The organism is Caulobacter hibisci (assembly GCF_016135805.1).
In the GTDB taxonomy this organism is placed as follows: domain Bacteria; phylum Pseudomonadota; class Alphaproteobacteria; order Caulobacterales; family Caulobacteraceae; genus Caulobacter; species Caulobacter hibisci.
In genome coordinates this window covers 1-55,785 of the sequence record NZ_JADWOX010000016.1, presented here as the reverse complement: position 1 = coordinate 55,785, position 55,785 = coordinate 1, and the positions used below count along the sequence as shown (strand labels likewise).

The window sequence follows — 55,785 nt, the reverse complement described above, 5'->3', positions numbered from 1 at the left end:
GGAGCGCCCGTCCGCTGGTCAGCGTCAACGGCAAGCCCGCCGGGGTGCGCGGCGCCGACGGCTATGCTCGCCTCAAGCGCCGCTGGAAGGCCGGCGACCGCATCGACCTCTCCCTGCCGATGGAGCTGCGGGCCGAACCGACGCCGGATGATCCCAACCTGGTGGCCTTCGTCTCCGGCCCGCTGGTGCTGGCCGCCAGCGTCGGCGCGGCCGACCGGCCGTTCGAGCGCGCCGCCCCGGCCCTGGTCGGCGACGGTCCCGCCGCCGGCCTGCTGCGCAAGGTCGGCGCGCTGGACCACACCTATGCCGCGCGCACCGCCCAGGGCGAGGCGGTGGTCTTTGGCCCGTTCTTCAATCTCTACACGGAGCGTACGGCCGTCTACGTCCCGACCTTCACCAGGGCCCGCTGGACGGCGGAGGGGCCGGCCTATCTGGCCGCCGAGCGCACCCGGATCGACACCGTCGCCCGCACGGTCGACACCGTCTATCTCGGCGAGCAGCAGCCCGAGGTCGACCACGCGGTGACCGCCGGCGGCGGCGAGATCATCCAGCTCAACGGCCGCAGCGGCCGCAAGCTGTCGCCCGGCGGCTGGCTGGAAATGACCCTCAAGCGCCGCCCCGGGCCGCTGGTGCTGCAACTGGTCCATTGGGGCCAGGATGTGGGCCAGTCGGCGCGGGTGCTGGTCGATGGCGTGGCGGTCGGCAGCTTCGAGACCCCGACGACCCGCCGCGACGGCTTCTTCGCGGTGGACGTGCCGCTGCCGGCGGGAACGGGTCCGGCGCGGGTGCGGCTGGAGGCCGGCGACAAGCCGGTGCTGATCTATGAGGCCCGGGTGATGGCGGCAACTTCCAAGTCCGTCATCCCGGCCGAAGCGTAGCGAAGAGCCGGGACCCAGGGGACTGGGTGTTAGCGATAATGATCGCCGTTCCCCCCTCCTCCGAGCACCCCCGCGAAGGCGGGGGTCCAAGCCGAGTCGGACGATCGATCCCACCGCCAGCCCAACCTCAGCTTGGGTCCCCGCCTTCGCGGGGATTGTGCGGTTGAGAGGGCGGTCGAAGGAAGCTCAAGCTCAGCTCGCCCCCTCTAGATCGGCCGCCGCGCCTCCTCGGCCATCTTGTCGGCCTGGCGGTCCATCTCGTCGGCCTGGGCCGGCAGCTGGCGGGCGACGGCCAGCAGTTGGGCGTCGGTGACCGCGTTGGCGCGGCCGCGGTTCTCGGCGATCTGCTTGGCGCGATAGGCCGGGTCGCGCAGGCGGGCGGCTTCGGCGCGCATCTCGCGGGCCCCCTTGCGCATCTGCTCGACGCCGAAGGCCATGTCGACGCGGGCCTGACGCCGATGGCGGGCGGCCTCCTGCTCGGCGCGCTGGCCGGCCTGACGGGCCTGCTCGCCCTCCGCCCTTGCCCTGTCGGCCTCGACGCGAGCCTCGCGCACGGCCACGCGCACGGCGTCGGCCTGGCGGATGCCTTCAGCGACCTGGATGCGGACCTGCGTGGCGGCCATCTCGGCCAGGTGGGCGTCGGCCTCGGCGCGGGCGGCGGCCTGGATCTGGGCCTGGACGGACGCCTCGACATGGACGGCGGGCGGTTCCGGAGGCGGCGGGGGTTCGGGCGGGGCCGGGGGCTCGGGCCAGGCGGCTAGTTCGGGCGGCGGCGGCGCGGGGGGCGCGGGCGGCGCGGGCGGGGCCGGCGCGGCCAGCGGCGGGACGGGCGGAGCCGGCGGCGGCGGCGGGGGCTCGGCGACGACGACCTTTTGCTGGGTCAGGCCCAGGGCGGCCACGGGCGCGGCGACGGCGGCCAGGGCGAGCAGGGTCAGGGCGACCGTCAGCGGACGGCGCGCGGCGGCGGGGCTCATGATGCAGGCGATCCTCTTGCTCAGGGTGCGGGAGTCGGCGGCCATGGCGCTGGCCATTCCGGGATTGGGGTCAGGGATGCGGCCGGGAGCGGCGTGGGCGGCCAGGCGGACCAGGGCCTTGGCGTAGAGCGTGCGGTCGACGCTGGTCAGGGCGGCGGCGTCGGCGGCCTCTTCCGAGCGCTCGACCAGGGTCGCGTGTAGCCGCCAGACCAGCGGGTTGAACCAGAAGATCGCCACCACCAGCCGCGACAGCAGCAGGAAGATCCAGTCGTGGCGACGCAGGTGGGCCATCTCGTGGGCCAGGATCGCCGGGGCGGCCTGGCGCTGGTCCAGGGTGGCCGGGTCGACCAGGATGAAGCCGGGGGCGACGCCCCAGCTCAGCGGGCCGGCGACCCGGTCGCTGGCCGCCAGGCCGGGACGGTCGGCGGGCTCAAGGTCTTCCAGCGGCGCCAGCCAGTAGGGGCAGCGCACGGCCTGGGCCTTGCGGGTCCAGCGGTCGAGGGTCAGCACCCCCAGCAGCAGCCGGCCGGCGATGGCGGCGAAGCCCAGCAGCCACAGGCCGCCGACGATCGTCAGGGCGGAAAGGCCGCTCGGGGCGGGGAGGGGCTCGGTTGCGCCGGTCGTGACGGGGGCGGGCAGGGCCAGTGGCGGAGCGTCGGCCGGCAGCAGGGCCAGGTCCAGGGCCGGCAGCACGGTCATCAGCACCGGCAGGGCCAGCAGCAGGCCGGCCGCGCCGCGCAGGACGTCCACCTTGTCGGCCGGACGGGTGACGAGGAAACGGGCGCAGGCCAGGCCCGCCCCGGCGATCAGGCTGGACTTGACCAGCAGGCCGGCGAGCAGGTCCCAGGTCACGACTTGCTCCCCTCGACTTGCGTCGCCTGGTCGATGGCCCGTTCCAGCTCGGCCGCCTCTTCGGGGGTCAGCTTCTGGCCCAGGCCCAGCAGGGCGGTGGCGGCGCTGGCGGCCGAGCCGGCGAAGAAGGTGTCGATCACCCGCCGCAGGGCGCTGGCCGCCACGGCCTCGGTGCGCTGCACGGGGCGATAGAGCCGGCCCTCTGCGTCGCTGGTGCGCGCCACCAGGCCCTTGGCCTCCAGCCGCGACAGCATGGTGCGCACGGCGGAGTCGCTGAGCGGATCCGACAGGGCCCCGCGCACCCCGGCGGCGGTGCTGGCCTCCAGCCGGCAGAGGGTCTCGAAGACCTCGCGTTCGCGTCTGGGCAGGGATTCGATCACGACGGGCTCCACGGGCGATGTCGCTACAGGTGTAGCGCTACATGTGTGGCGGATTGCGGCGAAAATGAGGCGCTCTTTTCGTGTCTGATTTGTCTGACAAATGGGATTCCCGTGCTAAGCAGGTGGCCACGCCCGAAGAGGCGGACTGAGGGAGACGTTGCATGCGGAAGGTCCTGACGGCCGGAGTCGCGGTTCTGGCTTTGGCGGGCGCCTGGGCGGCCCAGGCTCAACCCAAGGTCGATCCCGTGCAGGTCGACGCCTCGCGCCCCGACTGGGAGAACCCCGCCGTCAACGCCCGCGGCAAGCTGCCGGCCGTGGCCAGCCACTTCCCGTTCGAGAGCCGCGCCGCCGCCCTGGCCGGCGACATGACCAAGTCCGAGCGCTACCTGAGCCTCGACGGCCAGTGGGCCTTCCAGTTCAGTCCGTCGTCGGACGATGTGCCGACCGGCTTCGAAAAGTCGGACTATGACGCCTCCAGCTGGAAGAGCATCAAGGTCCCGGCCATGTGGCAGACGCAGGGCTACGACCAGGCGCGCTACAACAACATCACCTATCCGTTCCCGGCCAACCGCCCGCTGATCCCGCACGCGACCAATACGGTCGGATCCTATCGCCGGACCTTCGAGGTCCCGGCCGGCTGGAGCGGCCAGGACGTCATCCTGCACATCGGCGCGGCCGGGGCGGCCTACCAGGTCTGGGTCAACGGGGTGGAGGCCGGCTACTACGAGGACTCCAAGCTGCCGGCCGAGTTCGACGTGACCAAGCTGGTCAAGCCGGGCACGAACCTCGTCGCCATCCAGATCCACCGCTGGGCGGACGGGTCGTACCTCGAGGACCAGGACTTCTGGCGCGTCTCGGGCATCGAGCGGTCGGTCTATCTCAAGGCGGTTCCGCAGGCCCGGGCGTCCGACCTGTTCGTCAAGGCGGGGCTGGACAAGGCCTACCGCGATGGGACCCTGGCCACCGAGCTGGCCCTGACCGCCCGCAAGGCCCCGCTGACCGTGCGGATGACCCTGCTGGACGGCGACAAGGAAGTCCTCAAGACCGAGACCAAGGTCGCCGCCGGCGCGGCCCGCACCGTCAGCCTGTCGGCCACCGTCCCGAACGTCCGCCAATGGACCGCCGAGACGCCCAACCTCTACACCCTGCTGGTCGAGCTGATCGACGCCCAGGGCGAGGTCGTCCAGGCCACGCCCCAGCGGATCGGCTTCCGCACCGTCGAGATCAAGGACGGCCGGGTGAGCGTCAACGGCCGCCCGATCGTCATCCGCGGCGTCAATCGCCACGAGCACGACCCGGAGACCTTCCACGTGATCTCCGAAGCCTCGATGCGCCGCGACATCGAGCTGATGAAGAAGGCCAACATCAACGCCGTCCGCACCTCGCACTACCCCAACGACGAGCGCTGGTACGCCCTGGCCGACGAGTACGGTCTCTATGTGATGGACGAGGCCAATATCGAGAGCCACGCCTACATGGACTACGGCAACAAGCACCCCGAGCTGCGCGAGCAGATGCAGCTGGGCTTCGACCCGGCCTGGGAAGCGGCCCACCGCGACCGGGTGCTGAACATGGTCGAGCGCGACAAGAACCACCCGTCGGTGATCTTCTGGTCGCTGGGCAACGAGGCCGGCATCGGGCCCAATTTCGAGAAGGCCGCGGCCGCCGCTCGCAAGCGCGATCCCAGCCGGCTGATCTCGTACCTGGGCTGGGGCACGCTGGACTGGGAGCACGAGCCCAACGCCTACGTCGATATCTACGCCCCGATGTACGACGACATCGAGAAGATGGTCGACTGGGCCACCGATCCGTCGCGCACCCAGCCGATGATCCAGTGCGAATACGCCCACATGCAGGGCAATGGCGGCGGCAACTTCAAGGACTACTGGGACACCATCTACAAGTACGACAAGCTGCAGGGCGGCTTCGTCTGGGACTGGGTGGACCAGTCGATGTACCGCTACGCCAAGGACGGCAGGCGCTACTGGGGCGACGGCGGCGAGTACGGCCCCAATCCCGGCGGCGACATCGAGTTCGGCGACGGCATGATCCAGCCCGATCGCACGCCCAATCCGCACTATTACGAGGTGCGCAAGGTGCTCTCGCCGATCCAGTTTAGCGGTTTCGACCCGGCGACCGGCAAGCTGACCGTGACCAACCGTCATGACTTCCGCGACCTGTCGGGCTTCGACTTCGACTGGGTGCTGGAGGCGAACGGCGTCGAGGTCGCCACGGGCGCTCTTCCCGCCCTGGCGACCAAGGCCCGGGGCGTCGAGACCCTGGCCCTGCCGCTGCCGGCCATCGCGACGGCGCCGGGCGTCGAATATTTCGTCACCGTCCGGGCCAAGGCCAAGGCCGGCGCCGTGCCGATGACCCCGGCCGGCTTCGTGGTCGGCTGGGAGCAGTTCCCGGTGCTGGCCGCGCCCAAGCCCGTCGTCGCCCGCCCAGGCGCGGTGGCGCTCACCGACGGAGACGGCACGGTCACCCTGTCGGCGGCCGGCGCGCGGCTGACCATCGACAAGGCCACGGGCCTGGTTTCGGCCTACGCCAAGGACGGCGTCGTCCTGGCCAAGGGCGGGGCGCCCAATTTCGTCCGGGCCGAGACCGACAACGACACCGCCACCGGCACGGTCGCCCAGCAGAAGCCGTGGCGGACCATGACCGACACCCGCCGGCTGCGCGGCCTCGTGGCCCAGAAGATCGGCGACGACGAGGCCCGGGTGGTGGTCCAATACGCCCTGGGGGCCGGGGCGGCGCGCTTCACCACCACCTACGTCATGACCGGCGACGGCTCGGTGGCGGTGGCCGGCGACCTGGAGCCGCTGAAGGACGACCTGCCGCCGCCGGTGCGGGTGGGGCTGTGGTTCACCCTGCCGGCCCAGCCGAAGACCGTGGAATGGTACGGCCGTGGGCCGCACGAAAGCTATGTCGACCGCCTGACCTCGGCCCCGATCGGCCTGTGGCGCGGCGCGCTGGCCGAGCAGAACCACGACTACATGCGGCCCCAGGACACCGGCAACAAGGTCGGGGTGCGCTGGCTGGAGCTGTCGGGCGGGACCGCGCCTGAAGGCAAGGTTGGGGGCCTTCGCGTCGAGGCGGCCGACAAGCCGCTGATGATCAACGCCCTGGCCTTCCCCTATACCGACCTCTATCGCCGCGCGCCGGGGACCTGGAAGTCGTCCGACATCGTGCCGCACGGCGACGGGACCCTGCTGGTCGACGCGGCCCAGTGGGGCGTCGGCGGCGACACCACCTGGAACTTCGTCGGCCAGCCGCACGGCCAGTACCGCACGAAGCTGGAGCGCACCCGCGTCAGCTTCCGCCTGACCCCGTTCGCGGGCGAGGGCACGACGCCGGACAAGGCCAAACCGGCGCGGGCGACCGAGGTCGAATAGGGCTCAGCCCTTCGGCTTCTTGGGCTTGGACGCCGTGGGAGCCTCGGGCGCGTCTGCCTGGACGATGGCTTCGGCCGGCGTCCCGGCGGCGACCGCCGGGGAGGCGGCCGGACCCAGGGCCGCGCCCTGGGCCAGCAGCGGGATGTGCACCGACAGCTCCAGCGGGATGGTCCAGGTCACCCGGCCGTCGGGATCGACCCGCGCCGCGCCGGTCGCGACCGGCGGGGGCGTGACGGGAGAGGGCGGGGCGTCGTCGGCGAAATACTCCGCCGCCCCCAGGTCCAGCGCCCCGCTCAGGCGGTCGCGGGCAAGGGGCTCCAGCGCCGCCAGCCGCTGCCGGATCGTGCGGACGATGGCGCTGATCCGCACCCCCTCGTTGATCTGGATATTGGCCAGCGGCGCGCCGGCCGCGTCGGTCTTCTGGATCCACGGCCCGCCCCAGTGGTGCAGGGCGATGACGTCCCATTCGCTGTTGAACACCGGCGCGCCGGACGAGCCCGGCTGGGTGTCGGCCACGTAGTGCAGGGCGTCGTCATAGCGCGAGACCAGCCGGTTCTCGCGCAGCACCACCTCCTTGTGGCGGCCTTCCGGGTGCTGGACGATGTTGGCGTACTCGCCCAGCATGTGCTTGTCCTTGGCGTCCGACAGACCGCAGAAGCCGTAGCCGTCCAGGGCCGCGGCATTGGCGTCGATCGCCGCGCCCACCCCGATCACCGTGAAGTCCAGGCCGCTGACCGGGTCGGTGATGAACACCGCCGTGTCGAAGGCGTAGCGGCTGACCGGCCGCGGCTGGCCGCGCAGGTCGACCTCGTAGTCCAGCTCCAGCACCAGCTGCTGGGCGATCTCGGGATTGTCGATGACGTGGTTGTTGGTGATGAACAGCCCGCCGCCGATCAGGAAGCCGCTGCCGCGCGGCCGGCCGTTGCGGAACGCCACCCGGCCCACGGCCCGCGCCGCCTTGGCCCCCTTGGCCAGGAACGAGACATTGACGAAATCCAGGCTGTCGCCCCAGACGGCCTCGGCCCCCAGCGGCGGAGGGGCGGGCGGTTCCGACGGCTTGCCGTCCAGCGCCAGCATCGCCTCGCCTGTTCGGGGGGAGGGCGCCCCCTGGGCCGCGCCCTGGATGTTGGCGGCGACGGCGACGGCTTCCTTCGGGGTCAGGGCCGCCTTGCGCTGCAGGCGGTCGCGCAGCCGCTCGGTCTCGGGCTCGGCGGCGTAGGGATTGCCCGCCTCGGCCAGTCGCAGGGCGCGCCGGATGCCGGACGCGGCCTTGGCGATCCGGGCCCGCGCGGCGGCTTCGACCTCGTCCGTCATGCTCGGCCCCGGCTGTTGTCGAAGTTTCGCATAACGCTGCTATGCTATTTATGCAAGCATCATTGACTCTTGCACTCATAACGAGAAATTTGAAAAAGGCCGGTCTCGGGGGGAGCGCCGGCCCGCACCAAACGCATCAAAAACGGCATCAAAAAACTGGGAGGCTGCGATGGCCGACAAGAAAACCCCCTCGGAGGCGCTGGGCGAGTCCGCCGTGCGCTCCGCCACGGACCGGGCCACCGATCCGCTGTTCGTTCCTCACCCCGACAGCCTGCCCGAGCGCCTGTCCGGCGCCGAGGCGCTTGGCGGAGACACCTATTCCGAACTGCTGGAATCGATTTGCGGCACGACCGACGACAGCCAGCCGGTCGAGCAATACAACGGGGCCCTGGGGGTCACGACCGCCTTCGTCGGCGCCCACCAGGCCCATGCCTGCCAGGTGCAGTGGAACGCCAACCTGGCCTCGATCTACACCAATCCCGGCACCGTGAACGGCGTGCGCTGGGGCTCGGGCACGATGATCGCCGACGACATCCTGCTGACCTGCGGCCACCTGTTCGACCAGACCGGCGGCGGCTGGGAGCGGCCGCGCGTCAACGGCACGACCAACATCATCTCGCCGCAAGACATCGCCCGCAACATGCACCTGAACTTCAACTTCCAGGTGGATCCGGCCGGCAATCCGCGCGCCGAGCAGAGCTTCCCGATCCTGGAGCTGCTGGAATACCGCCTGGGCGGCCTGGACATGGCCATCTGCCGGATCGGCGGCAATCCCGGCGCGATCTTCGGCCGGGCCCTGGTCTCGACCACCGACGCGGCCTCGCCCGACATGATCTGCGTGATCGGCCACCCGGCCGGCCAGCGCAAGCGCATCGAGGCGGGCCCGACCACGGCCATCGACGGCAACCTGATCCGCTACAACGACATCGACACCCTGGGCGGCAATTCCGGCTCGGGCATCTGGCGGGCCAGCGACGGGCGGATCGTCGGGGTGCACACCAACGGCGGCTGCAACGCCGCCAGCCCGGCCGGCGGCGGCAGCAATTTCGGCCAGCGGATCGCGGCGGTCATCGCCGTCTCGCCGACCCTGCAACGGATCACCCGGCCGATCGTCAAGCTGAAGGTGCTCGACGATCCGATCGCGACCTTGAAGGTGCGCGACGACCTCAAGCTGAAGGTGGTCGACGACCCGATCTCCACCCTGAAGTTCCGCGACGACGGCATCCCCAAGCGCAAGGTGCTGGACGACGTCAAGCAGCCGGGCCTCGACAAGATCCCGGGCGGCGAGAACAAGTCGGCCGGCTTCGACGATCCGGGCCGCTTCGATCCCGGCCGCGTGGTCATCAATCCGGCCGTGCTGAACCGCGCCCTGCCCGAGGGCGCCCAGGCCCGGCCGTTCATCCTGTCGACCCCGCACCACTCGGAAGCCTGGAACGGCACGGCCAGCGCCACGCCGACCGGCCAGGACGAGGCCGCCCAGGTCGAGGCGGCCCTCGGCCAGCTGGCTGAGCACATCGCCGCGGCGGAAGCCGAGCTGCAGCAGCTGGACAACCAGTACCGGCAGCTGTTGGCGCACTACCAGGCGCTGGTCGGGCAGGGCGGATGACGGCCGGCGCGATCCTGATCGTTTCGCATGCCGGCGACCAGCACACCCAGGCGGTCCTCGACCGCCTGGGCAAGGCCGGGGCCGAGCCGATCCTGTTCGACACGGCGCGGTTCCCGGGCGAGATCCGCCTGGGTATCGCCCACCACAACGGAAGCGGCTCGTCCCTGAGCGCGGTGATCGACGGGGTCGAGCGCGACCTGTCGGCGGTGCGTTCGGCCTGGTGGCGGCGGCCGCTGCCCTATGGCCTGGACGAGGCCATGACCGATCCCGACGACCGCAACTTCGCCTTTGGCGAATGCCAGGCGGCGATCAACGGCCTGTGGTCGTGCCTGGACGCCACCTGGATGAACGACCCGATCCGCGACGAGGCCGCCGCCCGCAAGACCTGGCAGCTGAAGCTGGCCGCCGCCATGGGCCTGCGCGCGCCCCGCACCCTGATCACCAACGATCCGGACCGGGCGCGGGAGTTCATCGCGGCCGAGGGCGACCGGGGGGTGATCTACAAGGCCTTCTCGGCCACCGACCGGGCCTGGCGCGAGACCCGGCTGCTGCGCCCTGAGGAGCAGGACCAGCTCGACGCCGTGCGCCATGCGCCGCTGATCTTCCAGGAGCACATCCGCGCCGACATCGACCTGCGGATCACCGTGGTGGGACCCAAGATCTTCGCCGCCGAGATCCATTCGGGCGCCACCAACTACCGGGTGGATTTCCGCATGACGATGTACGACGCCGACATGCGTCCCCACGTCCTGCCGGACGCGGTGATCGCCGACCTGCGGGCGCTGATGGCGCGGCTGGGCCTGGTCTACGGGGCCATCGACATGCGCCTGACCCCGGAGGGCGAGTACGTGTTCCTCGAGGTCAATCCGGCCGGCCAGTGGCTGTTCATCGAGGAACGCACGGGCCAGCCGATCACCGAGGCGGTGGCCGAGCAGCTGATGGCGGCGGCGGCTTGACGTCCTAGCCCGTCATCCCGGAAAGCGCGCAGCGCTTATCCGGGACCCAGGGGCCGCCGCACCGCGCCGGCCACCGCCGGGAGGGTGAAGCGCCCGCCGCGCCCAGTCCCCTGGGTCCCGGGTCTGCGGTCCGCTACGCGGCCCTCCGCCCGGGATGACGGGGTGAGTTTGATCGCCCTTTCCCTACCTCCGAGCATCCCCGCGCAGGCGGGGATCCAAGCCGAGTTGGCGGGTGATCCCCGGCTCCCAGCAGGCCGGGAGTCAGCTTGGGTCCCCGCCTTCGCGGGGATTTAGCGGATGAGAGAGACGCCGAGCTTGCAACTGGTCCTCATCCTGAGCTTGTCGAAGGACGAGGACCACGCACTGAGCCAGCAGGCCTTACCCCGCCAGCGCCTCGCGCTTTTCCTCCAGCGCCAGCCAGTCTTCCTCGGCCTGGGCGAGATCGGCCCGCGCCTTGTCGAGCGACTTCATGATCTTGTCGAAGCCGGCCGGGTCGCGGGCGTAGAGGTTCGGATCGTCGAGCTTCTTCTCCAGATCGGCCAGGATCTTGGGCGAGCCGGCGATCAGGGCCTCGCACTCCTCCAGGCGCCGCTGGTCCTTGTAGGACAGCTTGACGGTCTTCTTGGGCGCGGCCGGGGCGGCGGGGGTGACGATGGCCTTGTGCGAGCCGGTTCCGGTGGCGAAGTCGCCGGCCGCGCCGCGGGCGCCCTTGAAGAAGTCGGGGGCCTGGTCGATCAGGTCGCTCCAGCCGCCGGGGGTCTCCAGCACCTGGCCATGGCCGTTCATGGCGATGGTCGAGCTGGCCAGGCGGTCGATGAAGTCGCGATCGTGGCTGACGAGAATGAGGGTTCCCTCGAAATCAGCCAGCAGCTCTTCCAGCAGATCCAGCGTGTCCATGTCCAGATCGTTGGTCGGCTCGTCGAGCACCATCAGGTTCATCGGCGTGGCCAGAGCCCGGGCCAGCAGCAGGCGGTTGCGCTCGCCGCCCGACAGGCTGGTGACCGGCTGGCGCAGCTGGGCCTCGGTGAACAGGAACTCCTTGGCGTAGCCGGCCACGTGCTTGGGGATGCCGCGCACCAGGATGGAGTCGCCGCCCGAGGGCGTGAGGAAATCCCAGACGGTGATCTTTTCCGACAGGGCCATGCGGTTCTGGTCGACATAGGCGATGTCGAGATTGGTGCCCAGCTGCACGGTGCCGGCGTCGGCCTCCAGCTCGCCCAGCAGCAGGCGCACCAGGGTGGTCTTGCCCGCGCCGTTGGGGCCGACCAGGGCCACGCGGTCGCCGCGCAGGATGCGGGTCGAGAAGTTCTCGACGATGGTCCGCTCGCCGAATTTCTTGGTCAGGCCCTTGGCCTCGACCACGCGCTTGCCCGAGGTTCCCGAGCTTTCGACGGCCATGGTCATCGAGCCGCGCTTGTCGCCCTGGATGTCCTTCTTCTGGGCGCGCAGGTCCATCAGGGCGCGGCGGCGGCCCTCGTTGCGGGCCCGGCGGCCCTGGACGCCGCGGGCCAGCCAGGCGTTTTCCTTCTCCAGCTGCTTGTTCAGCCGGCGCTCCTCGTCGGCCTCGGCGGCCAGCACCTGCTCGCTCCAGGTCTCGAACTCGGCGAAGCCCTTGTCGAGGCGGCGAACCTTCCGGTGCTCCAGCCAGAAGGTGCGCTGGGTGACGCGGTTGAGGAAGGCGCGATCGTGGCTGACGATCAGGGCCGCGCACTTGGAATTGGCCAGCTCCTCTTCCAGGGTCTGGATGGCGAAGATGTCCAGGTGGTTGGTCGGCTCGTCGAGCAGCAGCACGTCGGGCTGTTCGGCGAAGGCGCGGGCCAGGGCGGCGCGGCGACGCTCGCCGCCCGAGAGCCCTTGGGTGCCCTTCTGGAAGTCGAGGCCGAAGTCGGCCAGGGTGGCGTGGGCCTCGTAGTCCTGGGCGCCGCCGGCCGTGCAGTAGTCGAGCAGGGTCTCGCCGGTGATCTCCGGCTCCTGGCTGACGAACACCACCTTGGCCCCCGGCTGCACCGAACGCTCGCCGCTGTCGGCCTCGGCGCCCTGGGCGGCCAGCACCTTCAGCAGGGTCGACTTGCCGGCGCCGTTGCGGCCCACGAGGCAGGCGCGGACGCGCGGCTCCAGGGCCAGATCGACGCCGTCGAACAGGGGCTTGGCGCCGTCGGCGAGGCGGACGTCCTTGAGGGCCAGGACGGGAGCGCGGGCGGGGGCGGCCATGGAGGGGTTCTTTACGTCTGGATACGGCGGTCGGTCGGGGAGATGGGGCCTATAGCAGGGCGAGGGGAGGGGGGAACGCGGAAAGTGAGAGATGTCCCTTCTCCCCTTGCGGGAGAAGGTGGCGGCCGAAGGCCGTCGGATGAGGGGTCTCTCAGAACTTTCGGCCGCACCCGGCCTAGCCGTTGGTCGAAACGGACCAGGCTTTCGACCCCTCACCCGACCCGCTTCGCGGGCCACCCTCTCCCGCAAGGGGAGAGGGATTTAAGCCGCCCGCTTCATCTCCTCCACCGGCGCCGGAACCGGCCTCCGCAGCGCCCGGTCGCGCAATCTCAGGAACGGCCGCTCGACCAGCCACCACAGCAGGATCGCCGCGGCGAAGTCGGCGGCGAGGTAGGCCGCGACGCCGGTCCAGCCGTGCAGCACGCCGTCGCCCAGCCCCTCGCGCAGCATGTGCTGCACCGGCTTGTGGACGAGGTAGAGGCTGTAGGCCAGGGTGGCCACGGCGGTGAACGGCTGCAGCGGCAGGCGTTGCAGGGCCGGCTCCAGGTCGAGCAGGGCGCAGAGCAGCAAGGCCGACGCCAGGCAGGCCAGCGGATAGAGGAAGACCGCGCCGGTCAGGTCCAGCGCCACGCCGTCGGCATGGCGCAGGCAGACGATCACCGTGCCGGCGGTAGCCAGCAGGCCCAGCGATCCGGTCAGCCAGGGCGGGGCGAAGCGGGCGACCAGGGCCGGGCGGAAGGTGCGGGCGGCGGCCAGCAGCACGCCCAGGGCCAGGCCGTCCAGCCGGGTCCAGGTCGGATAGTAGATCAGCCGCAGGAAGTCGGCGGGCCGCGTGGCCGGATCGGCGGCGGGGCCATGCCAGATCCCCCAGCGCAGGGCCATGCCGCCGAGGATCACGGCGGCGCCGACGGCCACGGCCGGTCCCCAGCCCTTGAAGCGAGCCAGCACGAGGACCAGCGGCGGCAGGATCCAGTAGAAGTGCTCCTCGACGCACAGCGACCAGGCCGAGGTGAAGGCGCCGGTGACGCGATAGTCGAGGCCGAGGTTCATGCTGAAGGTCAGGAACCGCCACAGCGGTTGGATCGCCTCGCCGTCCGAGAAGCCGGGCAGCAGGAAGTAGAGCGCCAGCACCACCCCGAAGGCCGGCAGGATGCGGAAGGCGCGGCTGGTCCAGAAGCGACCGAAGTCGACGCCGTTCCCGGCCGCGATCCCCTTCAGCAGCTGGGCGCCGATCAGGTAGCCGCTGAGCACGAAGAACACGTCCACCCCCAGCCAGCCGAACGGCTGGACGGTGAGCAGGGGCTCTGGCCGGGCGGGCTTGGGCATGTGCCAGGCCATGACCAGCAGGATGGCGGCGGCGCGCAGCAGGTCGGGGCCGTAGGACCGCCTGTGGGCGACCTGGCGCGAGGGACCGAAGAGGGCGGCGAGGGCCCCGAGGACGGCGTTCATGATGTTCCCGAAAGGCCGCCGGGAGGTTGGAGCGGCGGCCGGGGAGGATGGTGGATGATCAACCTTGAGTCGTCACGGGGGAGGGCGTGGAAATTGTTGGAAATGTAAGGCTTGGGTGATCGGGAACCTCCCCCTCTGGGGGAGGCGATCGCGTAGCGATCGGTGGGGGGAGTTTTGCGGAACCTAGCCGTCGCCCCGGCAGCTGAAAACGGCCCCGGCCTTCGGCCGCCTCCCAGAGGGGGAGGTTCCTTTTAGCTACGCCGCCGCCAGCCGCCACACGGCGAAGTCCCTGAACCGCAAACGGCTCCACGTCGTGCGCAGGCCCAGCCAGCCGCTGCGGTAGGGATCCTGGTCGATCAGCTCGAACAGTTTGCGGCCGTCGGCCCAGTACTGGATCAGGCCGTCATAGGCCACCAGCTGGACGGCGACCCAGCGGTTGGGCTGAAGCAAGGCCCGGGCGCCCTTGAGGTCGTGCTGGGGCAGCATCGGGCGGTCGCCCGCCCGGCCGACATAGCGGCGCAGGCGGGTGGTTGAATTGTAGTTGCCGCCCTGGCCCACATAGTAGGTCTTGAGCAGGTCGTAGTCGGCGAAGGCGCCGCTGCGGGGGCTGGCGAACAGGTCGTCCGGGGAGCGGACGTCGGTGGCCATCCAGAAGGCGTTGAGGTCGCTGATCCGGTCGTTGCGGCCGCCGTCGTAGACGGCCTGGGCCTGGTATTCGACCAGCAGCGGGCCTTGCAGGCGCGGCTTGAACCAGGCGGTCAGGCCGGCCGGGGCGTCGAGCTCGAGGACGCCGTTTTCGGCTTTTGCGAAGGAGGGTTTCTCGGCCTCGACGATCCAGTTGGCGAGGCCTTGAGTAAATTCGTCTGTATAGAGACGATCAGCCTTGCGCCAGGGCTCTGGGGCTTGCGCGTGGGCGGTGGTGGCCAGCGGCAGGGCGAAGGCGGAGAGGGCGAGGACGCGGCGGGTGAGCATGGGCAAGGGGTAGCAGGGCCGAAGACGCTCGCGAAGCCCCTCTCCCCTTGTGGGAGAGGGTGGCCTCCGAAGGAGGTCGGGTGAGGGGTCTCTCAGAACCCTCGGCCGCGGCGGCGGCCAGGCTGGGCGGGGCGTATGAGGTTTGCGCGACCCCTCATCCGACGGCTTCGCCGCCACCTTCTCCCGCAAGGGGAGAAGGAAATCAGGCCAACGCCCATCCGTCTTCGGGTTCGGGGGCCTTTGCCGGGCGGCGGCGGGGTCTGGTCGCCCGACGGGCGCGGGCGGCGGGGCGGAGGGCTTGGCGAACCGTGCGGACGGCGGCGGCGCGCAGGCCTTTCCAGGCGGGGGCCAGGCGGGTGGCGACGACGACCGCGACGCCCAGCTCGATCCAGGCGGCCAGGTCGAGGGCCAGCACCCAGGCCATCTCCGGCAGGATGACCTGGCCGGCGAAGGGCAGGATCAGCAGCAGCAGGATGAGGGCTATGGTCCTGTGCGGCGACAGGGCGGCCAGGCGTTCTGCCGGCAGCTCGACCAGCCAGCGGCGGACGGGGCCGTCGTGGCGGGCGGCCGCGAGCAGGCAGATCAGCAGGGTGCTCAGCAGCATGGCGATCCTCAAGGTGCAGCTTGAGGTGGTGTGGCGGGCGGAAAGGTCAAGCACAGGAGACCCTCTCCCTGTGGGAGAGGTGTCGCCACAGGCGACGGAGAGGGGAGTGGCTGCGGAACGGGCCAGCGCAGCGGCGGCTGAAAACGGCCCCCCTCCGGCGCTTCGCGCCACCTCCCCCACAGGGGGAGGATCTTGGTGCGCGGCCTCAGGCCGTGAAAATCAGTCCTCGTCCGGCTCGTAGGGCCAGTCGCCCTTGTCGACCATCAGGTCGGTGGCGACGAAGTCCATGGCGTCTTCGGGGTCGTCGAGGCTGGTTTCGCTGATGGTCTGGTCGCGGATCGAGATCCCGGCCTTGTGCGGGCTGTCGGGGTCGCCGGTGATCAGGGGATGCCACTGGGGCAGGGGCTTGTCTTCGTGCAGGCGGCGATAGGCGCAGGAGGGGGGCATCCACTCCAGGTCCTCAATGTTGTGCGGCGTCAGCTTGATGCAGTCGGGCACGGTCTTGCGGCGGTTGGCATAGTCGCTGCAGCGGCAAAGATGGGCGTCGAGCAGCTGGCAGTGCACCCGTGTGGGGATCACCTCGCCGGTATCTTCGTCTTCGAAGCGAACCAGGCAGCAAAGGCCGCAGCCGTCGCATAGGCTCTCCCACTCGGGGACGGTCATCTGGTGAAGGGATTTCGTCTCCCAGAAAGGTTTGCGCGCCATCATCGGGGCGTCCTAAACCCAATCGGCCCGAAGACCAACTGGACGCAACACCGCACGTGAACGACTGGACGCTGCCGCCCTACAAGTTCGACGACACGCCGGGGCGCACGCCGCCGCCGGCGCAGGGCGGATTCGCGCCCGTGCCGCCGACCCCGCCGCCGCCGCAACAGCCGCCTCAACGCCCGCCCGAGGAGCCGTTCCGGGCCGATCTGAAGCCGCCGCGCAAGAAGGGCGGCTGGGGCTGGGTGTGGATCACCCTGCTGGTCAGCGCCCTGATCGGCTTCATCGCCGTGGGCGGCGCCGGGGCCTATGTCTGGTTCAAGTATCTGAAGGATACGCCGGCCCTGCCGAGCCGCGAGAGCCTGTTCGCCATCAACCGCGCGCCGGGCGTGCGGTTCGAGGACCGCAGCGGCCAGGTGATCGCCACGCGCGGCCCGCGCTACGGCCAGCGGGTGACGGTCAGCACCGTGCCGGGCTATGTGCCCCTGGCCTTCCTGGCGGCCGAGGATCGGCGGTTCTACAAGCACGGGCCGATCGACCTCTACGGCATCGCCCGGGCGGCCTGGGTCAACTGGCGCTCGGGACGGACCGTGCAGGGCGCCTCGACCCTCTCCCAGCAGCTGGCCAAGGGGATGTTCCTGACGCCGGACCGCACGGTCGAGCGCAAGCTTCAGGAAATGCTGATGGCCTGGCGCCTGGAACAGGTGCTGAGCAAGGACGAGGTGCTGGAGCTCTATCTGAACCGGGTGTTCTTCGGAGCCAACACCTATGGCGTCGATGGCGCAGCAAGGACCTATTTCGGCAAGCCGGCCAGCCAGCTGACCCTGTCGGAAGCGGCCCTGCTGGCCTCGCTGCCTAAGGCGCCGTCGCGCCTGGCCCTGACCCGCGACATGGCCGGCGCCCTGGCCCGCTCGCGGCTCGTGCTGGCCAACATGCGCAAGGAAGGCTGGATCACCGCCGAGGAGGAGGCCAGGGCGCTGGACGACACCCCGCGCCTGTCGCCCGACGCCGTCAGCGACGAGGGCGACTATGGCTGGGTGCTGGACTACGCCACCACCGAGGCCATCCGCATCGCCGGCCAGAACGCGCCGGACCTGACCGTGCGCCTGACCATCGACAGCCGTTTGCAGAAGGCCGGGGCCGACATCGTCCGCCAGGCCATCGCCCTGGGCGGCGAGCATGCCGGGGCCAGCCAGGCGGCGCTGCTGTCGCTGTCGGCCGACGGGGCGATCCGGGCCATGGTGGGCGGCACCGACTACATCGCCAGCCCCTTCAATCGCGCGGTGCAGGCCCGCCGCCAGCCGGGCTCGACCTTCAAGCCGTTCGTCTATGCCGCGGCCCTGGAGAAGGGCGTGCTGCCGACCGACATCCGCGTCGACGGGCCGGTGCAGTTCGGCGACTGGAAGCCGGAGAACTACGGCGGCGACTATCGCGGGCCGATGACGGTGGAGCAGGCCCTGGTCACCTCGACCAACACCATCGCCGTCAAGCTGGCCCAGGAGGCCGGCGGCGCGCAGGTGGGGGATCTGGCCCGCCGGTTCGGCATCACCAGCCTGCCGCCGCGACCCGACCTGTCGGTGGCGCTGGGGGCCTATGAGGTCAATCTGCTGCAGCTGACCTCGGGTTTCCAGGTGTTCCAGCTGGGCGGCCAGCGGGTGGCGCCCTACGTCATCGAGAGCATCGCCGCCCAGGACGGCCGGCCGATCTACAGCCGCGGGCCGCTGGTTCCCGATCAGGTCTACGACGTTGGCCGGGCCAGCATGATGGTCAAGATGATGAAGAAGGTGGTCGACCAGGGCACGGCCAAGCGGGCGGCCTTCGGCTGGCCGGCGGCGGGCAAGACCGGCACCAGCCAGAACTGGCGCGACGCCTGGTTCGTGGGCTTCACGCCCGACTTCGTGACCGGCGTCTGGGTGGGCAACGACGACGACAAGCCGATGAACAAGGTGGTCGGCGGCGACATGCCCGCCAGCGTCTGGCGGCGGTTCATGCTGGCCGCGCACCAGAACCTGGCGATCCGCGACTTCCCCTGGCTGCTGCCCGATCCCTCGCCCCGGACCTCGCCGGACCCGCGCAACGGCTATTACGAGACCCTGGCGGCGGAGTTCGCGCGGACGGCTTCCGAGCTGGAGGAGGCCGGGGAACCGGACGAGCCGGCGGCCGGCCAGCCGGGCGGGGCGCAGGCGCCGCCGGAGCTGCCGTACTGAGGAGGCGCCCGGCCTAACGGTCCGGCGTCGACACGCCCGCCTGGGTCTGGGTGACGGCCAGCAGCGCGCCGTCGGGCGCGTAGTGCAGGCGTTCGACCGTTACCGCCCGACGCCCGATGGCGCCCTTCTGGTCGCCGATCTCCAGGGCGGCGTTGTGCAGGAAGATGTACCAGTCGCCCTTGAACTGGGCGATGCCGGGATGGATGGTGAAGCTGTTCTGGCCAGGACCGGTGAGCTGGCCGCGATAGGTCCATGGTCCGGTGATCGACGGCGCGGTGGCGTAGGAGATGTGCTCGTCGCGCTGGGTCGAGCGGTCCAGCGAGGCATAGGTCAGGTAGTAGAGCCCGGCGCGCTTGTGCAGCCAGGGGCCTTCCTCGAAATGCGGCGGCGTGATCTCGGTGATCGGACCGTCGATCTCGATCATGTTGGGCTTGAGCCTGGCGATATAGCACTGGCGATTGCCCCAGGCGATCCAGGTGGTTCCGTCGCCGTCGGTGAACACCGTGGGGTCGATGTCCTCCCAGCTGTGCGGGCCCTTGGGCGTCATCTCGTTGGTGATCAGGGCCGAGCCGCGCGCGTCGGTGAAGGGGCCGGTCGGCTTGTCCGACACCGCCACGCCGATGGCCTTGCCGGGGTGCGAGGCGTCGTGCTCGACGGCGGTGTAGAAGTAGAATTTCCCGTTCTTCTCGATGGTCTGCGACGCCCAGGCGTCCTTCCTGGCCCATTTGAAGTCCGTCGCCTTCATGATCGGCGGATGGGCGGTCCAGGTCTTCATGTCGGTCGTCGAATAGACCAGCCACTCGCGCATGTTGAACATCTCGTCGCGCTGGGCCTCGTCGTGGCCGACGTAGAGGAACAGGGTGTCGCCGACCACCAGCGGCGCGGGGTCGGCCGTGAACCTGTCCCTGACCAGCGGGTTCGACCCCGGCGCGATGGGGGCTTTCTCCTGCGCCTCGGAGGGAGACGAGACCGCTACGGCCGCGATCAGCGCCAGCGCCGTCCAGAACGATGTCATGCCGTGCTCCCTACGAACGGGGCACGATTACTCAGACAATATGGCCCGTCAATCGATGGTCTTCGAGGTGTGTTCGGGCCTAGATCGGCCAAGGGTGAAACCTCTCACCCTCCCACCGCTGCGCGGCGGGCCCCTCCCTCTCTCTCGGAGAGAGGGAAAGGGTGGTCGGACGGGGATAGAGCGACTTTTATCCCCGTTGAGCACGGCGAAAAGTCGTTTTATTTCGGGGGGTTGAAACTTTATTAGGCCGCTGGATCAGACGCGTTCGCTGCTGTCGTAGACTTCTGTCATGGCCGAGAAAAGCGAACAGATCGACGCGCTGCTGGACGAGATCCGCGACCTCAATGTGCGGATCTATCACGAGGCGGCGAAGGAACTCCTCACCCAGGTGAAGGACGAGCCGCCGAAGGTGCGGATGGATGCGACCAAGCAGGTGGCCCTGGTCGGGCGGCCGGTGGAGCTGCACCACGCCGCCGCGATGCGCTCGCGCAAGGTCTCGGCCGCCAAACACAAGGCGTCGGTCGCCAAGGCGGTCGGCGAGGAGATGGCGATGAATGACGACGAACCCTGGACCGAAGATCGCATCGAGCGGCTGCACGCCGCTCTCGAGCGCCGACTGGGACCGGTTGCGCGAACTCTCGAATTTAAGCGCATGGTTCAAGAGCGCGTCGTCGCTGAGGGCGGCGGAGGCGCAGGTGCTGCGAACCTGGACGGCTCTGGATCACCAGAAGCCGCCGGAGACCCCCTGGGCGACTTGGCTGATGCTGGGCGGGCGGGGCGCGGGTAAGACCTTCGCCGGCGCGGGCTGGGTGACGGACCAGGCCGCGGCGCCGTGCCGGATGGCCTTGGTCGGACCGACCTTCCACGACGTGCGCGAGGTGATGATCGAGGGGCCGTCCGGCCTGCGCGCCATGGCCCAGGAGGCAAACCGCGTGCGCTGGGAGGGCTCGCGCCGGCGGCTGGTGTGGGAGACCGGGGCCGAGGCCTACGCCTTCTCCGCCGAGGATCCCGACAGCCTGCGCGGGCCGCAGTTCCATGCCGCCTGGGCCGACGAGTTCTGCGCCTGGCCCAAGGCCGCCGAGACTTTGGCGATGCTGCGGTTCGGACTGCGGCTGGGCGAGGATCCGAGGTTGGTGGTCACCACCACGCCCCGGCCGACCCGGGCGCTGAAGGTGCTGATGGCCGAGCCTGGCGTGGAAACGACGCGGGCCGGGACGGCGGCCAATGCCGGCAACCTCGCGCCCCGGTTCCTGGCGACGCTGGAGGCGCTGTACGGCGGCACGCGGCTGGCGGCCCAGGAGCTGGAGGGGATCGTCGTCGAGACCGACGGCGGCCTGTTCCGCGCAGAGGACCTGGCGCGTTGTCGCGGGGCGCCGCCGGCGAAATTCGACCGGGTGGTGGTGGCGGTCGACCCGCCGGCCACGGCGCGCGGCGACGCCTGCGGGGTGGTGGTCGCGGGCCGCAGGGACGGCCGCGCCTATGTGCTGGCCGACCGCACGGCGCGGGGCCTGTCGCCCAACGGCTGGGCCAGCCTGGCCGTCGCGGCGGCGGTGGATTTCGACGCCGACGCGCTGGTGGCCGAGGCCAACCAGGGCGGCGAGATGGTCCGCTCGGTGCTCGCGCAAGCCGCGCCGCCGTGCCCGATCAAGCTGGTGCGAGCGTCGGTGGGCAAGCGGGCCCGGGCCGAGCCGGTGGCGGCTTTGTACGAGCAGGGCCGCGTCGTGCACTGCGGGGCGTTTCCGGCGCTGGAGGAGGAGCTGATGGGGCTGGGCGACGGGGATCTGGGGCACAGTCCGGATCGGGCGGATGCCTTGGTGTGGGCGCTGAGCGAGCTGATGCTGGGCGGGGGGAAGGCGCCGCGGTTGCGGGTGGTTTGAGGTCGTGACTACGCCCCCCACCGGCCCTTTGGGCCGCCTCCCCCATAGGGGGAGGTTCGTAGATAGGAAACCTCCCCCTGTGGGGGAGGCGGCCGCGTAGCGGTCGGTGGGGGGAGATTTGCGCGGATCGTCGCGACGACGTCGTCGACGGACTTGAGCACTTCGGCGGCGGCGATACGCAGGGTGCGGATTCCGTAACCGGCCATGTATTCGTCGCGGATCGCATCGCGCCGGGGCTGGTCTCCGGTCTCATGGACGTAGCTGTCGATCTCGACGGCGAGCTTGAAGGCCGGACAATAGAAGTCGAGCACGTAGCGCCCGAAGGGGTGCTGGCGGCGAAAGCGCAGGCCGTCCAGTTGGCTGCCGCGCAGGGCCTTCCAGAGCATCATTTCAGGCAACGACATGTCCTTGCGCAGGGCGCGGGCGCGTCTGACGACAGGGTTTTCGTCGGGCATGTCTCCCCCCACCGATCGCTTCGCGATCGCCTCCCCCACGGGGGGAGGTTCCTTGAGTACGTCGCTTCGCCTTTAGCATGTTCCTAATTTGTTCTCAACCTTCACGGGAGCGGCCATGGCCCTCTTCGCATCCCGGCGTGCGCCGGAAATCAAGGACTCCCGCGCCGCCAGGCTGGTCGCCCTGACCAGCGGCGGGCGGGCGCAGTGGACGCCCAGGGACTATGGGGCGTTGGCGGCGGAGGGGTTCGGCAAGAACCCGGTGGCCTATCGCTGCGTGCGGATGATCGCCGAAGCAGCCGCCGCGACGCCGCTGGTGGTGTTCCACGACGGCCGGCGCAGCGACGACCATCCGCTGGCGAGGTTGCTGGCGCGGCCCAATCCCGAGCAGGGCGGGCCGGACCTGATGGAGCAGTTCTTCGGTCACCTGCAGGTGGCGGGGAACGGCTACCTGGAGGCGGCGGGCGAGGGGCCGGGCGAGCTCTATGCGCTGCGGCCCGACCGGATGGCGGTGGTTCCGGGGCCGCGCGGATGGCCGGCGGCCTACGACTACCAGGCCGGCGGGCGGACGGCGCGGATCGCGCGGGAGGGCGAGGGCTGGCTGCCGGTGCTGCACCTGAAGCTGTTCAATCCGACCAGCGACCACTACGGGGCCTCGCCGCTGGAAGCCGCCGCCTTCGCCATCGACGTGCACAACGCCTCGGGGGCGTGGAACAAGGCGCTGCTGGACAACGCCGCGCGGCCTTCGGGGGCGCTTGTTTATGGCGGGCGCGACGGGGATCGGCTTTCCGAGGAGCAGTTCGAGCGGCTGAAGGCCGAGCTGGCGGGCGCCCACGCCGGCGCCGACAACGCCGGGCGGCCGCTGCTGCTGGAGGGCGGGCTGGAGTGGAAGCCGATGTCGCTGACCCCGGCGGACCTGGATTTCGTCGAGGGCAAGCACGCGGCGGCGCGGGAGATCGCCCTGGCGTTCGGGGTGCCGCCGCAGCTGCTGGGGATCCCGGGCGACAACACCTACGCCAACTATCGCGAGGCCAATGGCGCGTTCTGGCGGCACACGGTGGTTCCGCTGGCCGAACGGGCGGCGCGAGCGCTGACGGCGTGGCTGGGGGTGAAGTTCCCCGGCGCGCGGGTGGGCTGCGATCTGGACGCCGTGCCGGCCTTGAGCGCCGAGCGGGACGCGCTGTGGGCGCGGCTGGAGGCGGCGAGTTTTCTGACCGACGCGGAGCGGCGACGGCTGGCGGGGCTGGAGGGCTGAGGCCGCCCTGGCGGGCGGCCCCCTCCGGCCCTCTGGGCCACCTCCCCCAAAGGGGGAGGATCTTTGAGCGCGAACCAGATGCTCCCCCTCTGGGGGAGCTGTCGGCAAAGCCGACTGAGGGGGTCTTTCCATGACGACAACCAACCGCTGGCGGCTGGACCGCCAGATCTCGGCCGCCGTGCTGGTGGCGGTGGTGTTGCAGGCGGCGGCCGCGCTGATGTGGGCCGGGCGGGCCAGCGCGCGGATCGACGACCTGTCGCGGCGACTCGAGGCCCAGGCGCCGGTGGCCGAGCGGCTGGCGCGGCTGGAGGCGCAGGCCGACGCCACGCGTGCGGCCCTGGTGCGGATCGAGGCCAAGCTGGACGGAGAGCGCCGATGAAGGACGTGGCGATCGAGGGCTACGCCTCGCTGTTCTGGACGCGGGATCTCAACGACGACGTCACCGCCGCCGGGGCCTTCCGCGAGAGCCTGGAAGCCGGCGGGGCGGGGGCGATCCGCATGCTGCATCAGCATGACGAGGCCGAGCCGATCGGGGTCTGGGACGAGGTTTTCGAGGACGCGCGCGGGCTCTTTGTCCGTGGGCGGATCATCACCGCGACGCCGCGTGGGCGGCTGGTGGCGGCGCTGGTGAAGGCCGGTGCGCTGGATGGCCTGTCGATCGGCTTCCGGCAGGTCAAGGCGCGGACGCAAGGGCCGCTGCGGGTGCTGAGCCGGGTGGAGCTTTGGGAGGTGTCGGTGGTGACCTTCCCGATGCTGCCGGGCGCGCGGCTGACGGTGGCCGGCTGAAGTTTCCCTTCTCCCCTTGCGGGAGAAGGTGGCCGCGAAAGCGGTCGGATGAGGGGTCTCGCCGGACGTGCCGCGCAACCCCTCATCCTCCCACCGGCCTGTGGCCGGCGGGCCCCTCCTTCTCCCGCAAGGGGAGAAGGTCATCCGTGACGGAGAACCCCATGAAGGAAACCAAACAGGTTCCGGCCTCGCCGGAGGCCCGGGCGGCGTTTGCCGAGGTGCTGGCGGCGTTCGAGGGCTTCAAGGCGGCCAACGACCAGAGGCTGGCGGCGATCGAAGCCAAGAGCGCCGACGTGCTGCTGGAGGAGAAGGCCGCGCGCATCGACGCGGCCCTGACCAGCGCCCAGGACCGGCTGGACCGCATCCTGGCCGAAAGCCGGCGTCCGGCGCTGGGCGGCGAGGCCCCGGTGGCGCGGGTCGACGAGCGCAAGGCCGCCTTCGATCGCTATGTGAAGACCGGCGAGACGGCGGGGCTGCTCGAGGCCAAGGGCCTGTCGGAGGGCGTGGCCACGGCCGGCGGCTATGTGGCGCCGCCGGAGCTGGAGCGGCAGATCCTGCGTCGCCTGGCCGCCACCTCGCCGATGCGCGAGATCTGCCAGGTGCGCACGATCGGGGCGGGGACCTTCCGCAAGCCGGTGTCGCCGGCGGGCCTGGCCGCCGCCTGGGTGGCCGAGACGGCCGCGCGGCCGGAGACCACGGCCCCGACCCTGGACGTGATCGACTTCCCGGCCGGCGAGCTCTACGCCAGCCCGGCCGCGACCCAGGCCCTGCTCGACGACGCCTATGTGAGCATCGACGAGTGGCTGGCGGAAGAAGTGCAGGACGCGTTCGCCGCCCAGGAGACCACGGCCTTCGTGTCGGGCGACGGGGTCAACAAGCCCAAGGGCCTGCTGGCCTACACGGCCGCGCCGGACGCCAGCTACACCTGGGGGCAACTGGGCTACCTGGCCACCGGCGTGGCGGGCGCCTGGCCGGCCAGCAACCCGACCGACAAGCTGATCGACCTGATCTACGCCACCAAGACCCAATACCGGCAGAACGGCCGCTTCGTGCTGAACCGCCGCACGGTCAGCGCGGTGCGCAAGTTCAAGGACGCGCAAGGCAACTACATCTGGAACGCGGCCTTGCAGCCGGGGCAGTCGGCGTCGTTGCTGGGCTTCCCGGTGACCGAGATCGAGGCCATGCCCGACGTGGCCGCCAACGGCCTGGCGGTGGCCTTCGGCGACTTCGAGAAGGGCTACCTGATCGTCGACCGGGCCGGGGTGCGGGTGCTGCGCGACCCCTATTCGGCCAAGCCGCACGTGCTGTTCTACACCACCAAGCGGGTCGGCGGCGGGGTGCAGAACTTCGACGCGGTGAAGCTGCTGAAGTTCGCGGCGAGCTAGCACGGAAGGCCCTTCTCCGGCGCATCGGGAACCTCCCCCTGTGGGGGAGGCGGCCCGCAGGGCCGGAGGGGGGACGTTTTCAGCTTTCGGGGAGCGGCCGGGTTGGCGGCCGCTCCCCCCACCGATCGCTGACGCGATCGCCTCCCCCACGGGGGGAGGTTCCTGAAGGTCGAAGCTGCGGCTTTTCTTCAAAATCATCGGAAACATCCCCATGCCCAATTCCGTGACCCTGGCCGAGGCCAAGGGGTTCTTGCGCGTGGGCGGGAGCGGCGAGGACGCGCTGGTTTCCCTGCTGATCGACGCCGCCGAGGCGCGGGTCGGGCAGGCGGCCGGCGTGGCCCTGACGACCGCCAGTCCCGCCCCGCTGCGCCTGGCCGTGCTCGTTTTGGCCTGCCACGCCTATGAGCATCGCGACGGTGAAAGGCCGCCGCCGCTGTCGCTGGTCGAGCCTTGGCTCGCCCCCTATCGGGAGGCGCGGCTGTGAGCGGCGTCGAGAGCGATCTGGCCGCCGCCCTGGCGAGCGTGCTGGCGGCGGCGCCGGCGGTGACGACGATCGTCGGAACACGTGTCCATGCCGATCAGCCACGGATGCTGACCTATCCGTGCGTCAGCGTCGGCCGGATCGAGAGCCGGCCCGTGGGCGAGGACCTGCTGGAGCACGTGGTGACCATCACCTGCGCCTCGCGGTTCGGAGGGCCCGAGGAGGCGCGGGCGATGACGGCGGCGGCGCGGCTGGCGCTGCACGACGCCCGCCCCCTGGTGGCGGGGCGCAAGGTCGCCTCGTGCCGGGTGCGGTTCTCCGACGTGTTCGCGGCGGCCGACGACGAGCTGACCCTGGGCGTGCTGCGCCTGCGGGTGGTCAGCGAACCGGCCTGAGTTTTCCCTTTTTCCACAAGCGATGGAGGCGTCCATGGCCGCGCAAGCCGGCAAGGACATGCTGCTGAAGATGAGCGACGGCGCATCGACCCCGGTGTTCACGACGGTGGCGGGCCTGCGGGCCCGGACCATCAGCCTGAACGCCCGGGCGATCGACGCCACCGACGGCGACAGCACCGGGCGCTGGCGCGAGCTGCTGGCGGCGGCCGGGGTGCGCTCGGCCTCGGTGTCGGGCAGCGGGGTGTTCCGCGACGCGGCCTCGGACGCGATGGTGCGCGACAGCTTCTTCTCCCAGACCCTGCGCACCTGGCGGCTGGTGATCCCCGACTTCATCCAGATGGAGGGGCCGTTCTTCGTCTCGGCGCTGGAATATGCCGGCCAGCACGACGGCGAGGCGGCCTTCGCCCTGACCCTGGCCTCGGCCGGGCAGGTGAGCTTCACGGCGATCTAGATTCCCAGGGAGGAACCACATGACCATTCAGACCACCTGCAATCGCGCGCCCGCCAACGCCGCGCGAGGCGAGGTGACGGCCGTGCTGGGCGGGGTGACGCGCCGGCTGTGCCTGACCCTGGGTGCCCTTGCGCGGATCGAGGAGGCCCTGGAGCTGGAGGACTGGAGCCAGCTGCCGGGACGGATCGCCAGAATGTCGGCGCGCGACCTGCTGGCGGTGCTGCAGGCCCTGCTCGACGACGAGGACGGGGCGCCGCCGCTGGACGTGGGCAGGCTGGACGTGCGCGAAGCCGCCGCGGCGGTGGCCAAGGCGCTGGCGGCGGCGGTATGACCGCCTCGAAGCGCCCTTGGCCCGAGCTGCTGCGGCGGGCGGCGCGGGAGTTCGCCTTGCCGCCGGCGGCGTTCTGGCGGCTGTCGCTGCCGGAGTGGCGGGCCCTGGCCGGACCGCCGGCCTCGCCCGCCCTGCCGCGTCCGGCGCTGGAGGCGCTGATGGCGCGGTTTCCCGATGACGATCCCGACGGGGACCAGGAGGACGACGCATGAGCGGCTTCGACGAGGGCGGGCTGGCCGGCCTGCCGATCCAGGCGGCCGAGGCGGCGCAGGCCCTGACGGCGCTGGAGGCCCCGGCGCGGGCGGCGGCGCGCTCGATCGAGGACGCCTTCTCGGCGGCCGGCTCGAGCCTGGCCCGGTCGCTGGCCCGGGCGGCGGCGGACGGCGAGGTGTCGTTGTCCGAGCTGGCGCGGGCGGTGCTGGCGGCGGTGGAGGCCGCGGCCGGCGGGACGCGAGACGGCGCCGGGCTTGGCGGGGGATTGGGCGAGGCGCTGAGCTCGGCCCTGGGCTCGAGCTTTTCGGGGGCGCGGGCCGACGGCGGACCGGTGACCGGCGGCGGGGCCTATCTGGTCGGCGAGCGCGGGCCGGAGGTGTTCCGCCCGGCCGGCGCCGGAACCGTGGAACCGCTGGGGGGCGGCGGCATGAGCGTGACGGTGCAGGTCAGCGGCGGCGACGCGGCGGGCCTGGCGCGCTCGGACGCCCAGCTGGCCCAGGCCCTGGCGCGGGCGGTGAGCCTGGGCGCGCGGCGGCTCTAGCCGAACACCCCGGCCTGATCTTCGGGGCTCGCGAGGGCGGCGGCCTTGGGCTTCCACGCGCCGATGGCGATGGCGAAGAGCAGCCACGGCAGCGGCAGGAGATTGAGTAGCTGATAGAGCCAGAGCCGCCCGACCTGTGGGACGGTGAGCAGGGCGGCGACCGCCACAATGATCGGCCACAGGCAGAGCCAGGCGGGCCAGCCGATGTCGCGCAGGCGCCGCGAGGCGACCCACAGCCAGATCAGTATCGCCATCCAGGGCGGAAACAGCTGGCGGCCACCAGGCCAATAGGCGAACGCTACGCCGAACACGCAGATCGTGGCGACGAGGCCGAACCAGTATTCTGGACGGCCGCCTCTTCCCAGTAGAGCGGTGCGCAGAACCTTGCGAAGGGCCAAGGCGCTCATCCGAACACCTCGGCCTGGGTCTGGGGCGTGGGTCCGGCGGCCGGGGCGGACTTCCTGACGCCGATCAGCAGCCAGAAGCCGAGCCATACCAGGAGCAGCATGATCGGCGCCGCAGACCGGAGCCTGTCGTCGATGACCTGCATCGTGGCCATGGCGGCCACGACGAGGAACGCCAGAAGGGCGGCGGCTGGAATCAGGCATAGCCAGGGCGACCAGCCGATGTCGCGCAGTCGCCGGGACGCCAGCACGAACCAGGCGACAAGCAGAGGCCAGAACAGCAGGCTGGTCCAAGGGATCTGGTTCGAACCCCAGTTCAGACCGATCAGCACCAGCACGCCGGCCCAGTATTCCGGTCGCCGACAGCGCCCGGTCAGATAGCCCCTGATGATGTCCAACGACGCCGCCCCGAAACAGAAACCCCGCCGCAGATTAGCGGCGGGGTTGCGTCGGTGAAAGGGCGCCGGCGGATCACACCGCCAGGGCGTGCAGGGGCGGGTCGCCCCAGCGGTTGTCGCTGGTCTGGCCCTCGGCGCAGCCGACCCACAGGGTGAAGCCGGCCGTGATCACGAAGCCGAGGATGGCCGCGATGATCATGGCGCCGACGCTGGCCAGGGCGAAGTATTGCGGGTCGCCGCCGCCGATCGCGATGGCGGCCGAGCCGAACACCAGCCAGATCACCGAACCCATCAGCAGGACGGGTCCCAGGACGATCGGCAGCAGCTGCCACCAGCCGCTCTTGCCCATGTCGTGCAGGCGCTTGGCGTAGATGCAGACGAAGCAGAACAGGGTGACCAGCGAGGCGATCCAGCCGATGACGGGGATCCAGCCGGCGACCACGTTGACGCCCAGCAGCATCAGCCAGGCGATCCAGAAGGCCTGGCGGCCGATGCGGCCGTCGGGCGTGAAGAGAAGCGTTTTCCAGTCCATGTCTTTGGTCTCCCAACCTTGAGGAGAGACTAGGACCGGTCTTCGCGCCTTCGAAGTGAAATGGACGTCATGACAGGGGTTTAACCCGCGGGGACGTGCGTCGACGCTGGCGGCGCCGGCCGCCGGGCGGGACCCAGCCACATCAGGAAGACGATCCAAATCAGGCCTGCCGCGCCGGCGCCGAGCAGGGTGATGGCGAAGACGAGCATGCCCAGGGAATCGGTATTTGACCGTTCGACCTCGACGATCTTAAGCAAGGCGCAGCCGCCCAGGGCCAGATTGGCCAGCCAGACGTTGACCAGGGGCGCGGGGCCACGGCCAGCGTCGCGCAGCCGCTTGAGGCAGAGGACGCCGCTGATCCAGGCCTGCAGGGCGATGACCGCAAGGTTCAGCAGCCAGCCCTGCGCGCCCAGCATCGGGCCGTCGAAGGCGATGAACCAGGGACCGATCGCCGGCAGCAGGGCTGGCGGCGAAAGATCCAGGCTGGCCAGGACGACGAAGAGGACGACCTCCAGCATCGCCAGCGACAGCAGCCCGAGCCCGAAGGCGCGCGGGCCGATGGCGCCGCGGGGCGACAGCAACAGGGCAAGGACGCGCAAGGGCTCGGACCTCCGGTTTCTCGCATAGCGCAAGTAAGTAATCACTCACATTTTGACCGACTGTCAAGGAGGCTCCCCATGAGCGCCGCCTTCCATGAAACACGCCTGCCCACCCGGCTGGCCTTCGGCGGGACCAGCGGGGTCGAGCGACGGACCGAGGTGGTCGGCCTGGCCTCGGGCTTCGAGCGGCGGTCCAGCCCCTGGGCGCAGGGCCGGCGGCGCTACCTGATCGGCACGGCCACGCGCAGCCTGGACGAGGCGGCCAGGCTGGTCGCCTTCTTCGAGGCGCGGGGCGGGCGGCTGCACGGCTTTCGGTTCCGGGATCCGACCGACTACAAGTCGTGCCTGCCCTCGGCGACGCCGGCCCCGGCCGACCAGGCGCTGGGAACGGGCGACGGGACGCGCACGGTCTTCGCGCTCGTGAAGGCCTATGCCAGCGGCGCCGAGACGGTGCTGCGGCCGATCGCCAAGCCGCAGGCCGGCAGCGTGCGGGTGGCGGTGGCCGGCGTGGAGCTGACGGCCGCGGCCTTCGCCGTCGACGTCAATACGGGGCTGGTGACCCTGGCCAGCGCCCCGGCGGCGGGGGCGGCGGTGACCGCCGGCTTCCTGTTCGACACGCCGGTGCGCTTCGATCTCGACCGCATCGACGTGACCCTGGAGGGGTTCGGCGCGGCGCGGGTGGGGGCGGTGTCGCTGGTCGAGGTGCGGGTCTGATGCGCGCGGTTCCGGCGGCGCTGGCCGAGCGCATCGAGAGCGGGGCGGCCAGTTTGTGCCACGCCTGGGTGCTGACCCGGGCAGACGGCGCGGCGCTGGGCTTTACCGACCACGACCGCGACGTGGTGGTCGAGGGCGTGACCTGCAAGGCGGCCAGCGGCTGGAGCGCCGGGGCGGTCGACGGCGAGGCGGGTTTCGCGCCGGGCCTGGCGGCGGCCCTGGGGACCTTCGACGACGCGGCGATTACGGCGGCCGACATCGAGGCCGGGCTCTATGACGGGGCGGCGGTGGTCTGCCGGCGGGTGGACTGGGAGGCGCCGGAGCTGTTCGTCGAGCTGTGGCGGGCGCGGGTGGCGCGGATCGCCTGGACGGGCGGGGCCTTCACGGCCGAGCTGGAGGGGCCAGCGGCGGCGCTGGAGCGGGTGGTCGGGCGCACCTATGCCCGGACCTGCGACGCGGTGCTGGGCGACGCCCGCTGCGGCGTGGACCTGGCGGCGCTTCCGGGCGTGACCTGCGACCGGCGCTGGACGACCTGTCGCGAGGTGTTCGCCAACGGCGTCAATTTCCGGGGTTTTCCGACCCTGCCGGGCGAGGACTTCCTGACGCTGTATCCGGTCGAGGGCGAGCTCAACGACGGCGGCCGGCGATGAGCGCCCGGGGCGCCATGAGCGATCGGGTGCTGGCCGAGGCGCGGGGCTGGCTGGGCACGCCCTATCAGCATCAGGCCAGCCTGAAGGGCGTGGGCTGCGACTGCCTGGGCCTGGTGCGCGGGGTGTGGCGGGGGCTGGGCGGGGCCGAGATCGCGCCGCCGCCCTATCGCCCGGACTGGGCGGAGCTGGGTGGTGGCGAGCCGCTGCTCGACGGCCTGGCGGGCGTGCTGTCGGCGGTCGATCCGTGGGCGGCGCGGCCGGGCGACGTGCTGGCCTTCCGCATGGCGCGCGGGGTTCCGGCCAAGCACTGCGCCATTCTCTCCGGAGAAGGCGCGCGGATGATCCACGCCTATTGGGGCAGGGCCTGCGTCGAAAGCTGGCTGGGGCCCTGGTGGCGCACGCGGCTGGTCGCCGCCTTTTCCTTTCCGGAGCAAGTCTGATGGCCCAGATGATCCTGCAGGCGGCCGGTTCGCAGTTCGGCCCCACGGGTAGCGCCATCGGCGCGACGATCGGGGCGGCGATCGACCAGAGCCTGATCGCCTCGCTGGGCCCCGCTCGGCAGGCAGGGCCGCGCATCGCCGAGCTGAAGCTGACGGCGGCGGCCGAGGGGGCGGCCATGCCGTGCGTGTTCGGCCGGGCGCGGGTGTCCGGTCAGGTGATCTGGGCGGCGCGCTTTCGCGAACACCGCACGACCAGCGGAAGCAAGGCCGGGCGCACGCGGAGCTACGGCTACAGCCTGTCGTTCGCCCTGGCCGTGGGCGAGGGGACGATCGACGGGATCGGCCGGGTCTGGGCCGACGGCAAGGCGCTGGCCATGGACGGGGTGACGATGCGGGTGCATCGCGGAACCGAGGACCAGGCGCCCGATCCGTTGATCGCGGCGGTGGAGGGCGAGGACGCCGCGCCGGCCTTCCGGGGCGTGGCCTATGTGGTGTTCGAGGACCTGATGCTGGACGGCTTTGGCGGGCGGCCGCCGCAGCTGTCGTTCGAGGTGTTCCGCCGGCCGGGCGGGGACGGGGGAGCGCTGGAGGACCGGCTGGAAAGCGTCTGCCTGATCCCCGGGGCGGGGGAGTTCGTGCTGGCGACCGACGTGGTGCTGGCCCGCTCGGGCCTGACGCGGACCAGCGCCGAGAACCTCAACAACGCCGAGGGGCGGGCCGATCTTCTGGTGTCGCTGGACCAGCTGCAGGCGCAGCTGCCGAAGGTGAAGCACGTGAACCTGGTGGTCTCGTGGTTCGGGACCGACCTGCGCTGCGCATCGTGCGAAATCCGGCCGGGTATCGAGCGGGCCGACAAGCCGACCGAACCGATGGCCTGGTCGGTCGCGGGCGTCGATCGAGGCGGGGCGCGGCTGATCTCGCAGAGTGGCGGCGGCGTCGCCTATGGCGGCACGCCGGCTGACGCGGCGGTGGTGCAGGCGATCGTCGAGCTGAAGCGGCGGGGGTTTTCGGTCACGCTCTATCCGTTCGTGCTGATGGACGTGCCGGCGGGCAATGGCCTGCCCGATCCACATGGCGGGGCGCGGCAGGCGGCCTATCCGTGGCGGGGGCGGGTCACCTGTCATCCGGCCCCGGGGCGGGCGGGCTCGCCCCACAAGACGTCGGCGGCCGCTTCGCAGGTGAGCGCCTTCTTCGGCGGAGCCTGGGGCTTTTCGCGGTTCGTGCTGCACTATGCGGGGCTGGCGGCGCAGGCCGGCGGGGTCGACGGGTTCCTGATCGGCTCGGAGCTGGTCGGGCTGACGAAGGTGCGCGACGCGGCGGGCTTTCCGGCGGTGGCGGCGCTGAAGACGCTGGCGGGGCAGGTGCGGGCGCTGGTCGGTCCGGCGACCCGGGTCGGCTATGCCGCCGACTGGAGCGAGTATTTCGGCAGCCAGCCGGCCGACGGTTCGGGCGACGTGCACTTCCATCTCGACCCGCTGTGGGCTGATGCGAACATCGACTTCGTGGGGATCGACTTCTATCCGCCGCTGGCCGACTGGCGGGACGGCGAGGGGCATCTCGACGCCCTGGCCGGCTGGGGCGGGCCGCATGACCTGGCCTATCTGCGCCACGGGCTGACGGGCGGCGAGGGCTATGACTGGTTCTACGCCTCGGAGGCGGCGCGGACGGCGCAGGCGCGCACGCCGATCACCGACGGGGCCCATGGCGAGCCGTGGGTGTTCCGGCCCAAGGACCTGCTGAACTGGTGGAGCCGGGCGCATCACGACCGGCCGGGCGGGGTGCGGGCGGCGACGCCGACGGCGTGGGTTCCGAAGTCCAAGCCGATCCGGCTGATCGAGTTCGGCTGCGGGGCGGTGGACAAGGGGGCCAATGCGCCGAACCTGTTCGTCGATGAGAAGAGCGCCGAGAGCGCCCTGCCGCCGTTTTCGGACGGGACGCGGGACGAGCTGGGCCAGCGGCGGGCGCTGGAGGCGGTGCTGGGCTGGATCGCCGATCCGGCCGCCAATCCGGTCTCGCCGGTCTATGGCGGGCCGATGATCGCGCAGGCCAGCGTTTGGTGCTGGGATGCGCGGCCGTTTCCGGACTTTCCGGCGCGGGCGGACGTGTGGGCGGACGCCCCGAACTGGAGCCTGGGCCACTGGCTGAACGGCCGGGCCGGGGCGATGACCGTAGGCGAACTGGTCGTGGCTGTGGCCGCCAGGGGCGGGGTCGAGATCGATCCGGGCGAGGCCTCGGGCCTGGTCGCCGGCTATGTGATCGACCGGCCGATGCGCGTGCGCGACGCCCTGGCGCCGCTGACCGAGGCCTTCGGGCTGGATGCGGTGGAGCGTGGTGGCGGCGTGCGGCTGGTGTCGCGTTCGGGACCGGCGGCGGGGATGTTGGCGGGCGACGACCTGGCCTGGCCGGAGGACCGCGACGCGCCGGACAGCGCCGCGCGGCGGCTGGAAGCTGCGGCCGGCGCGGTGCGGCTTCGGTTCGTCGATCTGGCGCGAGATTACCAGGCCGGGGCGCTGATCGTGCGGGGTAGCGCCGAGGGCGAGATCCTGGACGTCGACGCGCCGCTGGTGCTGACGGCGGCCGAGGCCCGGATCGTCGCCGAGCGGCGGCTTGCGGCCGAAGAGGCCGTGCGCCGCGAGCGGATCGTGCACCTGGCGCCTCTGGCGGCCCTGCGCTGGCAGACTGGGGATCGTCTCAGCCTGGACGGCGAGGCCTGGCGGGTGGCGCGGGTCGATCTGGACGAGCGGCCGAGGCTGCGGCTGCTGCCGGTCCTGCCCGAGGCGGGCGCGGCGGGCGATATCGACTGGACGCCGGCCCCGGCCGCGTCGGTGACCGGGCCGCCAGCGCTGGTGGTGCTGGACCTGCCGCCGCTGCCGGGAGCGGAGGACGACGCGCGGCCGCTGGTGGCGGTTTCGGCCCAGCCGTGGCGGGCCTTCGACGTTCATGTCGGCGCAGCGGTGGACGCCCTGCGGGTGCGGGCCAATGCGGCGACGCCGGCGGTGGTCGGGGTGACCCTGAGCGACCTCCCGGCCGGGCCGTTGCATCGGATCGATCGGGCGACGCGGCTGGTGGTGCGACTGGAGGGCGGGGTTCCGCAGAGCCGCAGCCGGGCCGCCGTGCTGGCCGGCGAGAACCTGATTGCGGTGCGAAACGGCGAGGGCTGGGAGCTTTTGCAGTTCCTGAACGCGCAGGCGGTGGGCGTCGACAGCTTCGCCCTGAGCGGCCTGCTGCGCGGGCAGGGCGGGTCGGACGTGGCGGCGGTGGTCGCGGCCGGCGCGGAGGTGGTGCTGGTCGATGCGGCGCTGGTTCGGGCCGAGCTGGCGTTGTCGGAGCGCGGCCTGCCGCTGGTCTGGCGGGCGGCGCCGGCCGGCGGTCCGGCCTCGGGGGCGGCGATGCGGCAGGTCGAGGCGACGTGGCGGGGGCTTGCCCTGCGGCCGTGGTCGCCGGCGCATCTGCGGGCCAAGACGGCGGGCGGCGACGTGCGGCTGTCGTGGATTCCCCGGGCGCGGGTCGGCGGCGACGGCTGGGAGGGCGAGGTTCCCGTCGGCGAGGCGCTGTGGCGGGTGGAGATCCTTGATGGAGTCACGGTGATCCGGACGGTGGAGACGACGACGGCGGCGTTCGTTTGGACGGCGGCGATGCGGGCGGCGGACCTGCCGTCCGGGCCGGCCGCTGTGTTGTCGGCGCGGGTGGCGCAGGGCGCCGCGAACGGCGGCTGGGGCGCGCCTGCGGCAACGGGTCTGTGATATTAATGCAACATTTGGCTTGCGCCCGGCGCGGAACGGCCTAAGTGAGGGGCTTCGGCTTTATCCCCTAGTCCTTCGAGGGCCTTCCTTGGCGCGCGACCCCTATCTGGAGCTTGGCGTTTCCCGCGGCGCGAGCGCGGACGAGATCCGCAAGGCCTTCCGCAAGCTGGCCAAGCAGTTCCACCCCGACACCAATCCCGGGGACAAGAAGGCCGAGGACCGCTTCAAGCAGATCAGCGCCGCCTTCGACATCCTCGGCGACGTCGAGAAGAAGAAGAAGTTCGACGCCGGCGAGATCGACGCCGACGGCCGCGAGACCATGCGCGGCGGCCCATTCGGCGGCGGTGGCGGCTTCAACCGGGGCGGCGGCTTCGGGCGCGGCGGCGGCGAGGGTCCGGAGGTCGATCTCAACGACCTGTTCGGCGACATCCTCGGCCGCAATCGCGGCGCGGGCGGCGGCGGGTTCGGCGGCGGCTTCTCGGCCAAGGGCGCCGACGTGCGCGCCCGGCTCGACATCGACCTGGAAGAGGCGATCAAAGGCGGCAAGAAGCGCGTGGCCTTCTCGGACGGCCGCACCATCGACGTGACCATCCCGGCCGGCGCCCAGGAAGGCCAGACGCTTCGCTTGAAGGGTCAGGGAAGCCAAGGGCGCGGCGGTCCGGGCGACGCCTTGATCGAGCTGGCGGTCAAGCCGCATCCCATCTACAGGCGCGAAGGCGAGCATCTGGTCATGGACCTGCCGGTCTCGGTGCCCGACGCGGTGCTGGGCGGCAAGGTCGAGGCCCCGACCCCGGACGGCCCGGTGAACGTGACGGTGCCCAAGGGCGCCAACAGCGGCGCCAAGCTGCGGCTGAAGGGCCGGGGCCTGTCGGACGCCAAGGGCGTGCGCGGCGACCTCTACGCCCGGCTGGTCGTGACCCTGCCCGAGACCATCGACGAGGACCTGGAAAAGTTCGCCCAGGCCTGGCGGGACCAGAAGCCCTACACGCCCAAGCGGCGGTAGGGCCTGCGCGTCATTGCGCGCCGGGTCTTAACCTTGTCTGGTCAGGCCTGGTTAAGACCTGCGGACCAGATTGCGCGGTGTCTCTGGAGTGTGACGCCGTGCAGGTTTCCGCAACAAACACCGTCGTCCGCTACGCCCCGCCGCGCCCGGCCGGCGGCGGCGAGGCCGCTGCGGCGATCGTCGACCTGACGCAACTGGCCGTGGCCCAGACCAACGCCAAGGCGACCCAGGCCGCCGGCACGGCCCTGGCCCAGGCCACCGGCGAGCTGACAGGGACCGTGGTCGACATTTCGGCGTGAGGCTGGGCTGAACGCGTAGGCGCATCTTCCCGAGCCGCCATTCCTAATATCTCCCGTCATTCCCGCCCTTGTGGCGGGAACCCCTGTTTCCGTTTGCAATGACGGTGCAAGCGGCGTGCTGAGCACGCCGCCCCTCCTGCCCATGCGGCTGACAGAGGGGTTCCCGCCACAAGGGCGGGAATGACGGGAGGGGAGGACGCGCCGTTGCGGCGCGCCCTCTTGGGATCGTCAGGCGCCTGTCAACGCCGCCCGCGCCGCCTTCGCCGCGGCGACCATGTTGGCCAGGGCCGGCTCCACTTCCTCCCAGCGTCGGGTCTTCAGGCCGCAGTCGGGGTTGACCCACAGCTGGCTGGGCGACAGGCGTTGGCCCGCCCGCTCCAGCAGGTCGAGCATCTCGGCGGCGCCGGGGCTGCGGGGGGCGTGGATGTCGTAGACGCCGGGGCCGATCTGGGCCGGGTAGGCGTAGGCCTCGAAGGCGTCGAGCAGCTCCATCTTCGAGCGGGCGGTCTCGATGGAGATGACGTCGGCGTCCATGGCGCCGATGGCGGCGATGATGTCGTTGAACTCCGAATAGCACATGTGGGTGTGGACCTGGGTTTGGGGCGCCACGCCCGAGGCGGCGATGCGGAAGGCCTCGACGGCCCAGGCCAGATAGCCGTCCCAGTCGCCGCGGCGCAGGGGCAGGCCTTCGCGCAGGGCGGCCTCGTCGATCTGGATGATCGCCGCGCCGGCGGCTTCGAGGTCGACGACCTCGTCACGGACGGCCAGGGCGATCTGGCGGCAGGTTTCCGAACGCGGGATATCGTCGCGGACGAAGGACCACTGCAGGATGGTGACGGGGCCGGTCAGCATGCCTTTCATCGGCTTGTCGGTGAGGGATTGGGCGTAGGCCCACCACTCGACCGTCATCGGCGCGGGGCGCGAGACGTCGCCGTAGAGGATCGGCGGGCGCACGCAGCGCGAGCCGTAGGACTGCACCCAGGCGTGCCTGGTGAAGGCGAAGCCGGTCAGGCGCTCGCCGAAATACTGTACCATGTCGTTGCGCTCGAACTCGCCGTGGACCAGCACGTCGAGGCCGATCTCCTGCTGCCAGGCGACGGCGCGGGCGGTTTCGGCGCGCAGGAAGGCCTCGTAGTCGGCGTCGGGCAGCTGGCCCTTGGCGTGGGCGGCGCGGGCCTGGCGGACGGCGGCGGTTTGCGGGAACGAGCCGATCGTGGTGGTCGGCAGGGGCGGCAGGGCCAGGCGCTGTTGCTGAAGGGCGATGCGCTCGGCGAAGGGCGTGGCGCGTTCGGCGTCGGCCGGGGTGAGGGCTTTGGTGCGGGCCTGGACGGCCGGGTCGTGGATCAGCGGCGAGGCGCGGCGGGCGGCGACTGCGGCGCTGGAGGCGGCCAGTTGCTCGCGCACCGAGGCGCGGCCGTGGTTCAGGGCCTTGGCCAGGATTGACAGCTCTTCCAGCTTCTGGACGGCGAAGGCCAGCCACTGGCTGACTTCAGGATCGAGGCTGGTCTCGATGGCGAGGTCGAGCGGGGTGTGCAGCAGCGAGCAGGACGGCGCCAGGATCACCCGGTCGGGGCCGCGCGTGGCGACGACGGGCTCGACGCGGTCGAGGATGGCTTCGAGGTCGGCGCGCCAGACGTTGCGGCCGTCGATGACGCCGAGCGACAGGACGAGACTGTCGCGGGCCAGGGCCTTGACGGCGTCGAGGTCGCCCGGGGCGCGGACGAGGTCAAGGTGCAGGCCCTCGACCGGCAGGTTGGCGGCGGTGGCGAGATTGTCGCCATAGGTCCCGAAGTAGCTGGCGAGAAGAATACTGATCCGCGGGGCGGCGTGGGCCAGGACGCCGTAGGCGCGGCGGATCTCGCCGCGTTCGAAGTCGGTGAGGTCCAGCGCCAGGCAGGGCTCGTCGATCTGCACCCAGTCGGCGCCGGCGGCGGCCAGGCGCTGGAGCAGCTGCGCATAGACCGGCAGCAGGGCCGACAGCAGCGACAGCGGCTGGAAGTCCTTCACCTTCGACTTGGCGAGCTTGAGGAAGGTGACGGGGCCGAGGATCACCGGGCGGGTGTGGATCCCTTGCGCCTTGGCCTCGAGGAAGGCGTCGATCGGCCGGGAGGCGTCGAGCTGGAAGGCCTGGCCGGGGACCAGTTCAGGCGCGAGATAGTGGTAGTTGGTGTCGAACCACTTGGTCATCTCCAGGGCCGGCAGGCCGGTTCCGACGTCGTGCGCACAGCCGTGGTCGCAGGTTTCGCGACCTTGTGTGCCGCGCGCCATGGCGAAGTAGAGTGGCAGATCCACGGAGCCGCCGGTCCAGCCGTAGGTTTCAGGGATAGCGCCGACCATGACGGCGGTGTCGAGCACGTGGTCGTAGAGCGAGAAATCGTTGCTGGGCACGTGGTCGACGCCCAGGTCGGCCTGGCGGCGCCAGGCCAGGGCGCGCAGGGCGGCGGCTTCGGTGCGCAGCCCTTCGGCGTCGAGGCGGCCGGCCCAGTGGGTTTCGAGGGCGGTCTTCAGGCGGCGTTGCGGGCCGATGCGGGGAAAGCCGAGGGCGGCGACGGTGACGGTCATTTCTTAGCCTCTGTCTCGATAATGACGGAGGCTGGACGGGACGCAGGCGCGCGGGCGCGCGGACGGGCCGTGCGCCAGAAGGCTCGCGACCAGACCGGACACCCCGCCGGAGGACGTTATCTGCCGAGGCAGGTCTCCTGGCTCGCGGGTCAACGCCGCCGTCCTGGCCTTCCCGATGCGCCACCGAGTCGAGTTCGGCGCACCAGTGACACGTATCGGACGGCCGCTCGCCGCTTACAGTTGCGGGGGCAGCGCCGGTGTCGCACCGGCTTCCCTCTTAGCTTTGAGCGCGTGAGCGCCCGCAGACCACGACACCCCTATCAAGCCGGGGGTGGTGATCGTTGTCAACAGGGACATAAAGATTTCTTTATGTGATCTGCGATTGTGATCGACTGGCGCGCGCTTCGGGGCTTGGCCCGTGACAGGACGTCGCACACCGTTCATAAACCCCGCGTTCAGTCTCCATTCAGCCGTGGCCCTCTAAACCGGACGACATGAAGCCGATCCGCGCCATACTCGCCGCAGCCGCCATCGTCGCCGCCCTTCCGGGCGCGGCTCTGGCCCAGCGCGGCCCGGACTCCCTGGGAGCCGACTGGCGCGCCCGGCAGGACCAGGCGCGTGGCGGCGTGCAGTCGGGCCGCCTGGTGCCGCTGAGCGCCGTCATCGACAATATCGCCCGTCGCACCCCCGGCCGCCTGCTCGACGCGGGCCTGGAAGGTCGCAACTATCGCATCCGCTGGGCGACCACGGACGGCCGCCGCATCGACTTCATCGTCGACGCCGAGAGCGGCCGCATCCTCAGCGGCGGCTAAGGAGCTTACAAAGACATGCGCATCCTGCTCGTCGAAGACGATCCCGACCTGTCGCGCCAGCTGAAGCTGGCCCTCGGCGACGCGGGCTACGCGGTCGACCACGCCGCCGACGGCGAGGAGGCCCAGTTCCTGGGCGAGACCGAGCCCTATGACGCGGTGATCCTCGACCTGGGCCTGCCCAAGGTGGACGGGGTGTCGGTGCTGGAGCGCTGGCGGCGCGGCAATGTCGCCACGCCGGTGCTGATCCTGACCGCCCGCGGCGCCTGGAGCGAGAAGGTCGCCGGCTTCGACGCCGGGGCCGACGACTACCTGACCAAGCCCTTCCACACCGAGGAGCTGCTGGCGCGCCTGCGGGCGCTGCTGCGGCGCTCGGCCGGCCACGCCGCGCCCAGCCTGACCTGCGGCGGCCTGCGCCTGGACCCGCGCGCGGCGCGGGCCAGCGTCAACGGCGAGCCGCTGCGCCTGACCTCGCTGGAATACCGCCTGCTGCACTACATGATGATGCACCAGGGCCGGGTGATTGGCCGCACCGAGCTGGTCGAGCACCTGTACGACCAGGATTTCGACCGCGACAGCAACACCATCGAGGTGTTCATCGGCCGGCTGCGCAAGAAGCTGGGCGCCGACCGTATCGAGACGGTGCGCGGCCTGGGCTACCGCCTGACCCCGCTGGAAGGCGAGACCGCGGGGTGAGCCCGCGCGTGGGCCGTTGATGTTCCTCGACTTCCGCAAGCGCTCGCTCGTCCGGCGGCTGGTGCTGCTGGCGGCGATCTGGACGCTGGTGGTGCTGCTGGCGGCCGGGGCCTTCCTGACCGCCCAGTTCCGCGACGCCGCCATCCGCCGCTTCGACCAGTCGCTGGCGGTGCTGACCGACGACCTCTATGCCGGCTCGACGGTGGAGGACGGGGTGGTCAAGGCGCCGTTCCTGACCGACATCCGCGCCACCCGGGCCTATTCCGGCCGCTACTGGGCGATCTTCGCCCAGAAGAGCGGCGGCGGGCTTTCGGCGATCGAGCGCTCGCGCTCGTTGTTCGACAGCGACCTGATGCTGTCCACCGCCCAGATCGACCGGCTGACCGCCGATCCGGGCAAGACCCTCTATTTCGACATGCGCGGGCCGCAGGACAAGCCGCTGCGGGCGGCGGCGATCCTGACGCGGCTGCCGGGGCATCCTGATCCGGTGGTGTTCATCGCCGCCGAGGACCGTTCGCCGATCGACGACGACGCCGACCGCTTTGGAAGAATTACGGCGTTCGCCTTGCTGTTGCTCGGAGCGGGCCTGATCGTGGCCATCGTCTTCCAGGTGCGGTTCGGGTTGCAGCCGATCTTCCGCCTGCGTCGCGAGATCGCCGGGGTGCGCAGCGGCAAGGCCGAACGGCTGGTCGGGCCCTATCCCGAGGAGCTGGAGCCTCTGGCCGGCGAGCTGAACGGCCTGCTGGTCCATAACCAGGAGGTGGTCGAACGCCAGCGCACCCATGTCGGCAACCTGGCCCACGCCCTGAAGACGCCGCTGTCGGTGATGCTGACCGAGGCCAGCCAGCGGCCCGGCCCGCTGGCCGACGTCGTCGACCGCCAGGCTCAGACCATGCGCGAGCAGGTCGATCACCACCTGCGCCGGGCGCGGGCGGCGGCGCGCTCGCAGACCAGCGGCGAGCGCACGCCGGTGGAGCCGATCCTCGACGAGCTGGCCGTGACCCTGGAGCGGATCTTCCAGGACAAGGCCGGCGGCCGGGGTGTGGAGATCGACTGGCGCTGTCCGGAAGACCTGTGCTTCCAGGGCGAGCGGCAGGACTTCCTGGAGCTGGCCGGTAACGTCATGGAAAACGCCGGCAAGTGGGCCAAGGGCAAGGTCCGGGCCGAGGCCAAGGCCGACGGCGAGGGCAAGATGCTGCTGACCGTCGACGACGACGGCCCGGGCATTCCGGCCGAGCAGCGGGGCCAGGCCCTGAAGCGCGGCCAGCGGATGGACGAGCACACGCCGGGCACCGGCCTTGGCCTGTCGATCGTCGACGAGCTGGCGCGGGCCTATGGCGGGTCGGTGACGCTGGACGATTCGCCCCTGGGCGGCCTGCGGGTCGTGCTGCGGCTGCCGCGCGCGGAGGGGTAGCGCTACCCTGGCGCGATCTGGGGGTGAGCGCGCTGTCGCACAGGTGGAGAGAAGCGTCCCGCGACCATTCGCCCCGTGTTCCAGCGTTGAAAAAGCGTCGGTTTCGGAAAGTCTTAACCTCGTTGGCAACATGGTTGACGCTGCCAGGACCCCCCGTTCCGGCGGAGATCCATGCCCGCACTCGCCGCGCAAAAACTGCTGATCCTCCGGACGCTGGTCGAGACCGCGCCCGACGCGGCTCTGCGCAGTCTCGAGCTGGCCCTCGCCAGTGCGGGCGGGCAGGGGGCGCTGGCGACCGTGCGCGCCATGGTCGAGGACGAGACCGCCGACCGCTACGTCCGCAACACCATTCTTTCGCCGATCGCGCCGCTGTGCCAGCCGCGGGCCGAGGACCTGCCGCAGTTCCCGCGCCGGGCCCTGGCCCTGCTGTGGAAGGCGCTGAAGGTCGAGGCCCCGCGCCAAGTCGCCGAGGGCGCGGCGCGCTGCAATCCCTGGGACCTCGACAACGGGGCCCCCGACGTCTTCAACGAGCTGTGCAAGATGGCCGCCCGCGGCCTGCGCGCGGCCGAGCGGCCCGAATATGCGGCGATCGCCGACATGTGCGACGCCGACGAGCTGGCCGATTATCTCGACCTGTCGGTGATCGTCCGCAACGCCCTGCCGCGGCTGTCGGAGTGGGTCAGCCGGATGAGCGGCGAGCGCGCCGCCGCCGCGCGCCTGGCCTATCGTGACGCCTGCGCCATCAGCGACGACGCCGGTCCCCGGATGTTCGAGATGCTGGCCGCCCACCTGCCCGAGCCCTGGCGCATCCTGCGCGTGATCTCGGCGGTGATGGACCGTCCCAACGACCGCTACCTGGCCTCGTCGGAGGTCAAGGAATTCGGCGAGCGGATGCTGGCCGACATCGAGGCCAGCATCGAGCAGGTGCGCAGCTTCGACCTGTCGGGCGGCGAGGCGGCGGGGCGCGAGGCGGCCCAGGCGGCCCAGCGCATCGCCAACCAGCTGACCGAATTCGAGCAGGCGGTGGACGTGGCCAAGGACGGCCCGTGGGGCAAGCGCATCGCCAAGTTCAAGCAGGCCGCGGCCCAGGCGGCCGAGACGCGGATGAACGCCGCCGACAAGGAGCTGGGCCTGGCCCTGCCGCTGCGGCCGATCTCGATGATGGGCAAGATGGGCGGGGGCAAGGGCGTGCCGAAGCTGGAAGAGGCCCCGGACGACGCCCTGGTGCGCCGCGCCACGGCGGCCCTGGTCTTCGTCGAGGACCTGCGGCCCTGCGCGGCCCAGGCCGGCTACGGCGCCAGCCGCACCAAGGTGCTGGAAAAGCTGAACCAGCGGCTGGACCAGTATATCGAGGACAGCCTCTACGTGGCCCGCACGGCCGAGGGCGGCGACCCGCAGATCGCCCGCGCCTATCTCGAGATCGCCGCCCGCTACATCGCCCATACCCGCGACGAGAAGACCGCCGAGATCGTGCGTCGCCGGGCCGTCGCGGCGATGGCGGCCTGACGCGGCGCGCAATCTGCGCCTTATGCGGTTTTTTTCACTGACGCGCGGCGTGGTCTGCGGCTAACACCGATCCATGATCGGTTTCTGGCCATGATATTTTTCTGGATTGGCGCCGCTGGATTGTCCGCCGCCGCCGCCGCCCTGGTGCTGCGGGGCGCCGCGCGCGGGCTCGCGCCGGTCGGCGACGACCCGAACCTGGCCGTCCATCGCCGCCAGCTTTCCGAGATCGACGACCTGGCCGAGCGCGGCCTGCTGGCGCAGGGCGAGCTGAAGTCGGCCCGGGCCGAGGCTGGCCGCCGGCTGCTGGCCGCCGCCGACCAGGGCGACGCGGCTTGGCCTCAGGACGGGAATGGCGCGCGCCGCGCGGTGGTCGCTTCGGCCGCCATCGCCTCGCTGGCCGCTGTGACGCTGTACGTGCTGATCGGATCGCCGGGCGCGCCGGACCAGCCGTTCGCCCGCCGGGTGGCCGAGTGGCGGTCGAGCGATCCGTCCAGGCTGGATCCGCCGCGCATCGCCGCGGTGCTGGAACAGGCGGCCAAGACCCGCCCCAACGACCCCGAGCTCTATCGCAACCTGGCCCTGGCCCGGATCGCCGGCGGCGACGCGGTCGGGGCCGGCGAGGCCCTGCGCAGAGCCGTGAGCCTGGCGCCGCAGCGGGCCGACCTGTGGACCGCCCTGGGCGAGACCTTCGTGGCCGGCGACAACGGCCAGGTCGGGCCCGACGCCCGCACCGCCTTCGCCGAGGCGCTGAAGCGCGACCCCAATGACCTTTCCGCCCGCTATCACCTGTCCAAGGGCCTGATCGCCGACGGCAAGCTGGACGAGGGCCTGGCCGGCTGGCGCGCCCTGCTGGCCTCGTTGCCGCCGGCCGACGAGCGCCGCGCGATCCTGGCCGCCGAGATCGACCGCACGGCCAAGGCCGGACGGCTGGTCGAGGCGCCGGCGCCGGGGCAGGTCCAGGCGGCCGCCGAGGGCGGCGTCACTCCCGACATGATCCAGGGCATGGTCGAGGGCCTGGCCGCGCGCCTGGCCGCCGCGCCGGACGATCCCGACGGCTGGGTGCGGCTGGTCCGCGCCTATGCGGTGCTGGGCGATGCGGCCCGGCGCGACGCGGCCCTGGCCAGTGCGTCGACGCGGTTCAAGGACCAGCCCCGCGTGCTGGCCGCCCTGCGCCAGGCCGCCGACACGCCCGCCAATACGGCCGTCCAATGAGTTTCCTGCCCAAATCCCGCAAAGCGCGCCGTCGCCTGACCGTGCTGCTGGCCATCGCGCCGGTGGCCGCCCTGGCCGTGGGCCTGGCCCTGTACGGCATGCGGGACTCGATCTCGCTGTTCTACACCCCCGCCCAGGCCCAGGAGGCCCGCGTGCCGGCCGGCCGCAAGGTGCAGCTGGGCGGCCTCGTGCAAACCGGCAGCGTGGTCAAGCATCCGGACGGCCTGGTGGAGTTCGTGGTCGCCGACCAGCGGGCGACCAGCAAGGTGCGCTACCAGGGCGACCTGCCCGACCTGTTCCGCGAGGGGCAGGGGATCGTCGCGTCCGGATCGTTCGACGACAGCGGCGTCTTCGTCGCCAAGCAGGTGCTGGCCAAGCACGACGAGCGCTACATGCCGCGCGAGGTGGCCAAGGCCATCAAGGAACAGGGCGAGTGGCGCGGCGAGGGAAGCGGTGCGCCGGCGTACGGGGCCGCCGGAGGCAAGGAGCCTTGAACGCTTCCCATCAATCGGGCGGTCCTTCTCCCCTTGCGGGAGAAGGTGGCGGCGATAGCCGACGGATGAGGGGTTTTGCTCCCCCGTCCGCGCGACCCCTCATCCGACCCGCTTCGCGGGCCACCTTCTCCCGCAAGGGGAGAAGGGGAGGTCTCATCCAATGATCGTTGAGTTCGGCGCCTTCGCCCTGATCCTGGCGCTCGCCCTGTCGGTGGCCCAGACCGGCCTGTCCGCGGTCGGCGGCGCGCGGCGCTCGGCCGTGCTGGCGGGCGCGGGACGCGGCGCGGCCCTGGGGGCCTTCGTCGCCCTGGCCTGCGCCTTCGCGGCGCTCGTCTACGCCTTCGTCGGCTCGGACTTCTCGGTGGCCAATGTCGCGGCCAACTCCCACACCGCCAAGCCGCTGCTCTACAAGGTGGCGGGGGCCTGGGGCAGCCACGAGGGCTCGATGCTGCTGTGGTGCCTGGTCCTGACGGGCTATGGCGCGGCCGTGGCGGTATTCGGCGAGCGCCTGCCGCCGCGCCTGCGGGCCTACGCCATCGCCATGCAGGGCGCGCTGGGCGTGCTGTTTCTGGCCTACACCGTCTTCGCCTCGAACCCCATGACCCGCCTGCCGGACCCGCCGGTCGAGGGCCGTTCGCTCAATCCGCTGCTGCAGGACTGGGCCCTGGCCGTGCACCCGCCGTTCCTCTACGCCGGCTATGTCGGCTTCTCGGTGGTGTTCTCGTTCGCGGTGGCGGCCCTGATCGAGGGCAAGGTCGACGCGGCCTTCGCCCGCTGGGTGCGGCCCTGGACCCTGGCGGCCTGGAGCCTGCTGACCGTCGGCATCACCCTGGGCGCCTTCTGGGCCTATTACGAGCTGGGCTGGGGCGGCTGGTGGTTCTGGGATCCGGTCGAGAACGCCAGCTTCATGCCGTGGCTGATCGGCGCGGCCTTGCTGCACTCGGCCATCGTGTTGGAAAAGCGCGGCGCCCTGCCGGGCTGGACGGTGTTCCTGGCCCTGGCCGCCTTCGGCTTTTCGATGCTGGGGGCGTTCCTGGTGCGCTCGGGCGTACTGACCAGCGTCCACGCGTTCGCCGTGGATCCGACGCGGGGCGTGCTGCTGCTGTCGATCATGGGGATCGCGGCGGGCTTTGGCTTCCTGCTGTTCGCGATCCGCGCACCGAGCCTGAACGCCGGCGGCCTGTTCGCGCCGGTCAGCCGCGAGAGCGCCATCGTGCTCAACAACATCATCCTGTCGGCGGCGACGGCGACGGTGCTGCTGGGCACGCTGTACCCGCTGATCCGCGAGGCGATGGACGGCGAGGCGGTGTCGGTCGGGCCGCCGTTCTTCAACCTGACCTTCACGCCGCTTCTGGTTCTCGCGATGGCCATTCTGCCGGCTGGACCGCTGTTGGCCTGGAAGCGCGGCGATGCGCGGCTGGTGGTGCGGCGGCTGTGGCTGGCCCTGCTGATCGCCGCGATCCTGGGCCTGGTCGCCTACGCCGTGGTGACGCCGCGCAAGGCGTTGGCGAGCCTCGGCCTGGTGATCGGCTTCTGGCTGATCGGCGGGACCCTGGCCGAGCTGGCCGAGCGGACCAAGGCCTTCCGCGCCCCCTGGGCCGAGGTGCGTCGCCGGGCCGGCGGCCTGCCGCGCGGCGCCTGGGGCGCGACCATCGCCCACGCGGGCCTGGGCCTGTTCGTGCTGGGCGCCAGCTTCGAGACCGCCTGGAAGCTGGAGACAGCCCAGGCGCTGAGCGTCGGCGGCAAGATCGAGCTGGGCGCCTATGTGATGACCCTGACCGACGTCGGCACGATCGACGGCCCCAACTACCTGGCCGAACGCGGGATCGTGCGGATCGAGAAGCGCGACGGAAGCCCAAATGGACGTTTCGTTTGCACGGCCGAGCCGGAGCGGCGGTTCTTCCCGACCGGAGGCCAGACGACCTCGGAGGTGGCCCTGTGCCCGCGCGGGCTGGACGACCTCTACATCGTCATCGGCGAGCGCCGGGCGGGGCCGCAAGGCCAGCCGGCCTGGCTGGTGCGGGCCTATGTCAACCCGTGGGTGCGGCTGATCTTCCTGGGTCCGCTGGTCATGGCGCTGGGCGGGGCGGTGTCGCTGTCGGACCGTCGGTTGCGGATGGCCGTGGGCAGGAAAGCCAAGGGAGCGCGGGCGTGAGTGCTGACCCCCTCCGGCCCTCCGGGCCACCTCCCCCAGAGGGGGAGGATCTAGGCCGCAGATGCTCACCCTCTGGGGGAGCTGTCGCGAAGCGACTGAGGGGGATCGCGGTAGCGATGGCCGCAGTCGCCTGCATGGCCGCGGCGTCGGACCCGTCCGAGCGGCTGGCCGATCCGGGGCAGGAGGCCAGGGCGCGGGAAATCTTCAAGCAGGTGCGGTGCCTGGTCTGCCAGAACGAGTCGATCGACGACTCGGAGGCCGACCTCGCCCGCGACCTGCGCGTGCTGGTGCGCGACCAAGTGAAGCAGGGCCGGAGCGACGGCGAGATCCGTGCGTTTCTGACCGAGCGCTACGGCGAGTTCGTGCTGCTGAAGCCGCCGTTCTCGGCCGGCAACGCGGTGCTGTGGCTGACGCCGCTGGCGGTGCTGCTGGCCGGCGGCGGCCTGATGGTCTCGCTGCTGCGGCGGCGCCGTGCGGCGGAGGCGCCGCCCGAGGCGCTGTCGGTCGAGGAGGAAGCGCGGCTGAAGGGGCTGCTCAAGCAGGTCCCTGGGGGCGAATGACACGATTGCGCCGCGATGACGCCGCAAGAAGCGCCGCGTGGGTGACGGAAAGATAATCCTGGAACCGTTGCACGAATTGCTGATGCAACTAGGTTCTGTTCGACGGAACCCGGCGCGGAGCGCCGCGGGTTGAGGAAAGACGACAGATGGCTGCTCGGAAGTCAGGATTCATTGTTGGCGCCGTCGCGGGGGCGGGCGTGGCTTGCGCCGCCCTGGCGGGCGTGGGCATGCGGATGGGGCCGGCCGGCGCGGCCGAGCAGTCGCCGCAGCTGGTGCGCGCGTCGACCGCCACCGCCCCGATGTTCGCCCCGCCGCCCGGCGCGCCGCTGTCCTTCGCCGACATCTTCGAGCAGGTCTCGCCGGCCGTCGTGCAGATCGACGTGACCTCGAAGGCCGACCCGAAGGCGCGCCTGCGCATTCCGGGCCTGGAAGGCCTGCCGTTCGACATCGTGCCCAAGGGCCAGAAGCCGGGCGAGGACGGCGACGAAGCCGCCCAGGCGCCCAAGCAGCAGTCCTCGGGCTCGGGCTTCTTCATCTCGGCCGACGGCTACATCGTCACCAACAACCACGTGGTGGCCGACGCCGACACCGACGGCATCAACGTCGTCATGAAGGACGGCCGCGAGCTGAAGGCCACCATCGTCGGCCGCGACGAAAGCACCGACCTGGCGGTGATCAAGGTCATCGACCCGAAGGCCAAGGGCGCGGCGTTCCCGTTCGTGAACTTCGAGAACCAGGCCCGTCCGCGGGTCGGCGACTGGGTGATCACCATCGGCAACCCGTTCGGCCTGGGCGGCACCGCCACGGCCGGCATCATCTCGGCCTATGGCCGCGACCTGGGCGACAGCTCCTCGCAGTTCGTCGACTACATCCAGATCGACGCCCCCATCAACCGCGGCAACTCGGGCGGTCCGTCGTTCGACATCTACGGCCGGGTGATCGGCGTCAACACGGCGATCTTCTCGCCGACCGGCGGCTCGGTGGGCATCGGCTTCGCCATCCCCGCCGACGTGGCCGAGGCCACCGCCAAGCAGCTGATCAACGGCGGCAAGGTGGTGCGCGGCTATATCGGCGCCCAGATCCAGCCCTTCACCAGCGAGATGGCCGAGGCGCAAGGCCTGGCCGACGTCAAGGGCGCGATCGTCGCCGACCTGGTCCCGGGTGGTCCCGCCCAGCGCGGCGGCCTGATGCCGGAAGACGTGGTCACCTCGGTCAACGGCGTGGCCATCAAGAGCGGCTCGGAACTGACCCGCGAAGTCGCCAAGGCCCGTCCGGGCGAGGTGATCAAGCTGGCCGTCCTGCGCGGCGGCAAGCCCCGTACGGTCGAGATCCGTTCGGGCGTGCGCCCGACCGAGAAGGAACTGGCCGACAACGACAACGAGGACGGCAATGATCCGGCCGCCCCGGCCAAGCCGGTCGCTCCCAAGGCCGAGGCCCTGGGCATGAGCCTGTCGCCCCTGGACGACGCGGCCCGCAAGGCCAACGGCGTCGATCCGACCGTGAAGGGCCTGCTGATCGACGGGGTCAAGGCCGCGTCCGACGCCGGCGAGAAGGGCCTGCGCAAGGGCGACGTGGTGACCAGCGTCAACGGCGAGCCGGTGACGACCGTCGCCGAGGTCAACGCCGCGGTCGAGGCCGCCAAGAAGCTGCAGCGCCCGAGCGTCAACCTGCGCATCGTCCGCGCCGGCCGCCCGACCATCGTGCCGCTGAAGATCGCGCCGTAAGCGTCTCTTCGCAGTCCGACTGATTGATCCCGCCCCGGAAATCTCCGGGGCGGGATTTTTCGTATGTGACCAAGGTTTAAGGGACGAACGATCGCGGAGCCGGTATCCAGTCGCCAACTATCGCGCCGGTCGATAGAATCGGGAGAACGTCGATCGTTCCCAGGCGGCGCACGAGGGGTTGGCTGATGCGTATTCTGATTATCGAGGACGATCTCCAGGCCGCCGGCGCCATGTCCCATGGCCTGACCGAGGCCGGCTACCAGTGCGTCCACGCGCCGGACGGCGAGGCGGGCCTGACCGAGGCCGGCAAGGGCGGCTTCGACGTGCTGATCGTCGACCGGATGATGCCCAAGAAGAACGGCGTCGAGGTGGTCTCGACCCTGCGCCGCGAGGGCGACCAGACGCCGGTGCTGTTCCTCTCGGCCCTGGGCGAGGTCGGCGACCGCGTCGACGGCCTGAAGGCCGGCGCCGACGACTACCTGGTCAAGCCCTACGCCTTCCCCGAGCTGATCGCCCGCGTCGAGGCCCTGTCGCGCCGCCGCGAGACGGGCGCTGTGGCCACGACCCTGAAGGTCGGCGAGCTCGAGATGAACCTCATCAACCGCACGGTCCACCGCCAGGGCAAGGAGATCGACCTCCAGCCCCGCGAGTTCCAGCTGCTGGAGTTCATGATGCGCCACGCCGGCCAGTCGGTGACCCGCACCATGCTGCTGGAGAAGGTGTGGGAATACCACTTCGACCCGCAGACCAACGTCATCGACGTGCACGTTTCTCGTCTTCGATCAAAGATCGACAAGGGCTTCGACCGGGCCATGCTGCAGACCGTGCGCGGGGCGGGCTACCGGCTCGATCCGTAGGCGGCCCGCCGAGCCCGTGTTAGGCTGAGCGCCATGAACAAGCCGTCCCAGCCCGTTCCGGACGATGAGGTCGATGACGGCCTCGGCCCGATCCCCTCCGAGGAGGAGATGGAGGCCTGGCTCATCCGCAATCGAGACGCCATCAACGAGTCGATCATCGAGGCGGATCGGGAGTTCGCGGAAGGCAAGGCCGAGCCCTGGGATACGGACGAAATGCTGGGCGACCTGCGCGCCAAGTTCGCAAAGCTTCGCAAGGGCTAGATGGCCGGGTTCCAGGTCGTTCGATCGGCGGAGGCGAGACGGGACCTTCGTGTTCTCTATGTGTGGATCGCCACGAATGGCGGGCAGGAGCGCGCCGAAGCCGTCGTCGCCCGGATCGAAACCGCTCTCAGCCGATTGGCCCGCCGTCCGTTGCTTGGGAGGCTTCGTCCGGATTTCGCAAACGAGCCCAGGGCCTTTTCGGTTCGACCCTGGCTGATCGTCTATCGTCCTCTGCCCGATGGGGCCGGCGTTCGGATCGTCCGCATCCTCGACAGCCGCCAAGACACCGCCGCCCTGATGGGCAAGAAGAGCTAGTCCCATGCGCCTGCCGCGCCTCGTCCGATCCACGCCGTTCCGGCTGACCCTGCTGTTCCTGGCCCTGTTCGCCGCGGCGGCGACGGCCTTCCTCGGCTATATCTACATCGCCACCGCCGGCGAGGTGGACCGCCGCGCCGACGCCGAGATCACCCGCGAGATGGAGAGCCTGGAGGCGGCCTATCGCCAGGGCGGGATCAACGCCCTGAACCAGACCCTGGTCGAACGCTCGATCGGCGAGCGGCCCTTCGTCTATTTCCTGGCCGACAAGGCCGGCAAGAAGATCACCGGCTCGATCGAGGCCTCGCCGCTCGACAATTTCAACGGCACGGGCCCCAGCTGGGACACCTTCACCCTGACCGAGACCGACCTGGACGGCGCGACCGTGCGGCGGCCGGCGCGGGGCGTGCAGGAGCGGCTGACCGGCGGCGAGATCCTGTTCGTCGGGGCCGACGTCGCCGAGTCCCAGGGCTATGTGATGAAGATCGTCCGGGCCCTGTGGGGCGCTGGGGCTCTGGTGATCATCCTGGGCCTGGCCGGCGGGGTGCTGATCAGCCGCAACGTCTCGCGCAGCATGCAGGGGCTGGTGGACGTCGTGAACGCGGTGCGGTCGGGCGACCTGCACGCCCGGGCCAAGATCCGCGGCGCCCGCGACGAATATGACGAGCTGGCTGAGGGCCTGAACGACATGCTCGACCGCATCGAGCGGCTGATGGGCGGCCTGCGCCACGCCGGCGACGCCATCGCCCACGACCTGCGCTCGCCCCTGACCCGCCTGCGCGCCCGCATGGAGGTGGCCCTGATCGACGCCGAGAACGGCAAGGGCGATCCGGTGGCGGCGCTGGAGACGGCGCTGATGGACGCCGACGGCGTGCTCAAGACCTTCAACGCCGTCCTGGCCATCGCCCGCCTGCAGGCCGCCGGCCAGGCCCCCGACCAGGCGACCTTCGACGCCAGCGACCTGACCGGCGACATGGCCGAGCTCTACGAGCTGTCGTGCGAGGACAAGGGGCTGGACTTCAAGGCCGAGGTCACCCCGGCCCTGACCCTGCGCGGCAATCGCGAGTTCATCGCCCAGGCCCTGGCCAACCTGCTCGACAACGCCATCAAGTATACGCCCGAGGGCGGTGCGATCATGCTGCGCCTGCGCCGGCGCTCGTCGGGCGAGCTGGAGTTCTCGGTCACCGACACCGGCCCCGGCGTGCCCGAGGAAGACCGCGCCCGCGTCGTCCAGCGCTTCGTGCGCCTGGAGAACAGCCGCAGCGAGCCGGGGGCGGGCCTTGGCCTGTCGCTGGTGCAGGCCGTTGCCGCCTCGCACGGCGGCCGGCTGGAGCTGGCCGAGGGGCCGGGCGAATACAACGGCGTCGGCCCCGGCCTGCGCGTGGCCCTGGTGTTGCCGCGGGTCGAGTAGGATCCATCCCGAACGTCTGAGCGCGTTCGTCCCAGCCGCAGCGCGATACGTTCAAGCCCGCTTGCGTCCCCTGAGCCAGTCTGCGGCCACGTTCGGGGCGCGGCGACGCGCGCGCCTCCGGCGGTTCAACGCAGAGGGCGATCGATGACCAATCCTTCCACCGACGACGGCGCCTCGCGCCGGGACGTCCTGGCCGTGGGCCTTGGCCTGGCGGCCTTCGCGGTCGCGCCGCCCTTCGCCACGGCCTCGGCCGCGACCCTTTCCTCCCACGGAGCCAAGACCATGAGCAGCGGTTACGTCACCACCAAGGACGGCACGCAGATCTACTACAAGGACTGGGGTCCCAAGACCGCCCAGCCGGTCGTGTTCCACCACGGCTGGCCGCTGACGGCCGACGACTGGGACAACCAGATGATGTTCTTCTACGCCCAGGGCTTCCGGGTCATCGCCCATGACCGTCGCGGTCACGGCCGGTCGAGCCAGACCGACACCGGCAACGAGATGGACACCTACGCCGCCGACGTCGCGGCCCTGACCGACCACCTCGACCTGAAGAACGCCATCCACGTCGGCCACTCGACCGGCGGCGGCGAGGTGATCCACTATGTCGCCCGCGCCAAGCCGGGCCGCGTGGCCAAGGCCGTGCTGATCGGCGCGGTGCCGCCGATCATGGTCAAGAGCGACAAGAACCCGGGCGGCCTGCCGCTGGAGGTGTTCGACGGTTTCCGCGCCGCCACCGCCGCCAACCGCGCCCAGTTCTTCTTCGACGTGCCGGCCGGCCCGTTCTACGGCTACAACCGTCCGGGCGCGAAGGTCGACCAGGGCGTGATCTGGAACTGGTGGCGCCAGGGCATGGCGGGCAGCATCAAGGCCCACTACGACTGCATCAAGGCCTTCTCGGAGACCGACTTCACCGAGGACCTCCAGAAGGCCGACGTGCCGGTGCTGGTCATGCACGGCGACGACGACCAGATCGTGCCCTATGCCGACAGCGCCCCGCTTTCGGCCAAGCTGCTCAAGAAGGGCACGCTGAAGACCTACAAGGGCCTGCCGCACGGCATGTGCACGACCCATCCGGAGATCATCAATCCGGACCTGCTGGCCTTCTTCAAGGCCTGACGAAAAAGGGGCGGGCCGCCGAGCGGTCCGCCCTTTCCACGTTCACGGCCGCGCTCTAGCGTCGATCCCGCAAATCAGCGAGGCCGACCGGATGCGTGGACTGACGATTTCGACCCTGGCGGTCGCCCTGGCGCTCGGCGCGACCTTGGGGGGCGGCCTCGCCCAGGCGGCCGACACCAAGGTGGTCACCGCCGCACGGCTGCTGGACGTGGCCACCGGCCGCTATCTCGACAAGCCGGCGGTGCTGGTGATCGGCGGCCGCATCGCCGCCGTCGGCAAGGCCGGCGAGCTGGCCATTCCGCAGGGCGCCGAGAGCGTCGACCTGCCGGGCGCGACCCTGCTGCCGGGCCTGATCGACATGCACGTGCACCTGGACGCTTCGCCGGTCTATGGCGGCTACAACAGCCTGCAGTTCAGCGACGCCTTCTGGAGCGTGACCCAGACCGCCAACGCCAAGGCCACCCTGAACGCCGGCTTCACCACCGTGCGCAATGTCGGCGCCGACCGCTTCAACGACGTGGGCCTGCGCGAGGCCATCGATGAGGGGATCGTGCCCGGGCCGCGCGTGGTGACGGCCACCTACGCCATCGGGGCCACCGGCGGCCACTGCGACAGCACCTTCTTCCCGCCGTCGATGGACCAGAAGGCCCCCTACAACATCGACAGCCCCGACGAGGCCCGCAAGGCGGTGCGGACGCTGAAGAAGTACGGCGCCCAGGTGATCAAGATCTGCGCCACCGGCGGGGTGTTCTCGCACGGCGACGAGCCGGGCCAGCAGCAACTGACCCTGGCCGAGATGACCGCCGTGGCCGACGAGGCCCACATGGCCGGCCTCAAGGTCGCCGCCCACGCTCACGGCGCGGCCGGCATCAAGGACGCCATCCGCGCCGGGATCGACACCATCGAGCACGCCAGCCTGGTCGACGACGAGGGCATCAAGCTGGCCGTCCAGAAGGGCGCCTGGTTCTCGATGGACATCTACAACACCGACTACACCCAGGCCGAGGGCGCCAAGAACGGCGTGCTGGAGGACAACCTGCGCAAGGACCGCGACATCGCCGAGGTCCAGCGCGAGAACTTCCGCAAGGCCCTGAAGGGCGGGGTGAAGATGATCTACGGCACCGACGCCGGGGTCTATCCGCACGGCGACAACGCCAAGCAGTTCGCGGTGATGGTCCGCTATGGCGCGACGCCGCTCCAGGCGATCCAGGCCGCCACGGTCAACGCCGCACAGGCCCTGGGCCGCGAAAAGGACGTGGGCCAGGCGACGGCGGGCCACTACGCCGACCTGATCGCAGTGTCGGGCGACCCTCTGGCGGATGTGACGGTGCTGGAGAAGCCGGTGTTCGTGATGAAGGGCGGGCAGGTGGTGCGGAAGTAGGGGGCTTCCGCACCGTTGCTCAGCCTCTAGAGCGTGCTCATGCCGCCGTCGATGATCAGCTCGCTGCCGACGGTGAAGCGGCTTTCGTCCGAGGCGAGGAACACCACGGCGTCGGCGATCTCGCGGGGCTCGCCGAAGCGGCCGACCGGCAGGTTCTGCAAGATGCCGGACGACATCGCGTCGAGCGACGCCTGGTCGAGGCCGAGCTTGCCGTAGAGCGGCGTCGAGACCGGCCCGGGGCTGACGACATTGACCCGTACGCCTCGCCCGATCAGCTCGCCCGACAGCGTCCGGGCCAGGGAGATCAGGCCGGCCTTGCTGGCGGCGTAGACGCTTGAGTTCGGCATGCCGATGTGGGCGTTGATCGAGCCGTTCAGCACGATCGAGGCGGGGTTGGCGAGGATCGGCGCCAGGGCCTGGATCAGGAACAGGGGGCCTTTCAGGTTGACGCCGATGGCGCGGTCGAAGGTCTCCTCCGTCCAGCTTTCCAGCGGTCCGAACGGCGCGATCCCGGCGTTGACGAACACGGCGTCCAGCGTGCCGAACCGGGCCTGGATCGCCTTGGCGATATCGGCCTGGGCCGAGACGTCGCCCGCGTCGGCGAGGATGGCCAGGACGTCGCCGCCGAGCGCGGCCTTGGCCTCTTCCAGGCGCTGGGCGTTGGCGCCGGTGATGGCGACGCGGGCGCCTTCCTCAAGCGCGCGCTGAGCGGCGGCGAAGCCGATGCCGGTGGTGCCGCCGGTGACGAGGATGGTCTTGTTGGCGAGGCGGGACATGGAAGTGAACCTTTCCGTTAGACGGGCCGGCGCACCGCGCGTCGGTCACGGGATGTGATTTAGGGC

At 71.0% G+C, this 55,785-nt stretch carries 53 protein-coding genes, 1 pseudogene and 1 riboswitch (1 of these 55 only partly in view); of the genes and pseudogenes, 38 read left to right on the top strand and 16 right to left on the bottom strand.

All coding sequences use genetic code 11. The annotated features are described in order from the left end of the window. Positions 1-878: the 3' end of a beta-L-arabinofuranosidase domain-containing protein gene (locus tag I4Q42_RS19505; protein WP_198577761.1), read on the top strand. Its footprint begins 1,483 nt before the window's first position; 878 of the gene's 2,361 nt are visible here — the last part of the coding sequence; the start codon falls outside the window, past its left edge; the stop codon is at positions 876-878. A 206-nt stretch (positions 879-1,084) separates the two neighbouring features. Here the strand turns inward: I4Q42_RS19505 and I4Q42_RS19500 are convergent, their stop codons facing one another. Together I4Q42_RS19500 and I4Q42_RS19495 are read right to left on the bottom strand one after the other, a co-directional pair. Beyond that, entirely contained in the window at positions 1,085-2,704 is a 1,620-nt protein-coding gene (locus I4Q42_RS19500; protein ID WP_198577760.1) for a M56 family metallopeptidase, read from the bottom strand. After that, complete coding sequence (locus tag I4Q42_RS19495) at positions 2,701-3,084, bottom strand: BlaI/MecI/CopY family transcriptional regulator (protein ID WP_198577759.1); 384 nt, start codon at positions 3,082-3,084, stop codon at positions 2,701-2,703. Before I4Q42_RS19495 ends, I4Q42_RS19500 begins: the two co-directional genes overlap by 4 nt. Before the next feature lie 161 nt (positions 3,085-3,245). On the opposite strand from I4Q42_RS19495, the gene I4Q42_RS19490 reads away from it, so the two are divergent. Continuing rightward, positions 3,246-6,479 (top strand): glycoside hydrolase family 2 TIM barrel-domain containing protein, encoded by a 3,234-nt coding sequence (locus I4Q42_RS19490; protein WP_198577758.1) that lies wholly within the window; start codon positions 3,246-3,248, stop codon positions 6,477-6,479. Between the two features lie 3 nt (positions 6,480-6,482). Here I4Q42_RS19490 and I4Q42_RS19485 read toward each other — a convergent pair whose 3' ends face one another. Then, positions 6,483-7,793: a trypsin-like serine peptidase gene (locus tag I4Q42_RS19485; protein ID WP_198577757.1), complete on the bottom strand. Its 1,311-nt coding sequence runs from the start codon at positions 7,791-7,793 to the stop codon at positions 6,483-6,485. 169 nt (positions 7,794-7,962) lie between these two features. Here I4Q42_RS19485 and I4Q42_RS19480 point away from each other — a divergent pair, with 169 nt between their 5' ends. Together I4Q42_RS19480 and I4Q42_RS19475 are read left to right on the top strand one after the other, a co-directional pair. Further along, positions 7,963-9,399: a trypsin-like serine peptidase gene (locus tag I4Q42_RS19480; protein ID WP_198577756.1), complete on the top strand. Its 1,437-nt coding sequence runs from the start codon at positions 7,963-7,965 to the stop codon at positions 9,397-9,399. After that, positions 9,396-10,355, top strand: a complete 960-nt coding sequence (locus I4Q42_RS19475) for an MvdC/MvdD family ATP grasp protein (protein WP_198577755.1) — start codon at positions 9,396-9,398, stop codon at positions 10,353-10,355. The genes I4Q42_RS19480 and I4Q42_RS19475 overlap by 4 nt, the downstream gene beginning before the upstream one ends. Before the next feature lie 378 nt (positions 10,356-10,733). On the opposite strand, the gene I4Q42_RS19470 is transcribed toward I4Q42_RS19475, so the two are convergent. The 5 genes from I4Q42_RS19470 to I4Q42_RS19450 all read right to left on the bottom strand — a co-directional run bounded on the left by I4Q42_RS19470 (position 10,734) and on the right by I4Q42_RS19450 (position 16,299). Continuing rightward, a complete protein-coding gene (locus I4Q42_RS19470) occupies positions 10,734-12,566 on the bottom strand; it encodes an ABC-F family ATP-binding cassette domain-containing protein (RefSeq protein ID WP_198577754.1) in 1,833 nt (610 codons plus the stop codon). Positions 12,567-12,827: 261 nt separating this feature from the next. Beyond that, positions 12,828-14,015, bottom strand: a complete 1,188-nt coding sequence (locus I4Q42_RS19465; protein WP_198577753.1) for an acyltransferase family protein — start codon at positions 14,013-14,015, stop codon at positions 12,828-12,830. A 255-nt stretch (positions 14,016-14,270) separates the two neighbouring features. After that, a complete protein-coding gene (locus I4Q42_RS19460; RefSeq protein ID WP_198577752.1) occupies positions 14,271-14,987 on the bottom strand; it encodes a DUF6250 domain-containing protein in 717 nt (238 codons plus the stop codon). Between the two features lie 202 nt (positions 14,988-15,189). Further along, a complete protein-coding gene (locus I4Q42_RS19455) occupies positions 15,190-15,645 on the bottom strand; it encodes a hypothetical protein (protein WP_198577751.1) in 456 nt (151 codons plus the stop codon). Between the two features lie 165 nt (positions 15,646-15,810). After that, entirely contained in the window at positions 15,811-16,299 is a 489-nt protein-coding gene (locus I4Q42_RS19450; protein ID WP_198577750.1) for a YcgN family cysteine cluster protein, read from the bottom strand. Between the two features lie 53 nt (positions 16,300-16,352). Between I4Q42_RS19450 and pbpC the strand changes: the two genes are divergently transcribed. Next, positions 16,353-18,503: a multimodular transpeptidase-transglycosylase PbpC gene (gene pbpC, locus I4Q42_RS19445; protein ID WP_198577749.1), complete on the top strand. Its 2,151-nt coding sequence runs from the start codon at positions 16,353-16,355 to the stop codon at positions 18,501-18,503. Positions 18,504-18,516: 13 nt separating this feature from the next. Here pbpC and I4Q42_RS19440 read toward each other — a convergent pair whose 3' ends face one another. Continuing rightward, the gene (locus I4Q42_RS19440; protein WP_198577748.1) at positions 18,517-19,518 is read right to left on the bottom strand and encodes a glycoside hydrolase family 43 protein; all 1,002 of its coding nucleotides are present in this window, start codon (positions 19,516-19,518) and stop codon (positions 18,517-18,519) included. 289 nt (positions 19,519-19,807) lie between these two features. Between I4Q42_RS19440 and I4Q42_RS26190 the strand changes: the two genes are divergently transcribed. Together I4Q42_RS26190 and I4Q42_RS19435 are read left to right on the top strand one after the other, a co-directional pair. Then, positions 19,808-20,305, top strand: coding sequence for a hypothetical protein (locus I4Q42_RS26190; RefSeq protein WP_232793297.1), 498 nt, complete (start codon positions 19,808-19,810; stop codon positions 20,303-20,305). Continuing rightward, positions 20,253-21,395 (top strand): annotated as a pseudogene (locus I4Q42_RS19435) (DNA-packaging protein); the annotation flags it as partial. The gene I4Q42_RS26190 and the pseudogene I4Q42_RS19435, both read left to right, overlap by 53 nt. Before the next feature lie 8 nt (positions 21,396-21,403). On the opposite strand, the gene I4Q42_RS19430 reads toward I4Q42_RS19435, so the two are convergent. After that, positions 21,404-21,850, bottom strand: coding sequence for an endonuclease domain-containing protein (locus tag I4Q42_RS19430; RefSeq protein WP_198577746.1), 447 nt, complete (start codon positions 21,848-21,850; stop codon positions 21,404-21,406). A 115-nt stretch (positions 21,851-21,965) separates the two neighbouring features. On the opposite strand from I4Q42_RS19430, the gene I4Q42_RS19425 reads away from it, so the two are divergent. The 10 genes from I4Q42_RS19425 to I4Q42_RS19380 all read left to right on the top strand — a co-directional run bounded on the left by I4Q42_RS19425 (position 21,966) and on the right by I4Q42_RS19380 (position 27,685). After that, entirely contained in the window at positions 21,966-23,102 is a 1,137-nt protein-coding gene (locus I4Q42_RS19425) for a phage portal protein (protein ID WP_198577745.1), read from the top strand. 130 nt (positions 23,103-23,232) lie between these two features. After that, positions 23,233-23,481, top strand: coding sequence for a hypothetical protein (locus I4Q42_RS19420; protein WP_198577744.1), 249 nt, complete (start codon positions 23,233-23,235; stop codon positions 23,479-23,481). After that, a complete protein-coding gene (locus tag I4Q42_RS19415) occupies positions 23,478-23,888 on the top strand; it encodes an HK97 family phage prohead protease (RefSeq protein WP_198577743.1) in 411 nt (136 codons plus the stop codon). The genes I4Q42_RS19420 and I4Q42_RS19415 overlap by 4 nt, the downstream gene beginning before the upstream one ends. Positions 23,889-24,049: 161 nt before the next feature. Next, positions 24,050-25,273, top strand: coding sequence for a phage major capsid protein (locus I4Q42_RS19410; RefSeq protein ID WP_198577742.1), 1,224 nt, complete (start codon positions 24,050-24,052; stop codon positions 25,271-25,273). Positions 25,274-25,484: 211 nt separating this feature from the next. Next, entirely contained in the window at positions 25,485-25,757 is a 273-nt protein-coding gene (locus I4Q42_RS19405; RefSeq protein WP_198577741.1) for a head-tail connector protein, read from the top strand. Next, positions 25,754-26,149 (top strand): DUF3168 domain-containing protein, encoded by a 396-nt coding sequence (locus I4Q42_RS19400; protein ID WP_198577740.1) that lies wholly within the window; start codon positions 25,754-25,756, stop codon positions 26,147-26,149. Before I4Q42_RS19405 ends, I4Q42_RS19400 begins: the two co-directional genes overlap by 4 nt. A 34-nt stretch (positions 26,150-26,183) precedes the next feature. After that, the gene (locus I4Q42_RS19395) at positions 26,184-26,600 is read left to right on the top strand and encodes a phage major tail protein, TP901-1 family (protein WP_198577739.1); all 417 of its coding nucleotides are present in this window, start codon (positions 26,184-26,186) and stop codon (positions 26,598-26,600) included. 19 nt (positions 26,601-26,619) lie between these two features. Further along, a complete protein-coding gene (locus tag I4Q42_RS19390; RefSeq protein ID WP_198577738.1) occupies positions 26,620-26,931 on the top strand; it encodes a GTA-gp10 family protein in 312 nt (103 codons plus the stop codon). Further along, the gene (locus I4Q42_RS19385) at positions 26,928-27,143 is read left to right on the top strand and encodes a phage tail assembly chaperone (protein ID WP_198577737.1); all 216 of its coding nucleotides are present in this window, start codon (positions 26,928-26,930) and stop codon (positions 27,141-27,143) included. The genes I4Q42_RS19390 and I4Q42_RS19385 overlap by 4 nt, the downstream gene beginning before the upstream one ends. Beyond that, positions 27,140-27,685, top strand: a complete 546-nt coding sequence (locus I4Q42_RS19380) for a phage tail tape measure protein (RefSeq protein WP_198577736.1) — start codon at positions 27,140-27,142, stop codon at positions 27,683-27,685. The genes I4Q42_RS19385 and I4Q42_RS19380 overlap by 4 nt, the downstream gene beginning before the upstream one ends. Here I4Q42_RS19380 and I4Q42_RS19375 read toward each other — a convergent pair. From I4Q42_RS19375 to I4Q42_RS19360, 4 genes are all read right to left on the bottom strand, one after another. Continuing rightward, positions 27,682-28,092, bottom strand: coding sequence for a DUF805 domain-containing protein (locus tag I4Q42_RS19375; protein ID WP_198577735.1), 411 nt, complete (start codon positions 28,090-28,092; stop codon positions 27,682-27,684). The genes I4Q42_RS19380 and I4Q42_RS19375 overlap by 4 nt on opposite strands. Beyond that, positions 28,089-28,487, bottom strand: a complete 399-nt coding sequence (locus tag I4Q42_RS19370) for a DUF805 domain-containing protein (RefSeq protein WP_198577734.1) — start codon at positions 28,485-28,487, stop codon at positions 28,089-28,091. The genes I4Q42_RS19375 and I4Q42_RS19370 overlap by 4 nt, the downstream gene beginning before the upstream one ends. Before the next feature lie 73 nt (positions 28,488-28,560). After that, positions 28,561-29,019, bottom strand: a complete 459-nt coding sequence (locus I4Q42_RS19365) for a DUF805 domain-containing protein (RefSeq protein WP_198577733.1) — start codon at positions 29,017-29,019, stop codon at positions 28,561-28,563. 80 nt (positions 29,020-29,099) lie between these two features. Beyond that, the gene (locus I4Q42_RS19360; protein WP_198577732.1) at positions 29,100-29,618 is read right to left on the bottom strand and encodes a hypothetical protein; all 519 of its coding nucleotides are present in this window, start codon (positions 29,616-29,618) and stop codon (positions 29,100-29,102) included. Positions 29,619-29,696: 78 nt separating this feature from the next. On the opposite strand from I4Q42_RS19360, the gene I4Q42_RS19355 reads away from it, so the two are divergent. The 6 genes from I4Q42_RS19355 to I4Q42_RS19330 all read left to right on the top strand — a co-directional run bounded on the left by I4Q42_RS19355 (position 29,697) and on the right by I4Q42_RS19330 (position 36,467). After that, a complete protein-coding gene (locus I4Q42_RS19355; RefSeq protein ID WP_198577731.1) occupies positions 29,697-30,332 on the top strand; it encodes a phage distal tail protein, Rcc01695 family in 636 nt (211 codons plus the stop codon). Continuing rightward, positions 30,332-30,982 carry a baseplate hub domain-containing protein gene (locus I4Q42_RS19350; protein WP_198577730.1) on the top strand — a complete coding sequence of 217 codons (651 nt, stop codon included), beginning with the start codon at positions 30,332-30,334 and terminating at the stop codon, positions 30,980-30,982. Before I4Q42_RS19355 ends, I4Q42_RS19350 begins: the two co-directional genes overlap by 1 nt. Continuing rightward, positions 30,979-31,422: an NlpC/P60 family protein gene (locus I4Q42_RS19345; protein ID WP_198577729.1), complete on the top strand. Its 444-nt coding sequence runs from the start codon at positions 30,979-30,981 to the stop codon at positions 31,420-31,422. Before I4Q42_RS19350 ends, I4Q42_RS19345 begins: the two co-directional genes overlap by 4 nt. Continuing rightward, on the top strand, positions 31,422-35,165 hold the full coding sequence (locus I4Q42_RS19340) for a baseplate multidomain protein megatron (RefSeq protein ID WP_198577728.1): 3,744 nt from the start codon (positions 31,422-31,424) through the stop codon (positions 35,163-35,165). The genes I4Q42_RS19345 and I4Q42_RS19340 overlap by 1 nt, the downstream gene beginning before the upstream one ends. A gap of 88 nt (positions 35,166-35,253) precedes the next feature. Next, the gene (locus tag I4Q42_RS19335; RefSeq protein WP_198577727.1) at positions 35,254-36,168 is read left to right on the top strand and encodes a DnaJ C-terminal domain-containing protein; all 915 of its coding nucleotides are present in this window, start codon (positions 35,254-35,256) and stop codon (positions 36,166-36,168) included. Between the two features lie 98 nt (positions 36,169-36,266). Further along, positions 36,267-36,467: a hypothetical protein gene (locus I4Q42_RS19330; RefSeq protein WP_198577726.1), complete on the top strand. Its 201-nt coding sequence runs from the start codon at positions 36,267-36,269 to the stop codon at positions 36,465-36,467. A gap of 228 nt (positions 36,468-36,695) precedes the next feature. Here I4Q42_RS19330 and metE read toward each other — a convergent pair whose 3' ends face one another. After that, complete coding sequence (gene metE / locus I4Q42_RS19325; RefSeq protein WP_198577725.1) at positions 36,696-39,029, bottom strand: 5-methyltetrahydropteroyltriglutamate--homocysteine S-methyltransferase; 2,334 nt, start codon at positions 39,027-39,029, stop codon at positions 36,696-36,698. A 110-nt stretch (positions 39,030-39,139) separates the two neighbouring features. Further along, positions 39,140-39,355, bottom strand: a riboswitch (cobalamin riboswitch). Between the two features lie 168 nt (positions 39,356-39,523). Here metE and I4Q42_RS19320 point away from each other — a divergent pair. The 15 genes from I4Q42_RS19320 (at position 39,524) to I4Q42_RS19250 (ending at position 54,943) form a co-directional block, all read left to right on the top strand. Beyond that, a complete protein-coding gene (locus I4Q42_RS19320) occupies positions 39,524-39,841 on the top strand; it encodes a PepSY domain-containing protein (RefSeq protein ID WP_058349335.1) in 318 nt (105 codons plus the stop codon). Between the two features lie 15 nt (positions 39,842-39,856). Next, the gene (locus I4Q42_RS19315) at positions 39,857-40,534 is read left to right on the top strand and encodes a response regulator transcription factor (protein ID WP_198577724.1); all 678 of its coding nucleotides are present in this window, start codon (positions 39,857-39,859) and stop codon (positions 40,532-40,534) included. A 16-nt stretch (positions 40,535-40,550) separates the two neighbouring features. Continuing rightward, positions 40,551-41,948 carry a sensor histidine kinase gene (locus I4Q42_RS19310; RefSeq protein WP_198577723.1) on the top strand — a complete coding sequence of 466 codons (1,398 nt, stop codon included), beginning with the start codon at positions 40,551-40,553 and terminating at the stop codon, positions 41,946-41,948. 171 nt (positions 41,949-42,119) lie between these two features. Continuing rightward, the gene (locus I4Q42_RS19305) at positions 42,120-43,454 is read left to right on the top strand and encodes a hypothetical protein (protein WP_198577722.1); all 1,335 of its coding nucleotides are present in this window, start codon (positions 42,120-42,122) and stop codon (positions 43,452-43,454) included. Between the two features lie 90 nt (positions 43,455-43,544). Further along, positions 43,545-44,666, top strand: a complete 1,122-nt coding sequence (gene ccmI, locus I4Q42_RS19300) for a c-type cytochrome biogenesis protein CcmI (protein WP_198577721.1) — start codon at positions 43,545-43,547, stop codon at positions 44,664-44,666. Beyond that, entirely contained in the window at positions 44,663-45,160 is a 498-nt protein-coding gene (gene ccmE, locus I4Q42_RS19295; RefSeq protein WP_198577720.1) for a cytochrome c maturation protein CcmE, read from the top strand. Before ccmI ends, ccmE begins: the two co-directional genes overlap by 4 nt. Before the next feature lie 160 nt (positions 45,161-45,320). After that, positions 45,321-47,315 (top strand): heme lyase CcmF/NrfE family subunit, encoded by a 1,995-nt coding sequence (locus tag I4Q42_RS19290; RefSeq protein WP_198577719.1) that lies wholly within the window; start codon positions 45,321-45,323, stop codon positions 47,313-47,315. A gap of 116 nt (positions 47,316-47,431) precedes the next feature. Further along, complete coding sequence (locus I4Q42_RS19285) at positions 47,432-47,875, top strand: cytochrome c-type biogenesis protein (RefSeq protein ID WP_198577718.1); 444 nt, start codon at positions 47,432-47,434, stop codon at positions 47,873-47,875. A gap of 146 nt (positions 47,876-48,021) precedes the next feature. Further along, complete coding sequence (locus I4Q42_RS19280) at positions 48,022-49,599, top strand: Do family serine endopeptidase (protein ID WP_198577717.1); 1,578 nt, start codon at positions 48,022-48,024, stop codon at positions 49,597-49,599. A 185-nt stretch (positions 49,600-49,784) separates the two neighbouring features. Next, positions 49,785-50,456, top strand: coding sequence for a response regulator transcription factor (locus I4Q42_RS19275; protein WP_198577716.1), 672 nt, complete (start codon positions 49,785-49,787; stop codon positions 50,454-50,456). Positions 50,457-50,489: 33 nt separating this feature from the next. Further along, entirely contained in the window at positions 50,490-50,717 is a 228-nt protein-coding gene (locus tag I4Q42_RS19270) for a hypothetical protein (protein ID WP_198577715.1), read from the top strand. Beyond that, positions 50,718-51,032, top strand: a complete 315-nt coding sequence (locus I4Q42_RS19265; protein WP_198577714.1) for a type II toxin-antitoxin system RelE/ParE family toxin — start codon at positions 50,718-50,720, stop codon at positions 51,030-51,032. Positions 51,033-51,036: 4 nt separating this feature from the next. Continuing rightward, positions 51,037-52,443 (top strand): sensor histidine kinase, encoded by a 1,407-nt coding sequence (locus tag I4Q42_RS19260; RefSeq protein WP_198577713.1) that lies wholly within the window; start codon positions 51,037-51,039, stop codon positions 52,441-52,443. A gap of 282 nt (positions 52,444-52,725) precedes the next feature. Further along, complete coding sequence (locus I4Q42_RS19255; RefSeq protein WP_232793300.1) at positions 52,726-53,562, top strand: alpha/beta fold hydrolase; 837 nt, start codon at positions 52,726-52,728, stop codon at positions 53,560-53,562. 91 nt (positions 53,563-53,653) lie between these two features. Beyond that, positions 53,654-54,943 (top strand): Xaa-Pro dipeptidase, encoded by a 1,290-nt coding sequence (locus I4Q42_RS19250; protein ID WP_198577711.1) that lies wholly within the window; start codon positions 53,654-53,656, stop codon positions 54,941-54,943. A gap of 26 nt (positions 54,944-54,969) precedes the next feature. Here the strand turns inward: I4Q42_RS19250 and I4Q42_RS19245 are convergent, their stop codons facing one another. Beyond that, positions 54,970-55,719 (bottom strand): SDR family oxidoreductase, encoded by a 750-nt coding sequence (locus tag I4Q42_RS19245; RefSeq protein ID WP_198577710.1) that lies wholly within the window; start codon positions 55,717-55,719, stop codon positions 54,970-54,972. Positions 55,720-55,785: the final 66 nt, after the last annotated feature.

Coding starts and splice junctions, on each gene's coding strand:
- I4Q42_RS19490 (WP_198577758.1), top strand. CDS start 3,246: ATGCGGAAGGTCCTGACGGCCGGAGTCGCGGTTCTGGCTTTGGCGGGC.
- I4Q42_RS19485 (WP_198577757.1), bottom strand. CDS start 7,793: ATGACGGACGAGGTCGAAGCCGCCGCGCGGGCCCGGATCGCCAAGGCC.
- I4Q42_RS19480 (WP_198577756.1), top strand. CDS start 7,963: ATGGCCGACAAGAAAACCCCCTCGGAGGCGCTGGGCGAGTCCGCCGTG.
- I4Q42_RS19475 (WP_198577755.1), top strand. CDS start 9,396: ATGACGGCCGGCGCGATCCTGATCGTTTCGCATGCCGGCGACCAGCAC.
- I4Q42_RS19470 (WP_198577754.1), bottom strand. CDS start 12,566: ATGGCCGCCCCCGCCCGCGCTCCCGTCCTGGCCCTCAAGGACGTCCGC.
- I4Q42_RS19465 (WP_198577753.1), bottom strand. CDS start 14,015: ATGAACGCCGTCCTCGGGGCCCTCGCCGCCCTCTTCGGTCCCTCGCGC.
- I4Q42_RS19460 (WP_198577752.1), bottom strand. CDS start 14,987: ATGCTCACCCGCCGCGTCCTCGCCCTCTCCGCCTTCGCCCTGCCGCTG.
- I4Q42_RS19450 (WP_198577750.1), bottom strand. CDS start 16,299: ATGATGGCGCGCAAACCTTTCTGGGAGACGAAATCCCTTCACCAGATG.
- I4Q42_RS19440 (WP_198577748.1), bottom strand. CDS start 19,518: ATGACATCGTTCTGGACGGCGCTGGCGCTGATCGCGGCCGTAGCGGTC.
- I4Q42_RS26190 (WP_232793297.1), top strand. CDS start 19,808: ATGGCCGAGAAAAGCGAACAGATCGACGCGCTGCTGGACGAGATCCGC.
- I4Q42_RS19430 (WP_198577746.1), bottom strand. CDS start 21,850: ATGCCCGACGAAAACCCTGTCGTCAGACGCGCCCGCGCCCTGCGCAAG.
- I4Q42_RS19425 (WP_198577745.1), top strand. CDS start 21,966: ATGGCCCTCTTCGCATCCCGGCGTGCGCCGGAAATCAAGGACTCCCGC.
- I4Q42_RS19420 (WP_198577744.1), top strand. CDS start 23,233: ATGACGACAACCAACCGCTGGCGGCTGGACCGCCAGATCTCGGCCGCC.
- I4Q42_RS19415 (WP_198577743.1), top strand. CDS start 23,478: ATGAAGGACGTGGCGATCGAGGGCTACGCCTCGCTGTTCTGGACGCGG.
- I4Q42_RS19410 (WP_198577742.1), top strand. CDS start 24,050: ATGAAGGAAACCAAACAGGTTCCGGCCTCGCCGGAGGCCCGGGCGGCG.
- I4Q42_RS19405 (WP_198577741.1), top strand. CDS start 25,485: ATGCCCAATTCCGTGACCCTGGCCGAGGCCAAGGGGTTCTTGCGCGTG.
- I4Q42_RS19395 (WP_198577739.1), top strand. CDS start 26,184: ATGGCCGCGCAAGCCGGCAAGGACATGCTGCTGAAGATGAGCGACGGC.
- I4Q42_RS19390 (WP_198577738.1), top strand. CDS start 26,620: ATGACCATTCAGACCACCTGCAATCGCGCGCCCGCCAACGCCGCGCGA.
- I4Q42_RS19385 (WP_198577737.1), top strand. CDS start 26,928: ATGACCGCCTCGAAGCGCCCTTGGCCCGAGCTGCTGCGGCGGGCGGCG.
- I4Q42_RS19380 (WP_198577736.1), top strand. CDS start 27,140: ATGAGCGGCTTCGACGAGGGCGGGCTGGCCGGCCTGCCGATCCAGGCG.
- I4Q42_RS19375 (WP_198577735.1), bottom strand. CDS start 28,092: ATGAGCGCCTTGGCCCTTCGCAAGGTTCTGCGCACCGCTCTACTGGGA.
- I4Q42_RS19365 (WP_198577733.1), bottom strand. CDS start 29,019: ATGGACTGGAAAACGCTTCTCTTCACGCCCGACGGCCGCATCGGCCGC.
- I4Q42_RS19355 (WP_198577731.1), top strand. CDS start 29,697: ATGAGCGCCGCCTTCCATGAAACACGCCTGCCCACCCGGCTGGCCTTC.
- I4Q42_RS19350 (WP_198577730.1), top strand. CDS start 30,332: ATGCGCGCGGTTCCGGCGGCGCTGGCCGAGCGCATCGAGAGCGGGGCG.
- I4Q42_RS19345 (WP_198577729.1), top strand. CDS start 30,979: ATGAGCGCCCGGGGCGCCATGAGCGATCGGGTGCTGGCCGAGGCGCGG.
- I4Q42_RS19340 (WP_198577728.1), top strand. CDS start 31,422: ATGGCCCAGATGATCCTGCAGGCGGCCGGTTCGCAGTTCGGCCCCACG.
- metE (WP_198577725.1), bottom strand. CDS start 39,029: ATGACCGTCACCGTCGCCGCCCTCGGCTTTCCCCGCATCGGCCCGCAA.
- I4Q42_RS19320 (WP_058349335.1), top strand. CDS start 39,524: ATGAAGCCGATCCGCGCCATACTCGCCGCAGCCGCCATCGTCGCCGCC.
- I4Q42_RS19315 (WP_198577724.1), top strand. CDS start 39,857: ATGCGCATCCTGCTCGTCGAAGACGATCCCGACCTGTCGCGCCAGCTG.
- I4Q42_RS19305 (WP_198577722.1), top strand. CDS start 42,120: ATGCCCGCACTCGCCGCGCAAAAACTGCTGATCCTCCGGACGCTGGTC.
- ccmI (WP_198577721.1), top strand. CDS start 43,545: ATGATATTTTTCTGGATTGGCGCCGCTGGATTGTCCGCCGCCGCCGCC.
- ccmE (WP_198577720.1), top strand. CDS start 44,663: ATGAGTTTCCTGCCCAAATCCCGCAAAGCGCGCCGTCGCCTGACCGTG.
- I4Q42_RS19290 (WP_198577719.1), top strand. CDS start 45,321: ATGATCGTTGAGTTCGGCGCCTTCGCCCTGATCCTGGCGCTCGCCCTG.
- I4Q42_RS19285 (WP_198577718.1), top strand. CDS start 47,432: ATGGCCGCAGTCGCCTGCATGGCCGCGGCGTCGGACCCGTCCGAGCGG.
- I4Q42_RS19280 (WP_198577717.1), top strand. CDS start 48,022: ATGGCTGCTCGGAAGTCAGGATTCATTGTTGGCGCCGTCGCGGGGGCG.
- I4Q42_RS19275 (WP_198577716.1), top strand. CDS start 49,785: ATGCGTATTCTGATTATCGAGGACGATCTCCAGGCCGCCGGCGCCATG.
- I4Q42_RS19270 (WP_198577715.1), top strand. CDS start 50,490: ATGAACAAGCCGTCCCAGCCCGTTCCGGACGATGAGGTCGATGACGGC.
- I4Q42_RS19265 (WP_198577714.1), top strand. CDS start 50,718: ATGGCCGGGTTCCAGGTCGTTCGATCGGCGGAGGCGAGACGGGACCTT.
- I4Q42_RS19260 (WP_198577713.1), top strand. CDS start 51,037: ATGCGCCTGCCGCGCCTCGTCCGATCCACGCCGTTCCGGCTGACCCTG.
- I4Q42_RS19255 (WP_232793300.1), top strand. CDS start 52,726: ATGAGCAGCGGTTACGTCACCACCAAGGACGGCACGCAGATCTACTAC.
- I4Q42_RS19250 (WP_198577711.1), top strand. CDS start 53,654: ATGCGTGGACTGACGATTTCGACCCTGGCGGTCGCCCTGGCGCTCGGC.
- I4Q42_RS19245 (WP_198577710.1), bottom strand. CDS start 55,719: ATGTCCCGCCTCGCCAACAAGACCATCCTCGTCACCGGCGGCACCACC.